Raw genomic sequence first — 49,581 nt, 5'->3', positions numbered from 1 at the left:
GATGGTGTCCGAGTTCGGCACCCAGTGCGCGCTCGATCAGTGCCTTCTTGAACGCGGCTGAAGCGGCGTGCACCGCCTCGGCCGTCATCGGCCCCTTCACGAACTGGTCAATCAATTCCTTCGGAATGGACGGCAACGCCGTCTGGGCCTCCGTGGCCGTCTTGGGTTTGCGTGGCATACATGCTCCTTAAGCTACATGTTATGCCTTCACACAAAATCTATGACAGGCCCTTGAATTCAAGGAAAGGCCAACAACCCAACACAACAACAACCCACCCACAAACGCCAAGCAGACAAACCCCCATCACTTGCTCAACTTGGAATGCCTCCGCGAATACCCAAAATAAATAACCATCCCAACGAGCAACCAAACCACAAACGCCACCCACGTAACAGCCTGAAGATTAATCATCAGGAAAAGGCAAGAACCGACCGCCAACACCGGCACAACCGGCACTCCAGGACACCGAAACGCCCGCGGCAACTCGGGATGCGTCTTCCGCAAAACGAGAACCGCAATCGACACCATCGAAAACGCGGCCAACGTGCCGATATTGATCAGCTCAGCCAACACATTCAACGGCACCAGCGCCCCGATCAACCCAAAGAAAATCCCCACGAGCCACGTAGTAAAAAACGGCGTAGCAAACCGCGGATGCACCCGCGAAAGCCGCGCCGGCAACAACCCATCGCGCGACATGGCGAAAATCACCCGAGTCTGGCCATAAGCCATCACCAGAATCACTGTCAACATACCCAGCACGGCGCCGAGGTCGATAAAACCCGCAACCCACTTTTGACCCGCAACCTGCAACGCATACGACACCGGGTGCGAAATATTCGCAAACTGCGCCGACGGCACGATGCCGGTGACGACGGCGGCCACCGCCACGTACAACACCGCGCAAACGCCCAGCGACGCAATGATCCCGATCGGCAGATCGCGCTTCGGATCCTTCACCTCTTCCGCTGCGGACGACACGGAGTCGAAACCGATGAACGCGAAGAACATCACCGCCGCCGCGCCGAACACGCCGTTCCAGCCGTTCGGCATGAACGGATGCCAGTTGGCCGGCGTCACGTGAAAGACGCCCACGCCGATGACCAGCAACACCACGACCACCTTGATCGCGACCATGATGTTGTTGATCCGCGCCGACTCGCGCACGCCGAACGACAACAGCGCGGTGATCGCCATCATCACGAGGAACGCGGGCAGGTTGAAGAGCGTGTCGTGGCCAGGCAACGCGCCCGGCGCCGCCGTCAACGCAACCGGCAAGGACACGCCGAAGCCCGATAGCAACGATTGCAGATAGCCCGACCAGCCCACCGAGACAGCGGAGGTAGCGAGTCCGTATTCGAGCATCAAGTCCCAGCCGATAATCCAGGCGGCGAGTTCGCCGAGCGTCGCATACGAATACGTGTAGATCGATCCCGCCACCGGAATCGTCGAGGCAAATTCTGCGTAGGCGAGCGCGGCGAAGCCGCAGGCGATCGCCGCGATCAGGAACGAGATCATCAGCGCCGGCCCGGCCTGCACGGCGCCCGTGCCGGTCAGCACGAAAATGCCGGTGCCGATAATGGCGCCGACCCCGAGGAAGGTCAGATCGAGCGCGCCGAGCGCCTTCTTCAAACCGGCGTTCTGAGCACTTGCGGCGATCATGTGCTCGACGCTCTTCTTGCGAAACAGGGACATTGGCGGGGGTCTCCAGTAGTGCACGCGTGTTGCGCGCCGAATGTCGGGGAAACCCACGATTTTAGCGGATCGGTACTCTGCACCGTTCTGGAGCGTGCTTTTTACGGCATAGGCGCGGGGCTGAAAATCCCGGCGGATGAGATTCGGAGGGGAGGTTCGTCCGCTGCGCGGCCAATCGCAGCAAGGGTTTCGCGCGACGCGCAGGCGCTCGGGAGGGAATCGATCTCTTGCAAGCTGGCTATGCCGGATGCGAGTTTTTCAGCACACACAGAGCAGCGCCAGCGGTGAGAGCGGTCAGCCCGCCATCGCGGGATTCAGATCGACGAGCCGATTGCTCATCACGTAGAACGTCAGTTCGGCGTTGTTGCGCAGCTTCATCTTCTCGAGCAGACGGGTGCGGTACACGCTGACCGTTTTCACCGACAGTGAGAGCGCTACGGCGATATCCGTCAGCCGCTTGCCCGACGCGAGCATGCACAGCGTCTGATATTCGCGGTCGGAGAGCTTTTCGTGCGGCATCTGCTCGCCGTCGAAGGATACGTAGTCCGCGAGCGCCTCGGCCATCGCCGGGCTCACGTATTTGCGGCCTGCCGCGACCTGCTGGATCGCGCCGATCATCTGCGCGGTGTCGACGGTTTTCGACAGATAGCCGGCGGCGCCCGCTTTCAGCGCGCGCACGGCGTACTGGTCCTCGCGGTACATCGAAAACATCAGCACGGCTACGCGCGGCGCCTTGCGCTTCAGACGCTTGAGAACTTCGACACCGTTCATGTCGGGCAGCGAAATGTCCAGCAGCACCACGTCATAGCTGAACCGGGCGACGGCGTCGAGCGCTTCGGCGCCGCTTTGCGCTTCGGTCACTTCGCGCGCCACGCCGCGGTCGAGCAGCAACTGACGGACGCCCTGGCGAACCACCGCGTGATCGTCGACGAGCAGAATGCGCAGGCTCATGAAGTCGTGCTCACGATTGCAGGGCGTGCCGGCGGGCGCGCGGCGCGTGCGCCAGCATGGCGTCCCACGCAAAGCGCGCCCGGACGATAGTTCCACGCGACTGCGTGCCGCTGCCGCCGCGCTCCGCATCGGCGCGGCGGGCGCTGACGCGCAGCGTGCCGTCGAAGGCCGCGCAGCGCGCCTGCATGCCGCTCAGGCCGAAATGGCCGCGTCGGCTGCCGGTGTCGCGCGTCACGCCGATGCCGTCGTCGGTCACGATCAGTGTGAGGTGACGGCGGCTGGTTTCGATGCGCACGTCGGCGGATTCGGCGCGCGCGTGTTTGGCAATATTGTTCAGCGCTTCCTGCGCGACGCGGAATACGGCCAGCGCGGCGTCGGCGGGCAGGCGCGTGAGGCGCACGTCGGCGGCGCAGACGAAACTCGTGCGCAATTGCGTGCGCGCGGCGAAGTCGCCGGTCCAGTGGGCCAATGCGCCGACAATGCCTGCATCGAGCGACGGCGCATGCAGTTCCGCGACAGCCTGGCGGCTGGCTTCGCACACGGCATCGAGCGAGCGGTTCGCCACGGCGAGCGCGGCGGCGCACTGCGGCGGGGCATCGGCGGGCAGCCAGGTTTCGACGCCGGCAAGCGCGAAGCGGGTGGCGGTCAGCTCGGCGCCTACGCCGTCGTGCAACTCGCGCGCCACATGGCGGCAAGCGGCTTCCTGCGCCTGGACGAGTTCGGCCGAGAGTTCGCGCACCCGGGCGCGCAACCGTTCGATTTCCTGTTGGGGCGACGAAGACGGCGCAGCGGACGCGTCGGATCCTTCACGTGCCGATGACGTGGGAAGATGGGCGGCGAACGGGACGACAGTCGACGTATCCATGACCTTCCTTCTCAGAATGCAATGCGGACGGCGAAGCGGGTACGCCCTGGCGGCGTGAAGACGAAAGAACGCATACAGGTCTCAGGCCTCCAGGTGCAAGCCGTTGCGCTTAGGGCGCAACCGGTGAATCGCTACAGTATGGCGTAACGAAATTTACATTCAGTAACATGGCGGGCGGGCCATGGCAGGCGTGTCAATTTGACTGACGATGCGCCGCGATGATATCTCATAAATAGAAAAAATGCAGTCGCACCAAGGGTTAGCGCCTTGATTTCACGCAATCCATGATGATTTGTCATGCGATTCCTGTAGGAAGAATGCTGACGCCGAATGTCGTGCTGGAGACGCTGATTTGTAACCGGCAACAAAAAAGGAGCCCGAAGGCTCCTTTCGCTGATTCCGCGGCCAGAGCCGCAAAAATCCAACCGTGGCTTCAGCCAACGAAGGCTTTTTCGACCACGTAGTGACCCGGCGCGTTGTTGCTGCCTTCCTGAAAGCCCAGGTCGTCGAGCAGCTTGCGCGTGTCGCGCAGCATATGCGGGCTGCCGCACAGCATGACGCGATCGTTTTCGAGCGAGAAGCCCGGCACGCCGAGGTCGGCGAACAGCTTTTCGGTTTCGATCAGCTCGGTGATGCGGCCGCGGTTCTGGAACGCTTCGCGCGTGACGGTGGGGTAGTACAGCAGTTTTTCCTGCACCAGCTCGCCCAGATGCTCGTGCGCCGGCAGATGATCCGTGATGTATTCCTTGTACGCCAGCTCGTCGACAAAACGGCAGGTGTGCGTGAGCACGACGCGCTCGTAACGGTCGTAAATGTCCGGATCCTTGATGATCGACATGAACGGCGCGAGGCCGGTGCCGGTGGACAGCAGCCACAGCGTCTTGCCCGGCAGCAGGTTGTCGGCCATCAGCGTGCCGACCGGCTTCTTGCCGATCAGGACTTCGTCGCCGATCTTCAGATGCTGCAAACGCGACGTGAGCGGCCCGTCCTGCACCTTGATGCTCAGGAATTCGAGGTGTTCTTCGTAGTTCGCACTCGCGAGGCTGTATGCGCGGATCAGCGGCTTGCCGTCGACTTCAAGGCCCACCATCGTGAACTGGCCGTTTTCGAAACGGAACGACGGATCGCGCGTGCAGGTGAAGCTGAAAAGCGTATCGGTCCAGTGATGGACGCTCAGGACGGTTTGTGAATTCAGGTTGCTCATGGCTTCTTGGATAGTGCGAAAACAAAGGCGGCCAGTCGTCTTGAGCCGGCCGGCACGGCAAGGGCGATGCTGCGTTAACCCATATGGGAATCAAGCGCAATCCGCTATTTTACCGCGCCTGCTGCCTGTAGCGCCGGCGCGACGGTTGAGCGTGGTCAAGCGGGTGACCGGACCCGGAAGCGTCGGCGCCGGCAGTCGGTAAAACCGGGCGCCGCGAAGTACGTTGGCATGGATGCGGCCGCGCTTCGGAAGGTACGGCGATGAGCGAAAGCCGCGCAGGGCGGCCGCCATCGGCTGTCCGGCATGCGCCGGATAGGCGCGCCGCGCGGGCAGCATTTTCAGGATGATACCGAAACCCGCCATGCGCTGCAGCATTGACCCTGCTGATAAAACTGGCAAGAGTCGCACGAACGGTGAGGAAATGGACGGTGGCGGGATGCCTGGCGTACGCGTGACGGTGTTTTCATCCGGCCCGCGCGGGTGTCGCGGGGTTGGTACACAAAGGTGGGTCAATCGTCGTTAGGCACGCCTGAGTTCCAATTGAAATAAGGCTTTCTGCAATTATCGTTTCGATTACTCCGAAGCGTGCAAGTCGGTGCCAGCGGCGATGAACCTGAACCGCCGCGCCGCCGTGCCGCACAGATCGACAAGGCCGCGTGAATGCGCCGCTCACGCCGGAGCCGCTACCCGCTTTTTCCCGCGCTGTTTCAGCACCCGGGCCTGCAACACGATCACGAGCAGCAGGAACACGCCGCGAATCACCGATTGCCAATACGCCGACAAGCTGATAAATCCCAGCCCGTTTTCGAAGTTCAACAGGTTGAACACTAGCCCCAGCAGCAATACGCCGGCAATCGTCATCCCGATCGAGCCTTCCCCGCCCGTGAGCAACGTGCCGCCGAGCACGACCGCCGAGATGGCGAACAGCTCCCAGCCGACGCCTTCGTTGGGTTGTCCCGCGCCGAACTGCGCGGCGAGGATCACGCCCGCCATGCCGGCGAGCAGGCCGCTCACCGCATAGGCCATCACGAGAGTGCGGTCGACGTTCAGGCCCATCAGCCGCGCGGCTTCCTCGCTGCCGCCGATCGCCAGCGAATGCCGCCCGAAGCGCGTACTGCGCAGCGCGAGCCAGCCGGCCAAGGCCGCCAACACTGCAACGATGCCGGGAATCGGCAGCCCGAACAGATCGCCCTGACCGAAGTTGCCGAAGTTCGATTCGGCGGAAATCGACACCGCATCGTTCTTGCCGAGCAGCAGCGCGACGCCGTGCGCGCCGAGGCTTGTCGCGAGCGTGACGATAAACGGCAGGATCTTCAGACGCGTGATAATCAGTCCGTTCAGCACGCCGACCGCGAGTCCCGCAGCGCATCCTGCCAGCACGGCGACCCAGCCGCCGTACACGCTGGTCAGCGCGGCGACGACGCTCGCCAGCGCGGCCACCGTGCCCACCGACAGATCGATGCCGCCCGTGATGATGACAAACGCCATGCCCACCGAGATGAGCGCGAACATCGAGTTGTAACGCCAGAACGACGTAATGTTGTACGCCGAGCCGAAATGCTCGTAGCGCACGAGGCCGAACACGACGAGGGCGGCCAGCGCGAGCAGGATAGGAAGATTCTTTTTCATCGCATCGAGTCCGGGAATGTCCTTGCCGCGTCAGCGCGAGCGCCGCTGCACATAAACGGCGGCGACGATAATGCCGGCCTTCACCACCAGCGCCGCCGCGTCGGGAATGCCGTGCGCAAGCAGCGTGTAGCGCAGCAACTGGATGATCAGCGCGCCGATCAGCGTGCCGCCGATATACGCTTTGCCGCCGGTGAGCGCCGTACCGCCGACGGCGACCGCCGCGATTGCATCGAGTTCGACGCCGAGCCCGACCACGTTCGCATCCGAGGACGAATTCACCGAGATCGAGATCAGTCCCGCCAGTCCCGCGAGCGCAGCGCACAGCGTGTAGGCGATCAGCTTCACGGTGGCCGTCGGCACGCCGCACAGATAGGCGGCCTTTTCGTTGCCGCCGGTGATCAGCAGATATTGACCGAACAGCGTCTTGCGCACGACCCACACGAACACGGCGACGAGCGCGAGCATCAGCAGCACCTGGAACGGCACGCCCGCGACCTTGCCGAGCGCGATCCACTGGAAGGCGGGCGTGTTGAACGCCTGCAGGCTGCCGTCGGTGACGACCTGCGCGATGCCGCGGCCGGCGATGAACAGCACCAGCGTCGCGACAATCGGCTGCACGGATAACTTCGTCACCAGCAAGCCGTTGAAGACGCCGCACAACGCGGCGGCCAGTACCGGCAACACGAACGCGAGCGTAATGCCGGCGGGACCGGCAATGTTCAGGAACAGCATCGGCGCGAGCGCACCGGAGATCGCCATCGACGCGCCCACCGACAGATCGATGCCGCCCGTCGCCACCACCAGCGTCATGCCGATGCCGACGATCACGATCGTCACCACCTGCGTCATGTTGACGTTGAAGGTTTGCAGCGACCAGAAGTGCGGCGTGAAGAACAGATTGAAGAGCACCATCGCGAGCAGGACGATCACTTCGCGCTGCATGGCGAGATGGCGCCATTTGCGCACGGTCGTTGCCGGTGCGGCGCGCGGCGCGGCCGTCATCTGCTGGGCGGTCTCGCCGAGCCGTGGCTCGGTATGCAACGTTTCGGTGGGCAACTTAAGCGCCATGACGGTCGCCCTCCAGCGCGTCTGCGATGTGTGCGGCGTTTGCCGTTTGCGCGGCATCGGCCAGTTGCGAATGGCCGTCGCCGCCGTAGGCAATGGCATCCATGATCGCGGTCTCGCTCATGTCGACGCCGTTCAGTTCGGCGACCGTGCGGCCGTCGCGGATCACCACGGCGCGATCGGCCACCGCCGTCAACTCTTCCAGCTCGGAGGCGGACAGCAGCACGGCGAGGCCCGCGTCGCGCAGTTCACGCACGATCTTCGCCACGTCCGCTTTGGCGCCGACATCGATGCCGCGCGTCGGTTCGTCGAGCAGCAACAGCGATGGCTCGGCCGCCAGCCAGCGCGCCAGCAGAACCTTCTGCTGATTGCCGCCGGACAGTTCGCGGATAGGCTGATCCGGCGAGCGCAGCTTGATGCCGAGCGACGCAATGAAGCGATCGACAATCGCCTGCTGCTTCTTCACGTCGACCACGCCGTTCTTCGCCAGCGTGCGCAGACAGACGAGCGTGAGGTTGTCGCGCACCGAAAGTTCGGGGACGATGCCTTCGGCCTTGCGGTCTTCGGTGAGATAGGCGAGGCCACGCGCGATCGCGTCTTGCGGCGACTTCAGCGCGACGGTTTCACCGCCGATCGTGAGCGAGCCTCGCTCCAGCGGATCGGCGCCGAACATCAGCCGCATGGTTTCCGTGCGACCCGAGCCGAGCAGGCCGGCGAGACCCACGGCTTCGCCGGCATGTACTTCGAGCGAGACGTCGCTCACTTTCGGATGCGCGCTCAGATGTGTTGTCGCGATCATCTGCTTGCCGCGCCGCGCGAGGTTCGTTTCGCGGGCCGCGGTGTCGTCCTGGACGACGGCGGCGAGCGTGCGGCCGAGCATCGTCGTGACGAGCTGCAGTTTGTCCATCTCCGCCATCGTGCTTTGCGCGACCGTCTGGCCGTCGCGCATCACCGTCACGCGGTCGCACAACGCGTACAGTTCGTCGAGCCGGTGCGACACGAAGATCACCGCGCGGCCGTCGTCGCGCAGCTTGCGCACCACCGTGAAAAGCAGTTCCACTTCGCGTTCGTCGAGCGACGAGGTGGACTCGTCCATGATGACCATCTTCGCGTCGGACGACACCGCGCGCGCGAGCGCCACCATCTGCTGGATCGCGGTCGAATAGCGGCCGACCGGTTTCTTCACATCGATCTGCAAGCCGAACGATTCGAGCAGCGCGGCGGCGCGTTGCTGCACCGCGCGCCAATCGATCAGCCCGAAGCGGCGCGGCTCGCGGCCGAGGAAAATGTTCTCCGCCACCGAGCGGAACGGCACCAGATTGATCTCCTGATAGATCGTGCTGATGCCGGCTTCGCGCGCCTGCTTGGGCGTGCGGAAATCGACCTCGCGGCCTTCGAAGCGCACGCTGCCCGAGCCGCGCCGATAGGCGCCGGTCAGGATCTTGATCAGGGTCGATTTGCCCGCGCCGTTCTGGCCGATCAGCGCATGCACTTCGCCGGCGGCGACGCTCAGATTGGCGCCGCGCAGCGCGGGCACGCCGCCGAAGCTGATGCCGATGTCCTGCATGTCGAGCAGCGGCGAACGGGTAAGGGGAGAGTGTGGCGTCTCTTTGCCGGATTCCGTCACGGGTGTCCTCCTGATGCATGTGCTGCTTTATTTGCCGCGTGCGCGCCAGCTATGCATTGCGCGTGCGAGCCGGTGCGGCCCTTCGTTCGGGGCTCTTATGCGGGCGATGTCGCTCAATCATGGTACGCCGCATAAAAGCGAAGCGACGGTTCGTGCTGCCACGAACGCGTCGCTCCGAACCCTTCCCGTCGCCCGCCCCCCGAGGAGACCGATTCGAGGCGGGGACGTCCTGCGAGGCAGTCCCCGATCCCTATGCCTCAAACAGCGCGTGCTTCAGGGCGGGAGACTTCCTTCGGGCGCCGCCGGAGCACGCGGACGCTCCGCTACAGCATGGCGCTCAAACTTCAAGACTGCGCAGACAGCGGCGCCTCGCGATCAATAGCCGTACTGCATGTTCTGCTGCACGTTGCTCTTGTCGTAGAACTTGTCGGACACTTTGACCCACGTCGGGATTTTTTCGCCCTTCGCGTAACGCTGTGCGACGTCGCAGGCGAGCGGGCCGAAGAACGGGCTCGACTGCACGCTCGCGCCTAGTTCGCCCGCCGCGATCGCGTCCATGCCGCCCTTGGTGCCGTCGATCGTGACGATCTGGATGTCCTTGCCCGGCTGCTTGCCGGCGGCCTTGATCGCGGCAATCGCGCCGAGCGCCATTTCGTCGTTATGCGCGTAGACAGCGGTGACGTCCGGATGCGCCTGCAACAGCGTTTCCATGACCTGGCGGCCCTTGTCGCGCGCGAAGTCGCCGCTTTGCGACGCGATGATCGTCATGCCCGGATTCTTCGCGATGACTTCGTCGAAACCCTTCTTGCGATCGTTCGCGGCGGACGCGCCGGTGGTGCCTTCGAGTTCGATGATTTTCGCCTTGCCGCCCGTCGCCTTGACGAGCCAGTCAGCTGCGCGATGGCCCTGATCGATGAAGTCCGAGCCGATGAACGTGATGTAGTCGCGGCCCGCCTTGGCGACCGATTGATCGACGTCGCGGTCGACGAGAATCACCGGAATGCCGGCCTTTTTAGCTTGCAGCACGATCGGTGCAAGCGGCTTTTCTTCGCGTGGCGGGAACACCAGCAGATCGACGTGCTGCGCGATCATGTTCTGGATGTCCGACACCTGCTTGGAGTTCGAACTGTTGGCGTCGGTCATGACCAACTGCCAGCCGCATTTCGCGGCGACGTCCTTGAAGCTCTTGGTTTCCGCGAGACGCCACGGGTTGTTGCTTTCGGTCTGCGCGAAGCCGACCTTCAGCGGAGTCTTGGTGGGCAGCTTCGGCAATGCGTCGTCGGCGTGCGCGGTGGCGACGCCGAAACCGATTGCCAGAGCCAGCAGCGAACCCGCCAGCGGACGAATCTGCTGCTTGCGCGCGTGACTGCGCGACTGCGTGTTGAGCGACGCCATGTCTTCCTCCAGTACCTGGTGAGGTAGGTGTATTTGCTTTTAGTGTTGCTCCTGCCGGCCGGCGGTGTTTGCCTGACCCGACGTGCCGATTATTTCACCTGGAATTATTATCAGTCAATCACTAATAATATTAGTTATTGGCTTTTTTGCCTCGGTAATTACCCTGACCGAAGCACGTTCGACGAGCGGACCGTCGAGCTTGACCATGCGATGCCGGACCGGCGCACCGGCTGCCCGATTGTGTTCTTCCTGTAGCAGGGTTTCGACGGCCCAGCGCCCCAGTTCGTAGTTCGGCAGCACGACGGTCGAGAGCGGCGGATGCGTATGGCGGGCGATTTCCTGGTCGTCGTAGCCCAGCACCGAGACGTCTTCGGGCACGCGCAGGCCGAGTTGTTTCAGGGCTTCGATGGCGCCGATGGCGGTCAGGTCGTTGGCGCAGAAAATCGCGGTCGGCGGATTGGGCTCGCGCATCAGCGAGAGCGTCAGTTCAAAGCCGAGACCCGAACTCCAGTCGCCGTCGCGCACCATTTCCGGCGCGAAAGGCAGGTCGGCGGTGGCAAGCGCGGTGCGGTAGCCTTTCAGACGGTCTTTCGATGCATCCTGCCAGGGCTCGCCGTTGATATAGCCGATCCGCCGGTGTCCGGCCTGCAGCAGATAGTCGGTTGCCAGATGGCCGCCGGCCACTTCCGCGGGCACCACCGACGAAAACCCGCCTTCGCCCGTATAGCAATTCAGCAGCACGGTCGGCACCTGCGAGAGCGCCGCCGGCGGCGTCACCTTGCGCGTATAGACGGTCGCGTAAATCACGCCGAACACATGCGGATTCGACAGCGTGGCGTCGAGCACCTGCTTTTCGATGTCGGCGTTGCCGTGCGTCGAATAGACCGCCAGCATCTTGCCGCTCGCATAGGCCGCATCGCGCGCGCCGTCGACGTTGACGACCGGATGCGGACTGGTGGAAATCTCGTCGGCGAGGTAGACGATCAGATTGCGCTCGTCGCTCGAAGCCGATACCGGCTCTCGCAGCGACAGCCGGTAGCCGAGGTCGTGCGCGGCTTTCAGCACCTTGTTGCGGGTGGCCTCGGAGAACTTCGCGCCAGTCGCGTTGTTCAGCACGAGCGAGACTGTCGATTGCGACACGCCGGTGAGCTTGGCGATGTCGGTCATGGTCGGACGGCGTTGGGTCGATTTTTTCATTGTGCGGGCCGCGCTGCAGCGGCGCTGGAACTGGGGCATGCCGTGGGCATCGTGGTGCTGACGGTACCACTAATAATATGCGCGCGGCAACGCGCGCTAACCCGCCATTTGGGAGGTGTCTATCGACCTTCGTGCAGGGTCGGTTCGACAAATTTATTACTAATAATATTGACGGGTGCGCTTTGGCGTGCGATTCTCGGTCGCGCGGACCCAGACAGTCCGCCGGTCGTGCGCTGTGCGCGGCACGCAACAGGAGACACCGATCGATGGAGACACCGCGACGCGTTCATGCCGCCATCCGCCCGAGCTCCCGTCTTTTCTGACCATGCGCGACGTTTCCTTGAATTCGATCCGGCCGCCCGCGACCGGACTCATGTGGCTCGACGATCCCGCGATCGTCGCCACGGTCGTCACGCTTTCGGCTGGCGCGCTGCGTGTCGTGATCGCGCCCGAAGTGGGCGGCGCGCTGGCAGCTTTCTACGAAACGACGCCCGACGGTCCCTTGCACTGGCTGCGACCGGCGGCGCCGGCCGCTTTCGCCGAACGCGACCCGCTGCGCATGGCGAGTTTTCCGCTCCTTCCGTACTGCAACCGGATTCGCGACGCGCGTTTCGAATTCGACGGCGGCACCATCGACCTTGCCGGCAACGACGCGCGTTTCGCCCACGCGCTGCACGGCAATGCGTGGCGGCATCCGTGGCAAGTGGGAGCGCGCACGGAAAGCTCGGTGGAACTGCACTTCGAACACGAACCGGATTCGCGCTTGCGCGGCGACTGGCCGTTCCGTTATCGCGCTCAGCAGAGAATCGAGTTGAGCGGCGGCGCGCTCCACATCACGCTGTCCGCGCAAAACCTCGCCGCGCAGCCGATGCCGTTCGGTATGGGCCATCACCCGTACTATCCGCGCACCGCGCAAACCCGCGTGTACGCCGAAGTGGGAGCCATGTGGCATGCCGACGCCGACGTGCTGCCCACGCATCTCGGCCCGCATCCGGCGGTGGATGCGTTGCGCGAAGGCATGTCCGCCGACGCCTTCGATCTCGACAACAACTTTGCGAACTGGTCGCGCGAGGCGACCATTGCGTGGCCCGACGAACACCGTCGCCTGACGATGACCGCCGACGCGCCATTCGATCACATGGTGGTGTTCGCGCCGGCCAACGATGCGCAACTGTGCGTGGAACCGGTGACGAACACCACCGATTGCTTCAACGCGGTCGGCATGCGTGAGCATGTAGGCGGCTGCGTGTTGCAGCCGGGCGAGAAGATTGCCGCGACGGTGAAATGGACGCCGCACAAAAACTAGCGTGCAGCGCCTGTGCTTGCGTTTGCCTGCCTTTGCCTATTCGAGCCGCAAGCGGGCCATATACGGCAAGTGATCCGAGAGCCACGCGGTTTCCTGCGTCGGCTGGATCCATTCGACCGGCTGCATGCCGCGCACGAACATCTTGTCGAGCGCAAGTGCCGGTGAGAAAGCCGGAAAGGTGCGGCCCGATTCGCCAAGCAGCGTGGCCACTTCCTGCAGACCATGCTCACGGAAGAGCGGCACTGAATCGTTGCGCCAGTCGTTGAAGTCGCCGGCCAGCACGAGTGGACCTTGCGGTGCTTCCTTCGCGATCCAGTGCGCGATCCAGTTCATCTGACGCAAGCGTGCCGAGCGGGTGAGCGCAAGATGCGCGCACAGCAGCGTGACCGAGTGACCGCCAAAGGTGGCGCGCGCCACCAGTAACCCACGCTTTTCGAAGCGATGCGCGGAGATGTCCCAGCGCCCGCCGAGATCGAGCGGATGCGGCGACAGGATCGCATTGCCATGCCGCCACGACGGTTTGAAAACGTTCGGTCCGAGCGCGATTTCGAGCTCCAGCGCACGTGCGATTTCAGTGGCCTGGCAATGCCAGACATCGTTCAACGGATCGGCTAGCGGCGCGCCGAAACTGCTCGCCAGCACCGGCGCCGGCATGCGCCGCGCCATCGCTTCCTGTAAGAAATAGGCGTCCGCGTGGGTGGATTGCACCCACTGCTGCATGGCCTGCCAGGCCTGAAAGCCGAGCGGCGTGCGGCCCTTATGCAGGTTCCAGCTCACCGCAATGAAATCCTTGGGCGCTACGCTCTCGCGGATCAGTTCTTCGGGGTTTCGCATGCCGCGTTGTCCACGTGTTCTGTTTGGGGGCGTCGGTTAGTCGCGCGCTGTTGGTGTGTTCTCGTGCGTGTTCTTTGCATCGGTTCGATCAGTTTGCCGTGTTTGCACTGTCCGCGAGATTTGCGCGCACGCGGTATACCAGGTTCGGGTCTTTATCGACGATGGTCCAACTGGCCCATTGCCCCGGCGCCACCTTCAGGCCGGGATGGCTCGCGCTCACCTGGCGCGGTTGCGGCGGCAGCTTGCAGCCGGTGCCGGTTTGCCGGGCCGCGTCTTCCTCGAACGTTTCCTGTGCTTCGATCGACAACGTGACTCCGCTCGCGTCCGCCTGCAGTGGCGAGACGGTCAGCGTGCGCGCCAGATCGATGCTGCCGCCGGGCTGATCCTTGCAGCCGACGTTATGCTGCACGACCTTGTGATGCGTGTCCGTGCGCGCCTGACCAACCGTGGTGGTGCCGTCGAACGCGTCGATCTGCTGGCCGTCGCGCATGACCTGCAACTGCCATTGCACGACCTGCTGTGCCGGCCGTGGCGGTGTATTTTGTTGTGTGCCTTGTGCGCTTTGTTGTGCATTCGCAAGCAACGAAGTGCCGAGCAGCACGGCCAAGATACTGGTTTTCCACATAGAAGAAAGTCTCCGGTCACCGGATCCGGCGCCATAGTCAGAGGGCCATCTTACGCCTGATGCGCGCAACGCCTTTCTGACACTTCAAACGGGGCCGGGTTCAGCAACAATCCATTTCAGATAAGGCCCGCAATCCGCAAAAACAACCCGCTGTTAGCAGCAGAGCAGCACGACTGCTGGCTTGCACGCGAATATGTCCTCGCTACACTGGACCTGAAACGGCGCCCATCAGGTGCCTCAGCAGCAGGACTAGCCAGACGGGGTGAGCGATGACAACAGCAATGGTCAAACAGGAAATCGCCGTGGCATCTTTCAGTCGGGTGTACGACCTCGATCAGGTCGAGACCGCGCTGAACGATCTCGGTGAAGGTGCGAACGAGGCACTGCGCGCGACATACGAAAAGATGCTGAAAACCGGCAATCTGCGCTTTTGCGTGAAGCCGAACCGCATGCCGTCGATCGACGATCTGATCGACGCGCTGCCCAACTTTTCAGCGCCGCTCGACGACATCCGCAAACAGGTCGCCTTGTGTCTCGAAACAGAAGACCGCCTGGAACTGATGCCGATTCTGCTGCTCGGCGATCCCGGCATCGGCAAGACTCACTTCGCCAAGCAGTTGGCGCGCCTGCTCGGCACCGCGTATCAATATGTGGCGATGAGTTCGCTGACGGCGGGGTGGATTCTGTCGGGCGCTTCGTCGCAATGGAAAAATGCGAAGCCAGGCAAGGTGTTCGATGCGCTGGTGAACGGCAGCTATGCGAATCCGGTGATTGCCGTCGACGAAATCGACAAGGCGACGGGCGATTCGCAATACGATCCGCTCGGCGCGTTGTATGCGCTGCTCGAGCACGACACGGCGCAGACGTTCATCGACGAATTCGCCGAGATTCCGATCAATGCCGGGCACGTGATCTGGATTGCGACGGCGAACGACGAGCGCTCGATTCCCGAGCCGATCCTGAACCGGATGAACGTGTACGAGATCCCTGCGCCGGACCGCGAGGGCGCACGCCGGATCGCCCAGGCGATCTACGACGAGATCCGCTCGGCGCATAACTGGGGGCTGCGCTTTCCCGAGGTGCTCGGCGACGCCGCGCTCGATGCGTTGATGCGGGCATCTCCGCGTGAAATGCGGCGGGCGATTCTCAATGGCTTCGGCGCGGCGCGCATCGACGGGCGTGACCGGATCGAGGCCGGCGACATTCGCCTCGATTACGGAAATCGGCGAAAACCCATCGGTTTTTGAGTATTTTTGCCACTTTTTCGTAAAAAGCCGCCTCCAGGCGGTATTTCGCGAGCCAAATCGGGAATCCGTGCCGGGAACGGAGTGAATGCTACGGCAATTATTGCTGCGATTGAGTTGCCAGGAACCAAGCACTGTCACCTTCGACGGCGTACACTGATTCGGTCCGGCCGATACGTTTGAGACCTGCACAAGACCGAGTGCCCGCAGTGGTTGCCGACTGCGGGCATTTCTGTCTGTACGGCGTCATACAATTTTGCGTAGCGGTTGCGAATGGACGGGAGCGTTGGACAGCGAGCGGTGTACGGCACGCGTCAGCCGCATCCTGTCTTCATCTTGATCGGGCGAACGAGGCAGCGCGCGGCGAAGTTGGCCGCGTCAAGGGACATGGACCAAATCGAATGTGTAGTGATCGGCGCTGGCGTGGTCGGTCTCGCGGTGGCGCGCGCACTGGCGGCGCGCGGGCGCGAAGTGATCGTGCTGGAAGCGGCGGAGGCGATCGGCGTGGGCACCAGCTCGCGCAACAGCGAGGTGATTCACGCGGGCATCTACTATCCGCGCGGCTCGCTCAAAGCGGCGCTTTGCGTGCGCGGCCGCGAGATGCTCTACGAGTACTGCGTCGAGCATAAGGTGCCGCATTCGCGGTGCGGCAAACTACTGGTCGCCACCTCGCGCAACCAGATTCCTCAGCTTGAAAACATCATGGCAAAAGGCCGTGACAACGGGGTGCTCGACCTGATGCGAATCACCGGCGACCAGGCGCAAGCCCTCGAACCCGCGCTCGAGTGTGTCGAAGCGGTGTTCTCGCCGCAGACGGGCATTGTCGATAGTCATCAGTTCATGCTGGCGCTGCAGGGTGACGCCGAACGCGACGGCGCGGTGTGCGCGTTTCATGCGCCGGTGCAGGGGATCGAAGCGAGCAATGGCCGCTTCAACATCAAGGTGGGCGGTGACGCGCCGACCACGATCAGCGCCGCCTGCGTGATCAACAGCGCCGGCTTGCAGGCGAATGCACTGGCCCGCAAGATCCGCGGACTCGACGCGCGGCATGTGCCGCCGCTCTATCTCGCGCGCGGCAATTACTTCGGCATCTCCGGGCGCGCGCCATTCAGCCGCCTGATTTACCCGATGCCGAACGAAGCCGGTCTCGGCGTGCATCTGACCATCGATCTGGGCGGGCAGGCGCGTTTCGGTCCCGATGTCGAATGGGTCGATGCGATCAATTACGATGTCGATCCGCGTCGCGCGGAATCGTTTTACGCGGCGATTCGCGCCTATTGGCCCGCGCTGCCGGACAACGCATTGCAGCCCGCTTACGCGGGGATTCGTCCGAAGCTTTCCGGTCCCGGCGAACCTGCCGCCGACTTCGTGATTCAAGGTCCGGCCGCGCACGGCGTACGTGGGCTGGTGAATCTGTTCGGTATCGAGTCGCCGGGATTGACGGCGTCGCTCGCCATCGCGCAGCGCGTGTGCGAGCTGAGCGGCCGCGCGTAGTTCGCACGCGTTCACGCAGTTCCGGTAGCACTGCGAGGTCACCGCAAGTGCTCGGCTCGCGCGTAATCGATTCGCATTGCGCGCGACCTTCAGACGCGGCGCAGTACTAATTCGCTTATCTCTATCATTTGAGGCGGCACGCGCGACGGCTTCATTGATATCCTTGGGGACCGCTGTCATCAGAACGGCGATCAGTTCAATAAAACGGAGTGAGTCCCCATGAAATCATCACGTCGTACGTTTTTGATCACCAGCATTGGTGTGGCTTCCACCTTTGCTCTGTCGCGCCAGGCATTTGCCGATGCGCCGAAAGTCTCCGAATCCGATCCGACCGCGCAAGCACTCGGCTACAAGGAGGACGCGAGCAAAGTCGACAAAGCGAAATTCGCCAAGTACGCGGCAGGCCAGGACTGCGGCAACTGCAGCTTCTTCCAGGGCAAGCCGACCGACGCCTACGCTCCTTGCCCGATGTTCGCCGGCAAGCAGGTCGCGGCGAAGGGTTGGTGCAGCGCATATAACAAGAAGGCCTGATTACCCGCCAGCCGCGCGCGCAAACGGTGTTGCGCGAAACGCGCCGCAACATGGCGGTGTGCAGTCGAGAGCCCATCATGCAGGCGTCTGCCGCCCCGCGCGGCAGACGCCTTTTTGCTGCTTGAAAACCGCTTGTGCGCTCTTTACACTCCAATGCGACCTTAGCTGCCGGCGTTCTTTTTCTCACTCGCGCCGATGCGCCATTGCACCGAAACGACGCACCACAGGATACTTTTCGCAGGCTGGAGATTCGAATGACACCAGCGTCAAGGAGCCTTCATACGCGGGCGGTCGTCGCGGCTGTGATCGGCAATGCGCTCGAGTGGTACGACTTCACCGTGTTCGGCTTTCTGACGGTGGTGATCGCGCAATTGTTCTTCCCGGCCGGCAACGACTATGCGTCGCTGCTCCTCACCACCGCAACGTTCGGCGTCGCTTTCGTCATGCGGCCGATCGGCGGCATCGTATTCGGACTCTACGCGGATCGCGCGGGACGCAAAGCGGCGTTGTCGCTCGTCCTCGCGCTGATGACGCTCGGCATTCTCATGCTCGCGATCGCCCCGCCGTATTCGGCGATCGGCATCGGCGCGCCGTTGATGATCGTAGTCGGACGCCTGCTGCAGGGTTTTTCCGCCGGCGGTGAATTCGGCAGTTCGACGGCGTTGCTGATCGAAGCGGCGCCGTTCTCGAAGCGCGGCTTTTACGGCAGTTGGCAGATGGCGAGCCAGGCGGCGGCGCTGCTGCTCGGCGCGCTGGTGGGCGCATTGATTACGCGCGGCCTGTCGCCCGAAGCGCTGAAATCCTGGGGCTGGCGCGTGCCCTTCATCCTGGGTTTGATCATTGGACCGATCGGCTTTTATATCCGCCGGAATCTCGCCGACTCGGAAGCATTCCTGCTCGCGCAAAAAACCGCGCGGCGGGCGACGCTCGGCGAAGTTTTCAGAAGCCACAGTCGCGACGTGCTCTGCGGACTCGGTTCGGTGGTCGCACTCACGGTGACGATCTACGTGCTGATCAGCTATCTGCCGACTTTCGCGGTCCATCAACTGAAACTGCCTTACGCACAATCCTTTTACGCGGTGGTCGTCGGCAATCTGCTGTTGACGGTGCTTTCGCCGTTGACCGGCGCATGGTCGGACCGGATCGGGCGCAAGTGGCTGTCGCTGTGGTCGCTGGTGATCACGCTCGTGATTATCTATCCGCTGTTCATGTGGCTCGCGGCGGAGCCGAGCGTGTCGAAACTGATTCTCGTGCAGGCGCTGCTGTCGATCACGCTGTCCGGCTATTACGGCCCGTTCGGCGCGCTGATCGCGGAGCTGTTTCCGGCGAATGTGCGCTCGATTGGTTTATCGCTCGCGTACAACATCGCGGTGATGGTGTTCGGCGGTTTTGGGCCATTCATCGTGACGTGGCTCATCGACACTACCGGTTCGACGCTTGCGCCGATTTACTACGTGATGGGTGGACTGGCGCTGTCGATCCTCGCGGTGGCCTGCATTCCGGGCAAGCGCCACGCGGATCTCGACGCGCAGCGCAAACCGGCTTGAATGACGGCCGGATTGAGTTGCGCGTTGATGTTTGCCGCAGAACTTCGCCGCCGCTTCGCATCGCCGCCTTCATCGCCTTCGCCGTATTTGCTGCCTTCTGCGCCACGCGCAGCGTCTTCGTTCAGTTGCGTGCCTGCATCAACGGCGGCCGCTTGTCGAACCACGGCCGAGCCGTTTCGAGTTGCGCGGCCAGACGCAGAAGCGTGGCCTCGCCGCCCTCGCGCGCGGCAAACTGCACGCCGACCGGCAGCCCGCGCGCAGTCCAGTAAAGCGGTACCGACATCGCCGGCTGACCGCTCAGATTGAACAGTTCTGTGCAACCGGCCCACGTGAATGCCTTGTTCGACGCTTCCGCCAGTACCTTCTTCATCAGCGCTTCGAGCGGCATGGCGGTGACGGCGCGCATCTGCATGCGTTCCGCGGAGGTGGGCTGCATCTCGCCGATCTTGATTGGCGGCGCGGCCAGCGTGGCGCACAGAATCACGTCGTAGCGATTCAGCAGGTCGGTGAGTCGTGCGGTGATGCGGCGCTGTTCTTCGAGCGCGGCGGGCAGGCCACGCTCGCCGAGTTTGCGGCCCACGTGCGCCATCGCCCACGTCGAAATCTCGAATTCGGCGCGCAGCGGTTTGCGGCCGCTGATGCGTTCGGCGTTGAGCACGAGATCTTCCGCTGTCACCGACCAGAGTGTGAGAAACGCATGCCGAACCGCCGCGTAGTCGATGCCTAGCGACACCGGCTCGATGTTATGGCCGAGCGAATTGGCGAGTTGCGCGGCATCTTCGAGCGCGGCGCGCGAGTCGGCGGAAAGCGACGGCGCCAGCATCGGCTCGGTGACGTAGGCGATGTTCAGCGGCTTGCACGGCTCGCGGCTCGCGCTCAGAAACGTGCCCGGCGCGCCGAGCGGTCTGTCCGCATTGCCCGCAAGCAGATCGAGCAGCAACGCACTGTCGCGCACGCTGCGCGACACCGCGTGATCGACGCCGAGTTCACCGGCAGCCGCCGCCGCTGTCGCGCGCGGCACACGTCCGCGTGAAGGTTTGAGGCCGAAGAGTCCGCAGCATGAGGCCGGAATGCGGATCGAGCCGCCGCCGTCCGACGCATGAGCGAGCGGCACGATGCCCGCGGCCACCGCCGCCGCCGCGCCACCGCTCGAACCGCCTGGCGTATGGTCGAGATTCCACGGGTTGCGGCACGCACCGAACAGTTCGGGCTCCGTATAAGGCATCTGGCCGAGCTCGGACGTGCTGGTCTTCGCGAAGATGTTGAGGCCCGCCGCTTTCGCAAGCGTGACCACGGGCGCGTCCTGAGCAGGAATGAAATGGCGGTAGTGGCGGCTACCCATTGCCATGCGCAGGCCGGCGACCGGCGCGCCGAGATCCTTGATCAGATAGGGCACGCCCGCCAGCGCGGTTTGCGCGCTTTCGCCATTCGCATTGTTTGCGCCGTTCGCCGCGCGGTTTGCGTCGTCGCGCGAAGCGCGCTGACGGGCTGCATCGTAGTCCTTCAGGACAATCGCATTGATCGCGGGATTGACGGCTTCGGTGCGTGAGATCGCGATGTCGAGCAACTCGCGCGCGCTCGCCTCGCGCTTGCGTATCAGGTCGGCGAGGCCGGTGGCGTCATGGGCGAGATAGTCTGAATGCACGACGGATGGGCCCTCGCTATCGAATGTTGGATCGGCTGATTGTCCATGCGCGCGATGAACCGTTCTGCCGGACGTCACGTCGCCCGGGCTGATCGCCACACAGGGAAGAAGACGGCGTGCCGCTGACACGCCGTCTTTGAGAGAGTAACTGAGTTATGCGCGCGAGTTACTGACGCAAGTAAAGAGCGCCGATAAAAATGCGCAATCGACGCGCGCGATCGGGCGGCGCGAATGGCCGCACAAACAGCGCGCCAATCAGAGGCGCGCGTTACAGACGCTCGCCGAGGAAGGTCAACGTGCGGCCATGCGCCAGCGCGGCGGCGCGCTGGTTATACGACGCGCGGTCCGAGCAGTTGAAGCCGTGATCGGCGTTCGGATAGATGTTGAACTCGGCGTCGGTGCGGCCGGCGAAGCGCTCCTGAATCTGTCCGACAGCCGACACCGGAATATGCGCGTCGAGTTCGCCGTAGTGGAATTGCATCGGCACCTTGATTTTCGCGGCTTCGTCGAGCTGGTTCTGGATGCCGCCGCCGTAGTAGGCCACCGCTGCGTCGAGCGTGCCTTGCGCCGCGGCCAGATAGGCGAGCCGGCCGCCGAAGCAGTAGCCGATCGCCGCGACCTTGCCGGTCACTTCCGGCATGGCACGCAACGCGGCGGCGGCTGCGCCGATGTCGGCCACGGCTTGATCGACGTTGGTCTTCTGCATCAACTCGATGCCCTTCTCGCGATCCGCGCCTTCATACGTCAATTCCACGCGCGGTTGCACACGCCAGAACACGTCCGGTGCGAGCGCGATGTAGCCGTCCTGGGCGTACTGATCCGCGACCGAGCGGATATGGCTGTTCACGCCGAAGATTTCCTGAATGATGATGACGGCCGGTCCCTTGCCGCCTTTGGGCAGCGCAAGGTAGCCGCCGAAACTGTCTTTACCGGCGGGAATGTCGATCCAGCGGGAAGTGGTGCTCATGTTGCTCTCCATTGACTCGCGCGCGGCTGCGCGAGGTCGGTCTGAATGAATGCCCGAGGCCTGAATACCTGAAGCGGGGCGGTCAGTTTGCCATCAAAAGAAACGCCTTGCAGAGCGGTCCCAAACGGGGGAAATCTCGTAAGACGATTGAAACATTCTCGATAATTCATTTCTCTGGCGCTGACTGCCTCGGTACAGTCTTGGGTATCGGCTCGTCCGTGCGACGAGCGCCTTGGCGGAAAAGGAATCCATCATGAGTGAAGTCAATTTTGTGACGCCGTTTGCCGAACGTTTCGCGCTGCGCGTGCCGGTCGTGCAGGCGCCGATGGCGGGCGGCGCGACAACGCCGGCTATGGTCGCCGCGGTATCGAACGCCGGCGGCCTCGGTTTTCTGGCGGGCGCGGCGCTCTCACCCGAGAAGATCGCGAGTGAAGTCGCGGCGATCCGCATGCTGACGGATCGTCCGTTCGGCGTGAATCTGTTCGTGCTCGAACCGGCCGCGCCGGACGATGCCACCGTGCGTACCGCGCTCGAAGCCATCGACCCGCTGCGCCGCGATCTCGGTTTGCCGCCGGGTGGGCCGCTCGCGCGCTACGCGCCGGATTTCCGCGCGCAACTGGACATGCTGATCGAACTGCGCGTACCGCTGGCCAGCTTCACGTTCGGACTGCTCCCGGCCGACGATGTCGCCCGGCTGCATGCCAACGGTCTATATGTAATAGGCACCGCCACGCACGTTGCCGAAGCTGTAGCCTGGCGCGACGTGGGCGCCGATGCGATAGCGGCGCAGGGCGCGGAGGCGGGAGCGCATCGCGGCACGTTTATCGGCGCATTCGAAGAGGCGCTGGTCGGTACGATCGCGCTCGTGCCGCAAGTCGTCGACGCGACCGGGCTGCCGGTGCTCGCCGCCGGCGGCATCATGGATGGACGCGGCATCGTCGCGGCTCTCGCGCTCGGTGCGCAAGCCGCGGTGATGGGCACCGCGTTTCTCACCTGCCAGGAGAGCGCGATACCGCAGGCATGGAAAACCCGCGTACGGTCCATGTCCGACACCTCGACCTCGGTCACGCGCGCGATCACCGGCCGCCATGCGCGCGGCATACGCAATCCGTTGATGCAGCGTTTAAGCGAGGCGCCACAGAAGATCGCGCCGTATCCCGTGCAAAATGCGTTGACGCAGGAGTTGCGGCAAACCGCGAGCCGCGCGGAAAACGGCGACTATCTTTCGCTGTGGTCAGGCCAGGGCGCGCCATTGGGCCGTGCGCGCCGCGAAGGTCTCGGTGCCGCCGAACTGATGGGCCAACTCGAACGTGAATGGCGCGAGGCAACGGCGCGCATCGCTGCGCGCGAACGCTGAGTCAGCAAGGTCCGGACGTCATCCGGACATGGTCCGGGCGCGTCTCGCGGCACCTTCGGCGCGCTTCCTTTTCAGGCACAAAGCCTATTCGGATGATTAACGGTTTAAGGCGCTAAAACCTTTAGGCCGTGCTGTTAGACGCAGGCTTCACATAGCGGAAACCCGCATGGGCTGGTGCTTTCGGGGCAATCTGTCCAGCCGCGATCGGCTCCTGTTGGATAAACGCTATTAGTGTTGATCCCACTTCCTCAAAAAAGTCCCACAAATTAATTTGATGGCCTACACTTGCGCGCAAGTACGGTTTGCCGCCTGCCACAAACAGTCCGGCGAGCGTGCTGGCCAAGTGCATGAACGATGCAACCGGCGTGGTCGTCCACGGGACTGAGCGACACGTGTTGGGGAAGCGGGGGCACAGGGCGATTACGTTGTTTTTGGGACCGAAACTGGAGACTTACATGAACATCAAGATTCAAAAGCTGTTGCCGATCAGCGCTGCGGCGATGCTGTTCGCGACGTTGGCAACAACGGCCGCAGCCGACACGGTCGTCAAGATCGGTCACGTTGCGCCGCTGACTGGCGGTATCGCTCACCTGGGTAAAGACAACGAAAACGGCGCGCGCCTGGCAGTTGAAGAAATCAACGCCAAGGGCCTGACGATCGGTGGCCAGAAGGTCACACTGCAACTGGACGCACAAGACGACGCGGCCGACCCGCGCACCGCAACGCAAGTCGCGCAGAAGCTGGTCGACGACAAGGTCGTCGCCGTGGTCGGCCACTTGAACTCGGGTACGTCGATCCCGGCTTCGAAGATCTATAGCGATGCCGGCATCGTGCAGATCTCGCCGTCGGCAACGAACCCGGCCTATACGCAGCAAGGTTTCAAGACGACGTACCGCGTCGTCGCGACCGACGCTCAACAAGGTCCGGCACTGGCTAACTACGCAGCGAAGGGTCTGAAAGTGAAGAGCGTCGCAATCGTCGACGACTCGACCGCTTACGGTCAGGGTCTGGCAAACGAATTCGAAAAGACGGCGAAATCGCTGGGCCTGAACGTGATGTCGCATGACGCGACGAACGACAAGGCTGTCGACTTCCGCGCGATTCTGACGAAGATCAAGGGCGAAAACCCGGACGCGATCATGTACGGCGGCATGGACGCCACCGGCGGCCCGTTCGCCAAGCAAGCCAAGCAGCTCGGCCTGCGCGCGAAGGTGCTGGCAGGCGACGGCGTATGTACCGACAAGCTGTCGGACCTGGCCGGCGACGCAACCGACAACATCGTCTGCTCGGAAGCCGGTATGGCGCTCGAAAAGATGGCTGGCGGCCCGGCGTTCCTCGCCAAGTATCAGAAGCGTTTCGGTCAGCCGATCCAGATCTACGCTCCGTTCACGTATGACGCTGTGTACATCATCGTCGACGCTATGAAGCGTGCTAACTCGACCGATCCGGCCAAGATCCTGGCAGCAATGCCGAGCACCGACTACAAGGGTGTGATCGGTGAAACCACGTTCGACTCGAAGGGCGACCTTCAGCACGGCGTGATCTCGCTGTACAACTACAAGGCAGGCAAGAAGACGCTGCTCGACGTAGTGAAGATGTAAAAATCGCGTGACCTGGGGCAGCGTTGGTCTGTCTTCGGTCGCATGGTTAAGAAGGCACGCGCGCCGCGAGGTTCGCGTGCCTTTTCTTTTGCCGATCTTTTTGCCGATCCGTATGTTCGGAGAGAATGCCGTGACCACTGTGACCCGTTCGTTCGACGACGCGTGGCGCCGCTGGATTGCCGAGAATCTGCTGCTCGACGCACCGCCATCCGCACTGCATCGCGCGCTGGTGGGCCACGGTTTCGATGCGGCCGATGTCAAACGGGAAATCGAAGCGGTGCTCGCGAGTCCTTATTTTCACGGTGCAGCGCGCTTGCGCAATCGTTTGCGTAAGCGCGAGTGGATTTTGTCGGTGTATGGCGAACTGAATCGCATGCGCGCGGCGAGCGGTGTGATCGAACGGCGCGAACGTTTATCGCGCGACGTGTTCTTTGAGCAGTACTACTTTCAGAACCGGCCGGTCATTATCACCGGCGCATTCGACTTCTGGCCTGCGCGTTCGCGATGGAATTGGGACTATCTTCGTGAACAATGCGGCGATTGCGAAGTGGAAGTACAGTTCGGACGCGAGTCGGATGCGAATTACGAAATCAATCAGCCCAAGCTCCGGCGCATGATGCGCTTTGCCGATTATGTCGATCTCGTCGAGCAGCGCGGCCCGACAAACGATTTTTATATGACCGCCAATAACACCTCGCGCAATCGCGCGGCGCTCGCGGCGTTATGGTCCGATGTGCCGCCAATCGACGAATATCTGGATGCCGTATCGCCCGACACTGGTTTCTTCTGGATGGGACCGGCTGGAACAAAGACGCCGTTTCATCATGACCTGACTAACAATTTCATGGCACAGGTGATCGGCCGCAAACAGATCAAGCTTGTGCCGCTGTGCGACACGCCGCATATGGCGAACCATCTGCATTGCTATTCGCGAGTGGATGGCGGTGCGATCGACTACGACAGTTTCCCGTCGATGCGGCAAGCGCAATTGATCGAATGCACGCTCGCGCCAGGCGAATTGCTGTTTCTGCCGATCGGCTGGTGGCATTACGTGGAAGGGCTCGACGCATCGGTGACGATGACGTTTACCAATTTTCTCCGCAGTAACGATTTCTCGTGTCGCTACGATACGTATCACGGACTGTGACGCGCGGGTGAATGGAGCGCTGTTTTGAAGCGTCGCGGTCGGATGCGATGCTGGTGTGAGAAGCGTCGCGAATCGGCCAGAATCGGCGCAAAGCGGAGAAAAGCGGAGAAAAGCGCGGAGAGAAACGAAAGAAACGCGGAGAAAAGCGCGGATAAAAAATCAACGAGCCGGTTGTCCGGCTCGCCGCCCCCTTCGACGCTTGTTTGTTCGCGCCGTTATTTGCTGTCGTTGTCTTTGTTCGTCACTTCTTTGTTGCCAGAGCACCGAGACCGCCGAGCAGGCCGCCGCCGGTCGTGCCGCCTGTTGAAGTCGCCGCACCGCTCAAGGCGCCGGTGACAGTGGTCAGCAGACCGGTGATCGGCGCAAGCGGATTGCTGCTGCCGCTACCCGATCCTGTGGCCGAGCCCAGCGCGCCCGTCAGCGACGACACGGCCGAGGTCACGGGCGCAAGCGGATTGCCGCTGCTGTTCGTCGCGCCGCTCAAGGCACCAGTGACCGAACTCACGACGCCGCTAAGCGGAGCAAGCGGACTACCCGAGCCCGTGCCCCCAAGGCCGCCGAGGCCGCCGGTCAAGCTGCTGACGACATTGGTCAACGGTGCGAGCGGGCCGCCGGCACCGCTTCCGCCCGCCAGGCCACCGCTCAAGGTACCGGGCAGCGCGGTGAGGATGCTGGTCAACGGTGCAAGCGGTGAGCCCGTGCCTGCACCGCTGCCCGGATTCAGAATGCCTGTGATGCCGCCGAGCGGATTGCCGCTGCTCGTGGCGCCCGCCGTCAACAGACCGCCTGCGGACGTAACCGTGTCGCCGAGCTTGGTGACGACGTTGCCGAGGTTCTGGCCGATCGGATTACCGGTCGCGCCGCTGAGCTTGCCGCCGGCGCTGTCGAGACCGTGACCAATCGTCGAAAGCAGACCGTTCAGCGGTGCGCCGAGACCCGTCGTGTCGCCGACGGTTTGGGTCGTCTGCGCGAGCGTGCTCGTGATCGGCGTGATCGCGGTGGCGACCGTCTGCGTGACTTGCTGGATCGGGCCGTTCGTCAACTGCGAACCGAGTTGGGTGCCCAGGCCGCTGACCGCGTTGCCGACCGTCGAGACCGTGCTGCCGAGCGGCGTGGTCAATGGGCTCAGCGGTGCGGTGGGCCCGCTGCCGAGGCTCGTCACCAGTTGACCGGCGCTGTTGACGGCCTGGCCCGCGTCGTAGACCAGGTTGCCACTGCTGCCGAGCGTCGTGCCGAGTGGATCGGTGGAATTGCCAAGCTGGCCGAGCCCGTTCGCCACGCCTGTGCCGACGGCGGTCACGCCGTTGCCGAGATTCGACACCACGTTGCCGAGCGCCGTGGTGGTCGCGGGATTCGCGCCCGGAATCGGCGTGAGTCCGATCTGGCTGCCGACGGCGGACACGGTTTGGCCGGTGGCGGTGACCACGTTGCCAGTGTTTTGCACGACGACGCCGATGGGGTTGGCGCTGGTGGGTGTCGGCGTCGGAGTGGGTGTTGGCGTCGGAGTGGGCGTCGGAGTGGGCGTCGGCGTCGGTGTTGGAGTGGGCGTCGGTGTTGGAGTGGGCGTCGGCGTGCCGCCGCCCGAACCGCCTCCGGAACCTGCACCCGCACCGCTTCCCGTGCCCGGCCTGGTCAGCGTGCTCCCGCAGCCTGTCAGGATGATCATCGACGTGACGCACATGGCGATCGCCGTCAGCTTGAATTTGCGATTCATGGTCCGCTCCCCCGTAGTTTTGGAAATCACTTGCTTGGGGAGCTAACTGCAAGGCCTATGCCATTTTTATCCGTACGCCGGTTGCATGGAATAAGCGTATATAAATCATAGTGTTGTCAACGCGAGCGCGAAAGCTGGCGAAACTCGTTTGAACCGACGTGTCGCGGAACACAACAGTGCGCGGCCCGCACGTAACGTAACGTCAGGCGCGGACGCTTCGCACGGACCTCGCGTGCTTCGACGCAGCAGCGGCGCGCTTGCGCGTCAGATCTTCAAACGCCGCAGCACCTTCGGGCCCGCGAGCGCGATCAACGCGGAACAGATGGCGACCACTGACAACCCGATCGGCAAACTGCTCACCTGCGCCACCGCGCCAATGATCACCGGCCCGAGCAGCAGCCCGAAGTACGCCAGGCCGGCAACGTGCGCCAGTCCTTCCGCCGCGTGAATCCCTTTGACGCTCGCCGCCGCCGCGAACAGCACCGGCATCATGTTCGCCAGACCGAGGCCCATCATCGTGAAACCGATCAGCGCCGCGACCGGATTCGGCAGCAACAGCGCGCCGACCATCCCGACGCAGGCGAGCGTGGCGCTTGCCATCACCAGTTGCGGAGCGCCGAAGCGGGCGCGCACCGCGTCGCCGGCGAAGCGCGCGGCCGCCATGCCGCCCGAGAACGCCGCGTAGGCGGCGCTCGCCAGCGCGGGCGAGGCCAGCACGACGTCACGCATATAGACAGTGGCCCAGTCGTACATCGCGCCTTCCGCGATCAGCGCGACCAGCGCCATCGCACCGAGCGCCCACAACGCCGGCGAGCGCCAGCGGTTGGCGCGCGGCGTGGCGGAGTCGGGATGATCGGCGTGCGGCACGTGCGGCAGCACGGAAGGACAGGCGGCCAGCAGAACGAGCGCGCTGACCGCTGCGGCCAGCGCGAGGTGGACCGCCGGTGCCATGCCGCGCGACAGCAGCGCGCCGCCAACCGCCGCGCCCGCCATCCCGCCGACGCTGAACATGCCGTGCAACGACGACATGATCGGCTTGCCGAGCGCTTTTTCGACGGCGCTGGCCTCGGCGTTCATCGCGACATCCAGCGTGGCCATGCCCGCGCCGAAGGTGGCCAGCACGACCAGCAGCAGCCAGTACGTCGGCACGACCAGGATCAGCGCCGCGCATACCGCCATCACGAGGCCGCCGGTCAGGCAGGCGCGGCGCGTGCCGACCCGCGCGATCCATGAAGCATTGGCCGCCATCGCGCCGATCGAGCCACCGGCTACGGCCAGCAGCGCAAAGGAGAGCATCGCCGCGTTCAGGTGGAAACGGTCGCGCACCGTCGGCACATGCACCCCCCACGACGCGTACATCATGCCGGCGATGAAGAACACCGCCATCGTGGCGATACGGGCGCGCTGCCGCGCAGTGTCGGACAGGTCGCGGTGAGCGGCGGGGAGGGCGGCGTATTCGGAAGAGCGGTCTGACACGGAGATCTCGGAGGGGACGCGGGAGAAAGCGCGTTGAAAGCGAAATTCCGATTCTAACGAAGCATGCTGTTTTATGCTGGAAGGCGGAATTCGCATATTTGCGGTTGTTCGGCTCAGCTCAGCTTGACCGGTCCGGACTCGGGCGCATCTGCCTCGGGCAGTGCGCTTGCCGCTTTTCTGTGATTCGCCGCTGATCTGTCAAGGAACACACACTTGAACATTCCCGCTCACGCCCCGCTGCATCTGTTGCACACCGCCGCCGTCGGCACGCTCGCCACTCACGCGCGGCAGCCGGAAGGCTTTCCTTATCCGTCCGTGCTGCCGTTCGCACCGGATCCGCAACATCGTCCGACGATCCTGGTGAGCCGACTGGCCGAGCATACCCATAACCTGCACGCCGACCCGCGCGCCGGTTTTCTGGCAGTCGACGCCCCCGACGGCGACGTGCTGAGCGGCCAGCGCGTCACGCTGCTCGGCACCTTCGAACCGGTCGACTCGACGCCCGAGGTCGTGCAACGCTATCTGCGCTACCACCCGGACGCGGAGCGCTATCTGGTACTCGGCGACTTCACGTTCTGGGCAATGCGGCTCGAACGGCTGCGCTATATCGGCGGTTTCGGAGCAATGGGATGGCTGGGTGGCGCAGAACTCGATCCATTGCCGCCACTCGATTTCGATGAAGAGAACGCGCTAATCGCCCAATTCACCGGCCATGCCGAAGGAATTCAGCTACTCGGAGTCGACCGATATGGCGCGGATCTGAAAGTGAACGGAATGCGAAGGCGTTTTGTCTTCGACGACGCGAAACTCAATACCGGGAACCTGCGCGCGGCGCTCGAAGATTGCATGCAGCGCTACGCTAATTAGCGCTTTTAGCGCTGTTTTGGGGAAAACACTCATGCGTAATTACGCGACAAACGGCCGTAGCGATATGTTATGGCCGTTCGTGTACAAGCTTTCATGGCATGAGATGTTGACGGCAAATGGCACCTTCAATTTTCATATTTTGAGAGATAATCTCGTAATTATTGATGCCGACTGTGTTTTTCAGCAAAATCTGAAATCAGCTATTTGAAAGGGAGCCGCGCGATACGGAGGCGGCCGGAAATTTTTTGAAACGAATTCAGATTAATTTAACATCTGCGCTTTTGTAGTTTTTCTATTTTGTGTTAATCTCGCTATCAAATTCCGAGGCATGATCACCTTCAAAGGGCAAGCTGGCTTCAGACTGGCAGTCATTTATCCAAACCACAAGGGAACCTATGTCTTCCTACAAGGAACTACTCGCACAGCGCGAGAAGCTCGAAAAGCAGATCGAAGAAGCAAAGTCGCGCGAATACGCGGAAGTGTTGAATGAGATCAAGCAGAAAATGGCCGACTACGGCATTTCACTGACCGAACTCGGCGGCGGCCGTGCCGCCAAGGGCGCTAAAGCCGCTCGTCCGCGCGCAGGTGTCGCACCGAAGTACCGCGACCCGGATAGCGGCAGCACATGGTCTGGCCGCGGTAAGCCGCCGCGCTGGATCGCAGGTCTGGATCGCGAGAAGTTTCTGATCCAGAAGTAAATGCGTTGAGCAGAGGGTAATGCTTCTGCCCATCAGTTAATACGAATAGCTTCAATCAGATGCACTTTTCTTATCGCGTCTGTCATTGCAACAGAGAACCGCGTACCGTTGAGGGCGCGGTTTTTTATTGCCGCGGCAAAACGCCACGATTTTGTCGCGCATACTCCACGAAAGTGGAACGCGAATGCTTTTCGTTTAGATAAGCAGCTGATTTAAAAAGGAATTTTTGATGTGCCCCGGGCGCGTGCCGGGATGCGCCGGGTAGAATGCACGCATTGAACTTTTCAGTCCGCTTCTAACATGCCTGCCGCCGCTGCCCAGTCCGCCGAAAAACATCGCATTGCGCGTAAAACGACTTTTGTCAGTATCGCGCTCAATGCCGTGTTGATGACGCTGCAAATCGTTATCGGCGTGTTTGCCCACTCCCAGGCATTGGTCGCCGACGGCGTCCATTCCCTCGCTGATCTCATTTCCGATTTTGTCGTGCTGATCGCCAATCGACACAGCGGGGCGAAGCCCGACGCGGATCACAATTACGGGCATAGTCGCTATGAAACCGTGGCGTCGTTATTTCTGGGTGCGCTTCTGATCTCGGTGGGCGTCGGTATGTTGTGGCGGGCCGGAACGCGCCTCGCCGATCTGCAAAACATTCCGGCCGTGCATATGAGTGCGCTCGCGGTTGCGGTGCTGGTTCTGATTTCCAAAGAGAGTCTGTTCCGCTACATGCTGCGCGAAGCGCAACGTGCGCGTTCGGCCATGTTAATCGCCAATGCCTGGCATGCGCGCTCGGACGCGGCGTCGTCGCTGGTGGTCGCAATCGGTATTGTCGGCAGCCTCGCCGGCGTGCGCCTGCTCGATCCGATTGCCGCGGCCATCGTCGGCTTCATGGTGGCGCGCATGGGATGGATGTTTGGTTGGGACGCGCTGCAAGACCTTTCCGACCGCGCGCTCGACGACGCCACCACCGCGAATATGCGCGCGTTGCTGCTCTCCACGCCCGGCGTGCGCGACGTGCATGAAGTGCGTACACGCAAGATGGGCGATTTCGCGCTCCTCGACGCGCACATTCTGGTCGATCCGCTGATTTCCGTATCGGAGGGACACTACATCGCCGAGTCTGCGCGTCTGCGCGTGCTGACGGATAGCCGCGTGCTCGATGCGTTGATTCATGTCGATCCCGAGAACGACGCGGTTGCGCACCCGCCCGTCGATTTGCCGACTCGCGAGCGAGTGACCGCGGAGGTGAACGCCGCATTGGCGCCTCACGGCATGAAGTTGGCGGCGGTCAACATCCACTACCTGAGCACGGGGTTGGATGTCGAGGTGGTGCTGCCGGATATGTCGTCGCGGGTATCGGAAAGGGACGTGCAACGGCTTGGGCGAATTGACCTGGCCGCGCTCAGGGCGCGTCTGAGGGCTCGCAGACTGGACGTGTTGCAGGAATTGGGCACGTCGTCAGCCGAAACCGCTTCGGCAATCGAGCCAAAGACCAGCATGGCTGTTGACTACACGAAGGCTACGGAACCTCACAGCGCCACCTGACGGCAGCGTCGCGCGCGCATGCTGCTGCACGGCGCGCGACAAACGACAAACGTCAGCGATCAGCGCGTCACAACGGCAACTGCGTATCGAATTTGATTTCGCGCAGCACGACGCTAGTACGAACCTGCGCGACGGCAGGAATCTTGAAGATGCGTTCGTGCAGGAAGGTGTCGTAGGCCTTGATGTCCGGCGCGACGATCTTCAGGATGTAGTCGGACTCCCCGGTCGTGCTGTAGCACTCGGTGACTTCCGGGCAGGTGGCGATTTCCCGCTCGAACTGTTCCACGCCGCCTTCGGTGTGTCGCGTCAGGTGAATATGCGCGAGGGCGCATACGTGCAGCCCGAGCTTTTCCCGATCCAGCAGCGCCGTATAGCGCTGGATCACCCCCGATTGCTCCATGTCCTTGATGCGCCGCCAGCATGGGGTACTCGACAGGCCGACCTGGTCGGAAATCTCTTGCACCGAGCGGCGTGCGTCGAGCTGCAGCAGGCGCAGGATTTTTTGAGAGAACGTATCGAGTGTCAACTGCGCCTCCGTTTGCGTCGCCGTATCAACGCATGGTAGAGGGGGCGAAAACGAAACGCAATGTAAAACGGCCTCGACGAGGGAGATTACCTAATTTGCCGGTTCCTCAGCGGGGTTTTGTCCTGTGCCGTCCCCATCTTTACCGGCCGCGAGTGTGATCGCCTGACTGGCGCGTAGATCCTTCAACATATTGCAGAAAAGCGCGCCCTGTTCGATCGCGTCATCCAGCGCGACATGCGTATGCGGATGCTCGTCGAACCAGTGTTTCGGAAAGCGCGGCTTGATGTTCTTGCGGTACGGCAGCCCGGTCATGGCGAAGGCCAGCGTCTTGATGTCGAGCGCCGACCACGAAAACGGACAGCGGCCGACAAACCGCATCATGTACCAGAACATGTATGTGAAGTCGAAGCCCGCCGGCATCGCCACGAACACCGGCTTGCCCGGCAACGCTTCGACCCAGTCGACGTACGCCGTCAACGCGGTCACGGGCGTCTGCAAATCCTTGCGGCAGGCTTCCCATGCTTCGGGCTGGGTCTTCCACCACGCTTCCTGCACGGGATGCGGCCTCGCTCCCTCGAGCAGTTCGAGATTCGCCGAGAAGGTTGCGATCAACCGCTTGTCTTCGGTGTAGGCCGCGGAGGCGAAACTGAGCATGGAATGCGGACCGGGAATCGGGCCGTCCGCTTCGACATCGGTGCTCACGTAGATTTCGCTGCTCATGCCTCGACTCCATCGGCGACATACGGATTGGTGCGGCGTTCGGCGCCGAACGTGGAAGTTGGGCCGTGCCCCGGGACGAAAGTGACGTCGTCGCCGAGCGGCCAAAGTTTTTCGCGGATCGAGCGCACCAGATCCGCATGATTGCCGCGCGGAAAATCCGTGCGCCCAATCGAGCCGGCGAACAGCACGTCGCCCACCAGCGCTAGCCGATGCGCGCGGCTGAAGAACACCACATGGCCCGGCGTGTGGCCCGGACAGTGATAGACCTCGAGGATTTCGTCGCCGAAGTGCACGGCTTCGCCGTTCTGCAACCAACGGTCCGGTTCGAACGCTTCGGCAGCGGGAAAGCCGAAGCGCGTGCTTTGATCGGGCAGCTTGTCGAGCCAGAAGCGTTCGTCGGGATGCGGACCTTCGATCGGCACGCCATAGTGCGAGGCCAGCGTCTTCGCGCCGGCGCAGTGGTCGATGTGCCCGTGCGTCAGGAAAACTTTTTCGACGCTCACGTTCTGCCTCGAGATTTCGCCCTGGATGATGTCGAGATCGCCGCCCGGGTCGACGACGGCCGCGCGCCCGGTTGCCTCGCAAACGAGCAGCGAGCTGTTCTGCTGGAACGGCGTGACGGGGATCAAGGTGACTTTCATGGATGAGCGCGCCGCTGGAAAAACGTTGATTGTACCGGCCTCTCGTCCATCCCCGCCGAGCTGCTGAAGCCCCGTCGCAGCGGGCTTTCCTCTGCCCATTTTTGCAGCAGGAGTGAAAATTCATCAAGGTTTTCAGTCGGTTGTCATCCCGAAATTCTGTTTTAGGTATAATGCTCTCCATGCACAGGGAACTGTGCTGCCACAAGGCGATGCGTCCCCATCAAAAATGGGCACGCGGATCGCCACTCAAGTATGGGCTGTCGCACTTATGGACAGCCATCAGGTATCGATGCATTCGATGCACACGTCTTGCCCAGCCAGGCGCCACGCGCCTGCTACGGATTAAATGCCGTGACGCTGGGTGGGGCCTACGCCGCCGTTCCTGCACGCTGAGTTTCGCGCGCAAGAACGTGTTTGCCACGTTCGATGGCGGCATGTGGGGTCTGGTCAGGCTGCCGGGGACAGGTTGCGCCAGACGTGAAAATTAACCGTGCGGTAGCGGCTAAGTGAGCCGCATCCGGGCTTTGACGTACTGCGCTCATCTGCGTGGCGCGTTGTCGTCCATTGCCGCCGGAGTCGCAGGCAACACGCTCAACTTTCGCGTGATGCGGCTCGACAATGTGATTGCACGTCTTATGAAAACTCGGTTATCCCGTGGTCTGGGGACTCTTTTTGCCTTTTTTGTGCTGGCGGGTTGCGCAACGCCTCCGGGCGCCGGCAACACGTCGGACAGCGGCGTGCCGCAGAGCACAAAAAATACGCAGGCGGGCTCCTTCGGACCGCAAGCTTTCGGTAGCGCGCCGGCCTCCGACGTGACCACCCAAGGCTCTGCGTTGGCCGATGCAAAGCCTCTCACGGATGAGGGTTCCGGCGTTTCGGACTTTCATCAGACGGGGCGCGCTTCGTGGTACGGCCGCGGCTTTCATGGCCGCCGTACCGCCAACGGCGAACGCTACGACATGCACGCGCTGACTGCGGCACATCGTACGTTGCCGCTCGGCTCCTATGTGCGCGTGACGAATCCGGCCACGTCGCGCTCGGTAGTCGTGCGCATCAACGACCGCGGCCCGTATGCGCGCGGCCGGGTGATCGATCTGTCGATGGCCGCCGCCGCCGTGCTCGACATGCGTCACGCCGGTACGGCGCGGGTCCAGATCGAAGGTCTGACGCAGCAGGAAGCACGTGCTGCTCGTGACGAAATGCTGGCATCGAACTCGGATTCGAGCGCCGAGAAGTGATGTAGCGGCGGCGGGCGCGCTTCACGTGTGCGCTTCGCGGTGCCGTGGAGGATGGTGGGCGCTCGCATCGTGTCCGCAGAAAACGCAGGGCCGCATCGCGCGGCCCTTGTTGTTTGCCTGTCAGCTTTATTCTTCGTCTTTCTTCAGCGCCAGCGCGCGTGCGTACAGCGCGTTGCGCGACGCTCCGGTGATAGCCGCCGCTACTTTGGCCGCGCTGCTCACCGTCAACTCTTCCAGCAGAATCCCCAGTAGCGCGTCGTGATCGTGTTCGCCGGCGGTTTCCGGTTGCGCGCCTTCCACTACCAGCACGAATTCGCCGCGCTGCCGGTTCGGATCGGCAGCGAGCCATGCTGGCCCTTCGGCCAGGGTGCCGCGATGCAGCGCTTCGTGTAACTTCGTCAATTCCCGTGCGACGAGCAGCTTGCGCTCGCCGCCGAATGCGTCCGCCAGCGCCTGCACCGTTTCGACGATCCGGTGCGGCGCTTCGTAGAACACCATTGCGTGAGGGTGGTTCGCGAGCGACTGCAGCGTCGCGGCGCGCGCCTTTGCTCTCGGCGGCAGGAAGCCGAGGAACGAGAACGTCGCGACCCAGTCGCCGGCCGCACTCAACGCGGTCGCGAGGGCGCTTGCGCCGGGCAACGGAATGACGGGAAAGCCGGCTTCACGGACCGCGTCGACGAGCTTCGCGCCGGGGTCCGAGATGCCGGGTGTGCCCGCATCGGAGACGTAGGCCACACGCTCGCCCGCTTGCAGATGCTCGATCAGGCGTAGCGCCGCAGCCCGCTCGTTGTGCTGATGCACCGCGACGAGCGGCTTCGAGATGCCGTAGCGCGCGAGCAGTTGGCCCGTGTTGCGGGTGTCTTCAGCTGCGATGCGGTCCACCAGTCCGAGCACATGCAGCGCGCGCAGCGTGACGTCGGCAATGTTGCCGATCGGCGTGGCCACCACATATAGCGCGGCGGTCGGATATTGCTGCCCTTGCGCGAGTTCGGAGAGAGGTGTCATGAGGCAGAAGACGCAAACAGACGGAACGAGGCCGCCATTGTGCCACGCGGTGCCGGGCGACCCAGGCGACCTTGGCGACCGGCAGACGGTGCGCGCGGTAGCGTCGATCGGCGCATTCGGCACGCCGCACAACTTTTCGGCGCCCGTTGGGTCCAAACTCGTCGGCGCGGCCTTCGAGGCGCGCGCGCAGGAATTTTTGCAGCGGCAGCGTTTGCGGTTCGTCGCGCGCAATGTGGCGTGCCGCGGCGGCGAGATCGATCTCGTGATGCGCGAGCGTGACGGCGCGCTGGTGTTCGTCGAAGTGCGGGCGCGCGCGCAGCGCCGGTACGGCGGCGCGGCGGCGAGTATCGGTTGGCGGAAGAAACAGCGCATCGTGCGTGCCGCGCAGCATTATCTGGCGACCCGTAGCTCGCAGTCGCGCGATCAGCCCGCTTGCCGGTTCGACGTGATCGCGTTCGAAGCCGGGCGGCTCGTGTGGTTGCGCGATGCGTTTCGTGCCGACGAAGTCTGACGCCATGCGCGGAGAACGCGCGTGAGTGCGATAAACTTGCGCTCGCGTGCAGGCCACGGGATAACGTCGACAACGCAGGAAGCGGCGCAATTCGTGATGGTTTTGCGCACATGCACTGCGTTGCCGGTCAGCTTCAACGGAGCGGCACGAGTTCGCAATACGACTTCACAACACGGCCGCGCATTGCGGTCCACTCGCGGTAGAAGATAGAGACTCGATGTCAGTCGAACGCATTCAACAACACTTCCGCGACAGCGCGGCAGTCAAACTCGAAGCACTCGAAACCCTGTCGATGCCGATCGCCGCTGCGATCGACACGATGTTCGCCGCGCTGGCCAACGGCAATCGCATTCTTGCGTGCGGCAACGGCGGATCGGCGGCCGACGCGCAACACTTCGCGGCCGAACTGATCGGCCGCTTCGAGCGCGAGCGGCCGGGCTTGCCGGCGATTGCGCTGAGCACCGACACGTCGGTATTGACCGCCATCGCCAACGACTATTCGTTCGAACAGATTTTTTCGAAGCAGGTCTGGGCACTCGGCCAGCCGGGTGACGTGCTGCTGGCGATCACCACGTCCGGCAATTCCGCCAACGTGCTCGCCGCGATCGAGGCCGCGCACGAGCGCGAAATGATCGCGGTCGCGCTGACCGGCAAGGGCGGCGGACGCATGCAGGACGTATTGAGCGATACCGATATTCACGTGTGCGTGCCGTCGGATCGCACCGCGCGTATCCAGGAAGTGCATTTGCTGACTATCCATTGTCTGTGCGACGGCATCGATGCCATGTTGCTGGGCGAAGACTGAGACCGATTCCGAAGGAGAGCTAGTTGATGAGCGTATTCCGCGTCAAGAAGACACTGGTGAGAACCGTGCTGGTGGTTGGGTTCGCGGCGGGGCTGTCCGCAACATTGCAGGGCTGCTTTCTCGCCGTTGCCGGCGCGGCGGGCGGCGGCGCGCTGGTGGCGACCGACCGGCGCACGCTCGGCGCGCAGACCGAAGATCGTGAGTTGCAGGTGAAGGCGCTTTCGCAGATCAGCCAGAACCTGCCCGACAACGCGCACGTGAACGTGACGGTGTTCAATCGCCGCGTACTGCTGACGGGCGAAGTAGCGGGGGATGTGTCGAAGCAGCGCGCGGAGACCATCGTGCGTGGTTTGAACAACGTCAGCACGATCGTCAACGAACTGGCGATCATGCCGGCGAGCTCGTTTTCGTCGCGCACGAATGACACTTACCTCGAGACGCGTGTGAAGACCGCATTGATCGCCGAGAAGAACATTTCGGCGAACAACTTCAAGGTCGTGGCCGAGCGGGGCTCGGTGTATCTGATGGGCCTCGTAACGATGGACGAAGGCAATCGCGGCGCGGATGTCGCGAGCCGCGTGCCGGGCGTGGTGCAGGTGGTGAAGGTGTTCCAGTACATCCAGCCGCAGGAAGCCGTGGCAGCCGCCGCTGCGGCGGGGACGGCGCCCATAGCGGCATCGCAACCGGACGCGAGCGCGGCGACTGTCGGCGCTATTCCTGATTCGTCGGTGAGTTCGCGGCCGCTGGAGCAGCAGGCGCCGGCGCCGGTCAGCAATTCGAATTCGGTACATCCGGGTAATCCGAAGGCGACGACGCCATGATGCGCGAAGTTGCTGTTGCGGTGAGCGTGCTGATGGGTGGTGTGCTGACGGGTTTGGGCGTATCGGCTGCGCGAGCTGCGGATACGCCGCGCGGGCAACTGGTCGCCAACGCGAACGCGTGCATGGGATGTCATGCGGTGGACCGCAAGCTGGTCGGTCCGTCGTTCCAGCAGATCGCCGCGAAGTACAAGGGTGACGCGCAAGCGCAGGCGAAGTTGGCGCGCAAGGTGAAAGAGGGCGGCTCCGGCGTGTGGGGCATGATTCCAATGCCGGCGCATCAGACGATGAGCGATGCGGATATCCGCACGGTGGTGGATTGGGTGCTTGCGGGTGGGGCGTCGAGGTGAGGTTTGGTGCCGCTTTTTGCTGCCTTTTGGGGCTTGGCAAAATGGAAAATGCCTGTGCTAGAATTGCTTGGATGTTGGGGGGGTAGCTCAGCTGGGAGAGCGTCGCGTTCGCAATGCGAAGGTCGGGAGTTCGATCCTCCTCCTCTCCACCACGATCACATCCGAAGTCGTCCGAGATTGTCCGAAAATCCCGCAGCCGAAAGGCTCGCGGGGTTTTTTACGTCCGGCGAAGTCTGGCTACATTCATTGACGTCTCGGGGCATGAGGGGGCACATTCGGGGGCACGTTAGATGCCCCATAGGCTGATGCCCCCACGAAGTTTTGAATGCCCCTCACTGATGTCGAGGTTCGCAGCGAGCGCCCGCGCGAAAAGGCCTACCGTCTTACTGACGGCTCGGGCATGTACTTGGAGTCTCTCCGGCAGGCGGAAAGTACTGGCGGTTCTAATACCGATTTGCAGGCAAGGAAAAGCGGCTGGCGCTGGGCGTCTATCCAGATGTGAACATGAAAGAAGCGCGTGCATGTCGCGATGAGGCTCGTAGGCTGTTGGCCAATGGCGTCGATCCGGGCATTGAGCGCAAGGTGCAGAAAGCAGCAACGGTGGAGCGCGCCGCAAACAGCTTCGAAGCCGTTGCCCGTGAGTGGTTTGCGAGGCATGCGCCGGGATGGGCAAAGACCCGCGCCGACAAGATCATTGCCCGCCTCAGAAGGACGTGTTCCCTTGGCTGGGTGGCCGGGCAATCGCGGAGATTAAAGCCCCTGAAGTATTGGCGGTACTGCACCGGGTCGAAACTCGGCGCGCGCTCGATACCGCCCATCGAGTCCACCAAAACTGCGGTCAGGTCTTTCGCTATTCCGTGGTTGCCGCGATGCGTCGGGACTACTTATCTGTTGTCTCGATATTTTTGCAAAGCACGCACTGTCGAGCGATCGGCGATTGCTTCGCCATGTCGGCTCGCCGCTCATAGAGGTGGGTGTGGCTGGTCGGATCGGAACTCGTACAGGCAGAGCCTGTGACCAGATCCTCTACCAGGGCGACCGCCTGTCACTCCTTCCAAAATGAACCATGCGCGCCCGAGCGTCGTTGACTGTGTGCACCGGGGCGGATATGCACGCTGCATGATTCTCAATGCGGGGATTGGCGCGAGCGGCAGGCATCATTGGATCGCTATATCCCGATGCTGTTTAACAAATGTGTGGTTTGGTACGCGTCAAGACGCGCTATCGCCAATGCACCTGATCGGCCAGCCTGGACATGCGAGTTGCACCTCCTGCCTGTATGCTGAAAAGCCGTGGCCAGATAAGAACGGCGCACACTTCCACCCATGCGGCAATCCGCAACGACGGAGCACACATGACTCACTCTTCACGCCCGAGCATCACTCGCCTGCGCAAGACGCCGAGCCAGGCGCGCGCCGAGGAAACAGTGGAATCGATCATCGAGGCGGCTGCTCAGGTTCTGGAAGCCGAGGGGCTCGAAGGGTTCAATACGAACGCGATAGCCCGGCGCGCGGGCGTCAGCATCGGCTCGCTATACCAATACTTTCCTGGCAAGGATGCGCTGACGGTCGCGCTTATCCAGCGAGAAACCAGGCGGTTCTACGACGATGCAGCAGCCGCGCTGACTCAACGGAGCGGTAAAGCCGCGCTCGAGTATCTGATTGGCGCATCGGTGCGCCAGCAGCTACAACGACCTATGCTGGCGAAGCTACTCGACGTGCAGGAGAGCAGCCCTGCATTGCGTGGCGAGGTCGAGAAAGTGGAGTTCGACGCGTTGGTCGTGGCGATCGTCAGGCGTGTGGCACCGCGATTCGAGCATCCTGAAGTGGCCGCAGCCGATCTGCTCGCGATCGTCCAGGGCCTGACGGACGCAGCAGGCGAGCGCGGGGAGCGCGACCTTGAAAGCCTGGAACATCGCGTGCGCGCGGCCGCTTTCGGCTATCTGTCGAGGGTCGCGAGGCGCGGCAAGCATTCGGCGCGAGCGGGCGGAATGTGAGCAATCGGCGCGGCACGATCGTGCCTCCCGGCCCGTCTCGCACACCACACGGGGAACTCGCGGCGCACGATCAGGCGATCGCAATGCGAGTTGTTGAATGCGAGCTTTTACTTATATTCTGACGTCGTCGGGCAGAGGTGCCCACAGTTATTTGAAGAGAGACCGACGATGAATGATCTGATCAGCAACATGAAGCTCAACCACCTGAGCTTTCCCTCGGCAGACACGGCTGCTACCGCGCAGTTCTTTGAACAATACCTCGGCTTCACCGTGTCGGGCGTCTGGGAGAAGTCCTACATACTTAAGCGCCCCGGTTTCGACGTGGTGATCGACCATGCCAGTAACGATGTTCCGGCTTGGCCCCGGGCGTTCCATGCTGGGTTCGAACTCCCGAGCCTGAAAGCCGTGCGGGAATTATATGAACGCTTCAAGGCGGATGGCGTAGAAATGGAGACGGAAGTTTTCAACAATGGCCGCGGTTCACGCTTTTTCTGTCGGGCACCGGGTGGTGTGATGTTCGAACTGAACACGCGTGCAGACGCCGCGCCCGAGTATCGCGATTCTTTCCAGAACGGCTGACAGGGTTGCAGAACTGACTAACGCTACCGTGAATAACGCTAGCTCAACTGTCAACGCCAACACATGCTGTAGCTAACGATGTGTTGGCGTTACCTATTCGCCGAAGAGCAACTTCACCATCAATTCCGCAATGGCGTCCATATCTCTCAGGTCACCAATCCGATGGTTGATAACAAAGCCGTCGAACGCCATCCAGACAACGTGGGCGAGGAGATCGTCACGCACGATAGTTTGCCTTTCCTCCGGCAACGTCTCACGGATCAATGCAGAAATGACTGCTTCCACCCGGGCAAGAAGTGAATTCGGTTTCCCCATTTTCTCGGGCGCGCTCGCGAGCGCTTCGATCAGCGAGTTTGCGAACGAATGGTCCGCGGCCGGGATGTCATTCCAGATTCCAGTGAAGATTCGGCGCAACTTCGTGCGTGGGGTTCGCGCCATCTTCACCGCGTGTTTGAGCTTTTCGAGTTCGCGCATGAGCCAGGGCTCGTAGATCTCGTAAAGGATCAGCAGCTTTGAATCGAAATAGACGTAGAGATTAGCGACCGTCGTTCCAGAAGAACGGGCAATCTCGGTCATGGTCGTCGTCGTGTAGCCCTTGCGGCAGAACAGATCGAACGCGCCGGCTACGATCGCGTTGCGCATCTCGGGTTTTTTGACTTGAGGCACGGTGTTTTAGCTAACGGTATTTGCTATTGAAAGGTACGTCATCATACCGTGGCGCGACCGTCCCGCCAACGACAACGCCAGACAGAGCGGATTTGAACCTTCCGCGGCGCGCCGTGGCGCACGTTTCCGCGTAATTTCCCAACATTCTCGTCATCTTTGGCTGAAACGCCCGCCGTACCTAAGGCAGGGGCCATTCCGTTTTCATCGGCAATCAAAATCTGTTGACACAGCTATTTTTTTAAAAAAGAATGACATTCAGTATTTAAACGATGAGCGCGGATGCTGCGCGTCGCTGAACGAGGCCTGCATCAGGCCCCGCAACGGAGAGAATGAAGATGGAAGGCATGAACCCCGGCGAGGGCCTGACCGCCCGCTATCCCGAGATGGGCACCGGTCCGATTCCAGTCGAGCCCTACGTATCCCCTGAATATTTCGCACGCGAAAAAGAGGCGATCTTCAAGAAAACGTGGATCCACGTGGGGCGTGTTGAGGAAATTCCGAAACCGGGCGATTACTTCGTGAAGGAACTCGCCGCCTGCGATACCTCGATAATCGTCGTGCGTAACAGGCAAGGCGAGATCCGAGCGATGCACAACGTGTGCTCGCATCGATTGAACGAGATCGCGTATGAAAGCTGTGGCAGCGCGCGCAAGTTTTTCTGCAAGTTTCACGGCTGGGCCTACGATCTCGACGGCAATCTCACAGGGGTGCCCGAGGAGCAGTGCTTCTTCGATCTCGACAAGTCGCAGCACGGTCTCACCCGCGTGGCTTGCGACGTCTGGCAAGGCTTCATCTTCGTCAATATGGACCCCAACCCGGCGCTGTCGCTGGCTGGTTTCATGAAGCCGATGTTCGGCAGTATCGAAGGCTATCCATTCGACAAACTGACAGTCGGCTTCGAATGGAGCACGGTCGTCAACTGCAACTGGAAGCTCGCGCTCGATGCGTTCCAGGAGGCGTATCACGTGGCGTACGTGCATGGCCATTCGATTGCTGACGCGATCGACAAGAGCGACGGCGGCAGCATGCCGCCGCTCGACGCGCTGTGCGGCGAGTTTCATCGGCGTCTGTCGCTCGCGGGAAACCAGAAGTCGGTGTATGGCAATCCGAAGGCGCTGACTTCGGGCGGCGACGCGGCGAAAGCCGCGTTGACCGCGACCACGCGGCCCATTGCGGCCGCGGCGCTGCGCAACGGCATGGGCAACACGAAGCACGCGTTTCCCCTCGACGCCTTGCCGGCAGGCGTCAACTGGACCGGAAGCCCGAACTGGCTGTTCGACATCAACGTAGTTTTTCCGGACTTCTATTTATCGTTGCGGCCGAACTATTGCCAGGCCTACAACTTTCGCCCGATCTCGCATAACAGGACGTTTTTCGAGGCGCGAGTCTATTACCCGGAAATGAATGGCGCGGGCGGCCGCTTCTTCCTCGAATACATGAAGGTCGCGCTGCGCGACGTGCTGCTCGAAGACCTGAGTACGCTCGAGCGCACGCAGCGCGCCGCCGAGACCGGCGCCAAATCGCACATGGTGCTGCAGGACAACGAACTGCTGGTGCGCCACAACTATCACGTCGTCGAGCGGATCGTCGCCGCGGCCAACTGATTTCATCCAGGAAGCGAATCATGCAGACCCAGGTCATCGCCATGCCCATTTCGCGCAGCTCGCGCGCCGACGCGGCGCCGACGAGCTTGCCCACGCTGCCGGACGTATTCGCCGATCTCGCGCCGTTCGCGCCGGTGTGGGCGCTCGACACGGAGACGAAGCGCAACATGCAGCGCCATGCTGCGTCGATGGACGAGATCAAGGCGTTCGGCGACGCGATCCTGCCGCGCGTCGACGACATCGTTGCATATCTGAACGGTTTCGCGCTCGACGCGCTTCCGCCCGACTGCGCAGTGCTGATGCAGATGCTGCTGTCGCTTGCCGAAATCGCGCCGGCGCTCGAATTCTATGGGCAACAGGCGGTGATCGACGGATACGATCCACGCCGCTTCGTCGCGAGCGAAACCTTCGTGATGCGCCCGCCGCTGTGATGACAAGGAGAACGACGATGCCCCGATGCCAGGTTTTCACCATCGACGACGCGCTCACCGAAGTCGTGCAAGACGGCCTCTATATGAAGTCGCTGGCAGGCGAGTCGATGAGTGTCGCAGTCGTCAAATTCGTCGAGAAGGCGGGCAGCGAATTGCCGGCCAAGGCGCATAGCCACGGCGAGGAGGCCTCGCTGCAACTGCTCGGCAGCTGCACGATCTACACCGACGATCCGGCGCAGCCGGGCGCCGACGTGCGCATGGACGCGGGTGATGCGGTCGTGATTCCGGCCGGCTTGAGCCACTACGGCAGGAACCGTTTCGGCAGCGAAGGCGTCAGCATGCGGTTGAACGTCGTGAGTCCGCCGCGCCGGGAATACGGCAAGTCAGGCACCCAGGCGTATTACCCGCTCGCCGGTCGCGACGGCGATGGAGCGAAGTCGTGAGCGCCGGGTTCCAGCGTCTGCCCGCGGCCGAACGTCTGAATGGGATGACGGGGCGCACGCTCGACGTGAGCGTGCACGAACTGCGCGACGCAGCGGCACTCGCGTTTGAAGCACCCGGTCCCGGCGAGGAGATCGGCGCGGTGCTGGCAGGCCGGCTCGACGTCGAAGCCGACGACGAACGCTACACGCTCGAAGCGGGTCAGGTGATCGTGATACCGGCCGGCATGGCGCGCCGCTATGTCGCCCGCACGCCGCGCGCGACGCTGTATCGCGTGGTCGTCGCGAAAGTGCGGGAGGACGCGCAATGAGCGACGCCTCACTCGGCGCGCCGCGCGACGCGCGCATTGCGATCGTGGGTGCGGGACATGCGGGCGGGCGCGTCGCACAGCATCTGCGTGCGCTCGGCCATCGCGGCGAGATTGCGTTGATCGGCGACGAAGCGCATGCGCCGTACGAACGGCCCGCGCTGTCGAAAGAATTGCTGCTCGGCGAAAAGACGCCCGCTGATCTGACGCTCGCGCCCGCCGGGTTCTGGGAGGACAACACGCAAACGTCGGCGTGCGCGACGCCGACGCGCCGTTATCGTGCCCGTGCGCGCCGGGTATTCGCCGATCCGCTCGGTGAGCATCGTGCCATCGAACTCGACGACGCCAATTCGACGCGTGTGGACTTTGACACACTGGTGGTGGCGACGGGCGGTAAAGCGCGCATGCCGCGCATCGACGGTATCGATCAGCCGGGCGTGCACAGTCTGCGCACAATTGATGATTGCCTCGCGCTGCGCGAGGCGCTCGCCGGGGCGCGCGACATCGTGATCATCGGCGCCGGCGTGATCGGCATGGAGGTGGCAGCGGCCGCCGCGAAACTCGGCAAGCACGCGACGGTGCTCGAAACGGCCGCGCGGCCGATGGCGCGCATCCTGCCGCCGCCCGTGAGCGACTGGCTCGCCGGCGTGCATCGCGCGCACGGTGTGACGATCGAAACGGGGGTCGCCGTAACGCACATCGAGCGCACCGCCGCGCGCCGTTTTGCCGTGCACGTAGATGGCGTGAGCGGCGCGCATACCTGCGATCTCGTGCTGGTTGCGGCGGGCATCGAGTGTTCGGTGGATTTTCTCGAAGGCACGTCGATCGCGAGTGTCGACGGCATCGTGGTCGATGCGTGCTGCCGCAGTCCGGTCGCGCCGTGGTGCTATGCGGCCGGCGACATCGCGGTTGCATACAATGGCCGTTTCGGACGGATGCTGCGTCAGGAGACGTGGCGCAATGCCGAAAACCAGGCGCGCGCGGTCGCCGGATTCATCTGCGGCCGTGTCGAGCCGTTCAACGAAACGCCGTGGATGTGGACCGATCAGTTCGGTTTCAACATTCAGGTGATCGGCCGTCCCGAAGCGAACCACAGATTCGTTACGCGCGGCGATATCGGCGCGGGACCGGCGACGCTCGTCGCGCTCGACGGCGATTACGTGAGCGGCGCGGTGCTGATCGATTGCGGCCGCAACCGGCGCGCGCTCGAAGCGCTGATCGAAGCGAAAACGCCGGTCGATCGCGCGCGTCTCGCCGATGCCGCCGTCCCGCTCAAGGAGGTGGCGCGATGAACGCGTTGCTGGAACAACGCGTCGCGCGGCTCGAAGCGATCGACGCGATCCGCCGGCTGAAAGCACAGTATGCCGCGCTGGCCGACCAGAAATACACGCGCTGCTATGCGCTCCAGCCCGACCCGGTGATGCATGACGTTGCGCGGCAACAGGCCGAATGCTTCACCGAGGACGCCGTGTGGCAAGGCGGCGACGGTTTCGGTTCGGACCTGGTCGGCCGCGCGGCGATCGAGCAGTGGTTCCGCCGCTCGCCGTGGCGGTTTGCCTTGCATTACTACACGGGCGAGCGAATCGACGTGATCGATGCGGATCGCGCCGAAGCGACATGGCGCCTGTGGCAGATCGCGCTGCGCGACGACAGCGGCCGTGGCGTGCTGCTCGCGGCGATCACCGCCGAACAGTACGCGCGCGGTAGTGACGGCGCGTGGCGCATCAGTCATATGTGCTTCGAACAGTTGCACATGGTCGAGACGGGCGTGCAGCCGCTGCCGTTCGCCGCCGACTTCGCTGGCCTCGATGCGATTCGTGGCCGCACTCATCTCCTGGAGTCCGAATGAAAGAAGTCGAATCGTCGCTCGCGTTGAGCGATCCTGCGCAATGCCGCGATGACGAGGCCGGCTGCTTGCCCGCATGCGCAGCGGAGCGTGAGCTCGCGTTTCCAGTCGCGCAGAATGCGTGCCGCGTAGTCAGCAATCGCTGGGTGAACGCCGAGTACCGGCATCTGATCGTCGAGGCATCGCCCACCGCGCTCGCTGCGCGGCCGGGGCAGTTTTTTCATCTGCATTGTCCGGCCGCGCATGGCGCGATGCCATTCCTGCGGCGTCCGATGAGTGTGTACCGTGTCGATCGCGACCACGCATGTGTGGAGTTTCTATACAAGGTGCAGGGCGCGGGCACGCGCGGACTCGCGATGCTCGAACCCGGCGATACGCTCGACGCGGTGGGCCCGGTCGGCCGCGGCTTCGATGTGCCGGACGGCGCACGCCACGTGCTCCTGCTCGCGCGCGGCGTTGGACTTGCGACGCTCGCGCCGCTCGCGCGCTTCGCGGTTACGCGCGGCGCAAAAGTGACGGCGGTGCTGAGCGCGCGCGATCCGTCGCTGGTGATGTCGGCGGATTATCTGCGCGACGCGGGCGCGGACGTGATCGCCGTGACAGACGCGGAGAACACCAGCAATGTGACTCACGTCGACATGCTGCTCGAACGCATCCATGCGGAGACGCCGTTCGATTTCGTTACGACCTGCGGCTCGAACCGGTTGCTGATGCTGCTGCAGCGTTTCGCCAACACGCACGGCATAGCCGGCCAGATCGCGCTCGAACAGCACATGGGTTGCGCGCTCGGCGCGTGCTATGCGTGCGTGCGACCGTTCCGTAAAACCGACACGTCGGACGAACTGACCTATCGCCGCGTCTGTTGGGATGGACCCGTGTTTGGATTGAAGGAGACCGTGTCATGGTAGATCTCAGCGTGACGATTGGCAGCGTGACGCTCGCCAATCCCGTGATGCCGGGTTCGGGTACTTTCGCCGACGGCTTTGCGCGCGTGTTCGACCTGAATCGCCTCGGCGCGATCGTCACCAAGACGATCACGGACGACGTGCGAGAAGGCAATCCGCCGCCGCGCGTCGCCGAGTTTCGCGACGCAACGCTTTTTTCGATCGGCATTCCGAGCCGGGGCAGCGACTACTATTTGCGGGAAACCGTGCCGTTTTACAGCCGGTATCTGCCGCCGCTCATCGCCAGCATTTCTGCCGATAGCGTCGACGACTTCGGCGCGCTCGCAGCAAAACTCGCCGTGCCGGAAATCGCGGCAATCGAAGCGAACGTGTCGTGCCCGAATCTGAAGGCCGACGGCAAGGCGTTCGGCATGGACGCGCAGGCGACGCACGATGTGGTGCGCGCGATGCGCGAGCGCAGCGGGCTACCGGTATGGGCAAAGATGACGCCGAATGCGGGCAATGTCGTCGAGGTCGCAAAGGCGGCCGAAGAGGCAGGCGCCGAAGCCATCGTCATGGGTAATGCGATGCTGGCAATGGCGATCGACACGGAAACGTTCCGCCCGAAAGTCGCGAATCTGATGGGTGGTATCACCGGGCGCGCGACGAAGCCTGTGCTTTTGCGCATGGCTTACCAGTGCGCACAGGCCGTGAAGATTCCAGTGATCGGCTGCGGCGGGATCGCCAGCGCGTCGGATGCCATCGAATATCTGCTGGCCGGCTGTACCGCGGTCCAGGTCGGCACGGAGAATTTCGTGAATCCCGGCGTGATGCCCGCGATCATCGACGAGTTGAACGGCTTCTGCGTGCGGCGTGGCATCACGCGCGTTCAGGATCTGACCGGCGCGATGCAGGCGCACGAGCCGATGTCGATGGTATGGAGGGCGTCGCTATGAGCGCGGTGATGCAGGCGGCGGACGACATGCCCCCGTGGCATGAAGTCGGTGCGCTCGAGGCGCTGTTCGCCGAACGCGCGTGTCATGGCGTGACGATAGACGGACGGCGGATCGGCCTTTTTCTCGTGGATGGCGCGGTGCATGCGATCGACGATATGTGCACGCACGGCAACGCGCTGCTGTCCGACGGCGAACTCGAAGGACACGAGATCGAATGTCCGCTGCACGCGGGGCTCTTTGACGTGCGCAACGGACGCGCGATGTGCGCGCCGCTCACGCGCGACGCAGCGGCGCACGACGTGCGCGTCGAGACGGGCAAGGTGTTCGTGCGTGTCGGGAGCGGCGCATGAGCGGCCCGGCGGATTGCGCGCGCCCGAAAATCGCGGTGATCGGCACGGGCGGTACGTTTGCGATGCACGCGCGTGGACCGTTCGACTGGATCGAGTATTCGGAAAGCGGCATCGTGCTGCCGGTCGAGGATCTGCTCGCCAGAATGGGCGATTTAGCGCCGCATCTCGCGTGTGAAGCGGCGAGTTTCCGCCGTCTTGGCAGCACGTCGATCGGACCGCGCGACTGGGTCGAACTCGCGCGGCTGATCGAAACCACGCTTGCCGGCGATCCGCAGATTCGCGGCGTGGTCGTGACTCACGGCACGGCGACGCTGGAAGAGACGGCCTGGTTTCTCGACCTGACGCTCGCCACCGATGTGCCGGTCGTTATTACGGGCGCACAGCGGCCTTTCAACACCACCGGCAGCGACGCGGCGGCGAATCTGCGGGCGGCGCTCGCGGTGGCGTCGTCGGAAGGCGCACGCGGGCTCGGCGCGCTGGTTGCGATGGACGGTCTGGTGTTCGCGGCGCGCGACGCGACCAAGGTCGCGAGTTTCGAACTCGCCGCTTTCGAAGCACCGGGCTTCGGTCCGCTCGCACGCGTCGAAGCGGACGCAAGCGTGAGCTGGCGGCGCAAACCCGTGCTGCGCAACGGCCGGCTCGGTAGGGTGCTTGCCTATGCCGAGCAGCACGGCTGGATGCTG

The 49,581-nt window shown here is 63.0% G+C and carries 49 protein-coding genes, 1 tRNA gene and 2 pseudogenes (1 of these 52 cut by a window edge); 30 read left to right on the top strand and 22 right to left on the bottom strand.

The features are described from left to right. The 11 genes and pseudogenes from NE850_RS31050 to NE850_RS31000 all read right to left on the bottom strand — a co-directional run. Window positions 1-178, bottom strand: a pseudogene (locus NE850_RS31050) (IS256 family transposase); the annotation flags it as partial. Between the two features lie 126 nt (window positions 179-304). Beyond that, window positions 305-1,696: an amino acid permease gene (locus tag NE850_RS31045; RefSeq protein WP_165184274.1), complete on the bottom strand. Its 1,392-nt coding sequence runs from the start codon at window positions 1,694-1,696 to the stop codon at window positions 305-307. 294 nt (window positions 1,697-1,990) lie between these two features. Then, complete coding sequence (rqpR, locus tag NE850_RS31040) at window positions 1,991-2,647, bottom strand: response regulator transcription factor RqpR (RefSeq protein WP_007179651.1); 657 nt, start codon at window positions 2,645-2,647, stop codon at window positions 1,991-1,993. Between the two features lie 10 nt (window positions 2,648-2,657). Beyond that, entirely contained in the window at window positions 2,658-3,512 is an 855-nt protein-coding gene (locus NE850_RS31035; RefSeq protein WP_310699817.1) for an ATP-binding protein, read from the bottom strand. Between the two features lie 433 nt (window positions 3,513-3,945). Continuing rightward, complete coding sequence (locus NE850_RS31030; RefSeq protein ID WP_310699816.1) at window positions 3,946-4,716, bottom strand: ferredoxin--NADP reductase; 771 nt, start codon at window positions 4,714-4,716, stop codon at window positions 3,946-3,948. A gap of 90 nt (window positions 4,717-4,806) precedes the next feature. Next, on the bottom strand, window positions 4,807-5,091 hold the full coding sequence (locus NE850_RS31025) for a hypothetical protein (protein WP_007179648.1): 285 nt from the start codon (window positions 5,089-5,091) through the stop codon (window positions 4,807-4,809). A gap of 294 nt (window positions 5,092-5,385) precedes the next feature. Next, window positions 5,386-6,345 carry an ABC transporter permease gene (locus NE850_RS31020; RefSeq protein ID WP_007179647.1) on the bottom strand — a complete coding sequence of 320 codons (960 nt, stop codon included), beginning with the start codon at window positions 6,343-6,345 and terminating at the stop codon, window positions 5,386-5,388. A 30-nt stretch (window positions 6,346-6,375) separates the two neighbouring features. Beyond that, window positions 6,376-7,347 carry an ABC transporter permease gene (locus NE850_RS31015; RefSeq protein WP_035518439.1) on the bottom strand — a complete coding sequence of 324 codons (972 nt, stop codon included), beginning with the start codon at window positions 7,345-7,347 and terminating at the stop codon, window positions 6,376-6,378. A gap of 55 nt (window positions 7,348-7,402) precedes the next feature. After that, window positions 7,403-8,977, bottom strand: coding sequence for a sugar ABC transporter ATP-binding protein (locus tag NE850_RS31010; RefSeq protein WP_232064236.1), 1,575 nt, complete (start codon window positions 8,975-8,977; stop codon window positions 7,403-7,405). Window positions 8,978-9,412: 435 nt separating this feature from the next. Continuing rightward, complete coding sequence (locus NE850_RS31005; protein ID WP_007179644.1) at window positions 9,413-10,432, bottom strand: ABC transporter substrate-binding protein; 1,020 nt, start codon at window positions 10,430-10,432, stop codon at window positions 9,413-9,415. Between the two features lie 114 nt (window positions 10,433-10,546). Beyond that, window positions 10,547-11,599: a LacI family DNA-binding transcriptional regulator gene (locus tag NE850_RS31000; RefSeq protein ID WP_007179643.1), complete on the bottom strand. Its 1,053-nt coding sequence runs from the start codon at window positions 11,597-11,599 to the stop codon at window positions 10,547-10,549. Window positions 11,600-12,002: 403 nt separating this feature from the next. On the opposite strand from NE850_RS31000, the gene NE850_RS30995 reads away from it, so the two are divergent. Further along, window positions 12,003-12,935, top strand: coding sequence for an aldose 1-epimerase (locus NE850_RS30995; protein WP_310699818.1), 933 nt, complete (start codon window positions 12,003-12,005; stop codon window positions 12,933-12,935). Between the two features lie 36 nt (window positions 12,936-12,971). Here the strand turns inward: NE850_RS30995 and NE850_RS30990 are convergent, their stop codons facing one another. Continuing rightward, the gene (locus NE850_RS30990; RefSeq protein WP_007179641.1) at window positions 12,972-13,769 is read right to left on the bottom strand and encodes an endonuclease/exonuclease/phosphatase family protein; all 798 of its coding nucleotides are present in this window, start codon (window positions 13,767-13,769) and stop codon (window positions 12,972-12,974) included. Window positions 13,770-13,857: 88 nt separating this feature from the next. Beyond that, complete coding sequence (locus NE850_RS30985) at window positions 13,858-14,394, bottom strand: hypothetical protein (protein WP_007179640.1); 537 nt, start codon at window positions 14,392-14,394, stop codon at window positions 13,858-13,860. Between the two features lie 269 nt (window positions 14,395-14,663). Here NE850_RS30985 and NE850_RS30980 point away from each other — a divergent pair, with 269 nt between their 5' ends. The 4 genes from NE850_RS30980 (at window position 14,664) to NE850_RS30965 (ending at window position 19,210) form a co-directional block, all read left to right on the top strand. Beyond that, window positions 14,664-15,641: an AAA family ATPase gene (locus NE850_RS30980; RefSeq protein ID WP_035517750.1), complete on the top strand. Its 978-nt coding sequence runs from the start codon at window positions 14,664-14,666 to the stop codon at window positions 15,639-15,641. A 384-nt stretch (window positions 15,642-16,025) separates the two neighbouring features. Continuing rightward, entirely contained in the window at window positions 16,026-17,132 is a 1,107-nt protein-coding gene (locus NE850_RS30975) for an NAD(P)/FAD-dependent oxidoreductase (RefSeq protein ID WP_035518437.1), read from the top strand. Window positions 17,133-17,351: 219 nt separating this feature from the next. After that, window positions 17,352-17,663 (top strand): high-potential iron-sulfur protein, encoded by a 312-nt coding sequence (locus tag NE850_RS30970; RefSeq protein ID WP_007179637.1) that lies wholly within the window; start codon window positions 17,352-17,354, stop codon window positions 17,661-17,663. A gap of 254 nt (window positions 17,664-17,917) precedes the next feature. Next, window positions 17,918-19,210, top strand: coding sequence for an MFS transporter (locus NE850_RS30965; protein WP_007179636.1), 1,293 nt, complete (start codon window positions 17,918-17,920; stop codon window positions 19,208-19,210). Between the two features lie 121 nt (window positions 19,211-19,331). On the opposite strand, the gene NE850_RS30960 is transcribed toward NE850_RS30965, so the two are convergent. Together NE850_RS30960 and NE850_RS30955 are read right to left on the bottom strand one after the other, a co-directional pair. After that, complete coding sequence (locus tag NE850_RS30960; RefSeq protein WP_007179635.1) at window positions 19,332-20,855, bottom strand: amidase; 1,524 nt, start codon at window positions 20,853-20,855, stop codon at window positions 19,332-19,334. A 268-nt stretch (window positions 20,856-21,123) separates the two neighbouring features. Continuing rightward, window positions 21,124-21,822 (bottom strand): dienelactone hydrolase family protein, encoded by a 699-nt coding sequence (locus tag NE850_RS30955; RefSeq protein WP_165184276.1) that lies wholly within the window; start codon window positions 21,820-21,822, stop codon window positions 21,124-21,126. 253 nt (window positions 21,823-22,075) lie between these two features. Here NE850_RS30955 and NE850_RS30950 point away from each other — a divergent pair, with 253 nt between their 5' ends. From NE850_RS30950 to NE850_RS30940, 3 genes are all read left to right on the top strand, one after another. Further along, a complete protein-coding gene (locus tag NE850_RS30950; RefSeq protein ID WP_007179633.1) occupies window positions 22,076-23,179 on the top strand; it encodes a nitronate monooxygenase family protein in 1,104 nt (367 codons plus the stop codon). Between the two features lie 455 nt (window positions 23,180-23,634). Continuing rightward, window positions 23,635-24,780, top strand: a complete 1,146-nt coding sequence (locus tag NE850_RS30945; protein WP_165184279.1) for a branched-chain amino acid ABC transporter substrate-binding protein — start codon at window positions 23,635-23,637, stop codon at window positions 24,778-24,780. A gap of 112 nt (window positions 24,781-24,892) precedes the next feature. Next, a complete protein-coding gene (locus NE850_RS30940) occupies window positions 24,893-25,927 on the top strand; it encodes a cupin-like domain-containing protein (RefSeq protein ID WP_165187305.1) in 1,035 nt (344 codons plus the stop codon). 241 nt (window positions 25,928-26,168) lie between these two features. On the opposite strand, the gene NE850_RS30935 is transcribed toward NE850_RS30940, so the two are convergent. Both NE850_RS30935 and NE850_RS30930 read right to left on the bottom strand, forming a co-directional pair. Then, the gene (locus NE850_RS30935; RefSeq protein WP_310699815.1) at window positions 26,169-27,641 is read right to left on the bottom strand and encodes a collagen-like triple helix repeat-containing protein; all 1,473 of its coding nucleotides are present in this window, start codon (window positions 27,639-27,641) and stop codon (window positions 26,169-26,171) included. 264 nt (window positions 27,642-27,905) lie between these two features. Further along, window positions 27,906-29,117 carry an MFS transporter gene (locus NE850_RS30930; protein WP_310699814.1) on the bottom strand — a complete coding sequence of 404 codons (1,212 nt, stop codon included), beginning with the start codon at window positions 29,115-29,117 and terminating at the stop codon, window positions 27,906-27,908. A gap of 213 nt (window positions 29,118-29,330) precedes the next feature. Between NE850_RS30930 and NE850_RS30925 the strand changes: the two genes are divergently transcribed. From NE850_RS30925 to NE850_RS30915, 3 genes are all read left to right on the top strand, one after another. Further along, window positions 29,331-29,984 (top strand): HugZ family protein, encoded by a 654-nt coding sequence (locus NE850_RS30925; RefSeq protein WP_007179628.1) that lies wholly within the window; start codon window positions 29,331-29,333, stop codon window positions 29,982-29,984. Between the two features lie 395 nt (window positions 29,985-30,379). Further along, on the top strand, window positions 30,380-30,682 hold the full coding sequence (locus tag NE850_RS30920; RefSeq protein WP_007179626.1) for an H-NS family nucleoid-associated regulatory protein: 303 nt from the start codon (window positions 30,380-30,382) through the stop codon (window positions 30,680-30,682). A gap of 300 nt (window positions 30,683-30,982) precedes the next feature. Beyond that, window positions 30,983-32,224: a cation diffusion facilitator family transporter gene (locus tag NE850_RS30915; protein ID WP_007179625.1), complete on the top strand. Its 1,242-nt coding sequence runs from the start codon at window positions 30,983-30,985 to the stop codon at window positions 32,222-32,224. 67 nt (window positions 32,225-32,291) lie between these two features. Here NE850_RS30915 and NE850_RS30910 read toward each other — a convergent pair whose 3' ends face one another. The 3 genes from NE850_RS30910 to NE850_RS30900 all read right to left on the bottom strand — a co-directional run bounded on the left by NE850_RS30910 (window position 32,292) and on the right by NE850_RS30900 (window position 34,111). After that, complete coding sequence (locus tag NE850_RS30910; RefSeq protein ID WP_006050474.1) at window positions 32,292-32,750, bottom strand: Lrp/AsnC family transcriptional regulator; 459 nt, start codon at window positions 32,748-32,750, stop codon at window positions 32,292-32,294. Between the two features lie 90 nt (window positions 32,751-32,840). Further along, the gene (locus NE850_RS30905; protein WP_310699813.1) at window positions 32,841-33,470 is read right to left on the bottom strand and encodes an exonuclease; all 630 of its coding nucleotides are present in this window, start codon (window positions 33,468-33,470) and stop codon (window positions 32,841-32,843) included. After that, window positions 33,467-34,111: an MBL fold metallo-hydrolase gene (locus NE850_RS30900; RefSeq protein ID WP_165184286.1), complete on the bottom strand. Its 645-nt coding sequence runs from the start codon at window positions 34,109-34,111 to the stop codon at window positions 33,467-33,469. The genes NE850_RS30905 and NE850_RS30900 overlap by 4 nt, the downstream gene beginning before the upstream one ends. Window positions 34,112-34,746: 635 nt before the next feature. Between NE850_RS30900 and NE850_RS30895 the strand changes: the two genes are divergently transcribed. Then, window positions 34,747-35,349, top strand: a complete 603-nt coding sequence (locus NE850_RS30895; protein WP_405044908.1) for a septal ring lytic transglycosylase RlpA family protein — start codon at window positions 34,747-34,749, stop codon at window positions 35,347-35,349. A gap of 126 nt (window positions 35,350-35,475) precedes the next feature. Here the strand turns inward: NE850_RS30895 and rsmI are convergent, their stop codons facing one another. Beyond that, entirely contained in the window at window positions 35,476-36,354 is an 879-nt protein-coding gene (gene rsmI / locus NE850_RS30890) for a 16S rRNA (cytidine(1402)-2'-O)-methyltransferase (RefSeq protein ID WP_007179621.1), read from the bottom strand. On the opposite strand from rsmI, the gene NE850_RS30885 reads away from it, so the two are divergent. From NE850_RS30885 to NE850_RS30850, 8 genes and pseudogenes are all read left to right on the top strand, one after another. After that, window positions 36,353-36,865, top strand: coding sequence for a YraN family protein (locus NE850_RS30885; protein WP_232064085.1), 513 nt, complete (start codon window positions 36,353-36,355; stop codon window positions 36,863-36,865). The two genes, rsmI and NE850_RS30885, sit on opposite strands and share 2 nt — an antisense overlap. 217 nt (window positions 36,866-37,082) lie before the next feature. Further along, entirely contained in the window at window positions 37,083-37,670 is a 588-nt protein-coding gene (locus NE850_RS30880) for a phosphoheptose isomerase (RefSeq protein WP_007179619.1), read from the top strand. 26 nt (window positions 37,671-37,696) lie between these two features. After that, a complete protein-coding gene (locus NE850_RS30875; protein ID WP_007179618.1) occupies window positions 37,697-38,491 on the top strand; it encodes a BON domain-containing protein in 795 nt (264 codons plus the stop codon). Continuing rightward, on the top strand, window positions 38,491-38,838 hold the full coding sequence (locus NE850_RS30870; protein WP_035518433.1) for a c-type cytochrome: 348 nt from the start codon (window positions 38,491-38,493) through the stop codon (window positions 38,836-38,838). The genes NE850_RS30875 and NE850_RS30870 overlap by 1 nt, the downstream gene beginning before the upstream one ends. A gap of 76 nt (window positions 38,839-38,914) precedes the next feature. After that, window positions 38,915-38,990: transfer RNA gene (locus NE850_RS30865), tRNA-Ala, on the top strand. Window positions 38,991-39,163: 173 nt separating this feature from the next. Further along, a pseudogene (locus tag NE850_RS30860) lies at window positions 39,164-39,698 on the top strand (tyrosine-type recombinase/integrase); the annotation flags it as partial. 494 nt (window positions 39,699-40,192) lie between these two features. After that, complete coding sequence (locus NE850_RS30855; RefSeq protein WP_165187308.1) at window positions 40,193-40,834, top strand: TetR/AcrR family transcriptional regulator; 642 nt, start codon at window positions 40,193-40,195, stop codon at window positions 40,832-40,834. Between the two features lie 168 nt (window positions 40,835-41,002). Continuing rightward, the gene (locus tag NE850_RS30850; protein ID WP_007179615.1) at window positions 41,003-41,413 is read left to right on the top strand and encodes a VOC family protein; all 411 of its coding nucleotides are present in this window, start codon (window positions 41,003-41,005) and stop codon (window positions 41,411-41,413) included. 93 nt (window positions 41,414-41,506) lie between these two features. Here NE850_RS30850 and NE850_RS30845 read toward each other — a convergent pair whose 3' ends face one another. Further along, entirely contained in the window at window positions 41,507-42,079 is a 573-nt protein-coding gene (locus NE850_RS30845) for a TetR/AcrR family transcriptional regulator (RefSeq protein WP_007179614.1), read from the bottom strand. A 335-nt stretch (window positions 42,080-42,414) separates the two neighbouring features. On the opposite strand from NE850_RS30845, the gene NE850_RS30840 reads away from it, so the two are divergent. The 10 genes in view from NE850_RS30840 to NE850_RS30795 are tightly spaced (at most 20 nt apart) and all read left to right on the top strand, a layout consistent with a single transcriptional unit that may run on beyond the window. After that, window positions 42,415-43,683, top strand: coding sequence for an aromatic ring-hydroxylating dioxygenase subunit alpha (locus NE850_RS30840; RefSeq protein WP_007179613.1), 1,269 nt, complete (start codon window positions 42,415-42,417; stop codon window positions 43,681-43,683). A 20-nt stretch (window positions 43,684-43,703) separates the two neighbouring features. After that, window positions 43,704-44,114 carry a hypothetical protein gene (locus NE850_RS30835; RefSeq protein ID WP_007179612.1) on the top strand — a complete coding sequence of 137 codons (411 nt, stop codon included), beginning with the start codon at window positions 43,704-43,706 and terminating at the stop codon, window positions 44,112-44,114. A 17-nt stretch (window positions 44,115-44,131) separates the two neighbouring features. After that, a complete protein-coding gene (locus tag NE850_RS30830; protein WP_007179611.1) occupies window positions 44,132-44,557 on the top strand; it encodes a cupin domain-containing protein in 426 nt (141 codons plus the stop codon). Then, on the top strand, window positions 44,554-44,865 hold the full coding sequence (locus tag NE850_RS30825; protein WP_007179610.1) for a cupin domain-containing protein: 312 nt from the start codon (window positions 44,554-44,556) through the stop codon (window positions 44,863-44,865). The genes NE850_RS30830 and NE850_RS30825 overlap by 4 nt, the downstream gene beginning before the upstream one ends. Continuing rightward, the gene (locus NE850_RS30820) at window positions 44,862-46,154 is read left to right on the top strand and encodes an NAD(P)/FAD-dependent oxidoreductase (protein WP_007179609.1); all 1,293 of its coding nucleotides are present in this window, start codon (window positions 44,862-44,864) and stop codon (window positions 46,152-46,154) included. The genes NE850_RS30825 and NE850_RS30820 overlap by 4 nt, the downstream gene beginning before the upstream one ends. Continuing rightward, window positions 46,151-46,711, top strand: a complete 561-nt coding sequence (locus NE850_RS30815; protein ID WP_007179608.1) for a nuclear transport factor 2 family protein — start codon at window positions 46,151-46,153, stop codon at window positions 46,709-46,711. Before NE850_RS30820 ends, NE850_RS30815 begins: the two co-directional genes overlap by 4 nt. Beyond that, entirely contained in the window at window positions 46,708-47,616 is a 909-nt protein-coding gene (locus NE850_RS30810) for a dihydroorotate dehydrogenase electron transfer subunit (protein WP_007179607.1), read from the top strand. Before NE850_RS30815 ends, NE850_RS30810 begins: the two co-directional genes overlap by 4 nt. Next, complete coding sequence (locus NE850_RS30805; protein ID WP_007179606.1) at window positions 47,610-48,548, top strand: dihydroorotate dehydrogenase; 939 nt, start codon at window positions 47,610-47,612, stop codon at window positions 48,546-48,548. Before NE850_RS30810 ends, NE850_RS30805 begins: the two co-directional genes overlap by 7 nt. After that, window positions 48,545-48,898: a non-heme iron oxygenase ferredoxin subunit gene (locus NE850_RS30800; protein ID WP_007179605.1), complete on the top strand. Its 354-nt coding sequence runs from the start codon at window positions 48,545-48,547 to the stop codon at window positions 48,896-48,898. The genes NE850_RS30805 and NE850_RS30800 overlap by 4 nt, the downstream gene beginning before the upstream one ends. Further along, on the top strand, window positions 48,895-49,581 hold the 5' portion of the coding sequence (locus NE850_RS30795; RefSeq protein WP_007179604.1) for an asparaginase. It continues 342 nt past the right edge of the window; the window shows 687 of its 1,029 coding nt (coding positions 1-687); the start codon lies at window positions 48,895-48,897; its stop codon lies beyond the right edge, outside the window. The genes NE850_RS30800 and NE850_RS30795 overlap by 4 nt, the downstream gene beginning before the upstream one ends.

The sequence above is a fragment of the Paraburkholderia sp. USG1 genome, assembly GCF_031570135.1.
Taxonomy (GTDB): domain Bacteria; phylum Pseudomonadota; class Gammaproteobacteria; order Burkholderiales; family Burkholderiaceae; genus Paraburkholderia; species Paraburkholderia dioscoreae.
Note: the sequence above shows the minus strand (reverse complement) of the source record. Positions and strands in the feature narration are given on the sequence as shown.

Excerpts from the sequence above, each read along its gene's own strand:
- NE850_RS31045 (WP_165184274.1), bottom strand. The coding sequence starts at position 1,696 with ATGTCCCTGTTTCGCAAGAAGAGCGTCGAGCACATGATCGCCGCAAGT.
- rqpR (WP_007179651.1), bottom strand. The coding sequence starts at position 2,647 with ATGAGCCTGCGCATTCTGCTCGTCGACGATCACGCGGTGGTTCGCCAG.
- NE850_RS31035 (WP_310699817.1), bottom strand. The coding sequence starts at position 3,512 with ATGGATACGTCGACTGTCGTCCCGTTCGCCGCCCATCTTCCCACGTCA.
- NE850_RS31030 (WP_310699816.1), bottom strand. The coding sequence starts at position 4,716 with ATGAGCAACCTGAATTCACAAACCGTCCTGAGCGTCCATCACTGGACC.
- NE850_RS31025 (WP_007179648.1), bottom strand. The coding sequence starts at position 5,091 with ATGCTGCAGCGCATGGCGGGTTTCGGTATCATCCTGAAAATGCTGCCC.
- NE850_RS31020 (WP_007179647.1), bottom strand. The coding sequence starts at position 6,345 with ATGAAAAAGAATCTTCCTATCCTGCTCGCGCTGGCCGCCCTCGTCGTG.
- NE850_RS31015 (WP_035518439.1), bottom strand. The coding sequence starts at position 7,347 with ATGACGGCCGCGCCGCGCGCCGCACCGGCAACGACCGTGCGCAAATGG.
- NE850_RS31010 (WP_232064236.1), bottom strand. The coding sequence starts at position 8,977 with ATGCAGGACATCGGCATCAGCTTCGGCGGCGTGCCCGCGCTGCGCGGC.
- NE850_RS31005 (WP_007179644.1), bottom strand. The coding sequence starts at position 10,432 with ATGGCGTCGCTCAACACGCAGTCGCGCAGTCACGCGCGCAAGCAGCAG.
- NE850_RS31000 (WP_007179643.1), bottom strand. The coding sequence starts at position 11,599 with ATGACCGACATCGCCAAGCTCACCGGCGTGTCGCAATCGACAGTCTCG.
- NE850_RS30995 (WP_310699818.1), top strand. The coding sequence starts at position 12,003 with ATGTGGCTCGACGATCCCGCGATCGTCGCCACGGTCGTCACGCTTTCG.
- NE850_RS30990 (WP_007179641.1), bottom strand. The coding sequence starts at position 13,769 with ATGCGAAACCCCGAAGAACTGATCCGCGAGAGCGTAGCGCCCAAGGAT.
- NE850_RS30985 (WP_007179640.1), bottom strand. The coding sequence starts at position 14,394 with ATGTGGAAAACCAGTATCTTGGCCGTGCTGCTCGGCACTTCGTTGCTT.
- NE850_RS30980 (WP_035517750.1), top strand. The coding sequence starts at position 14,664 with ATGACAACAGCAATGGTCAAACAGGAAATCGCCGTGGCATCTTTCAGT.
- NE850_RS30975 (WP_035518437.1), top strand. The coding sequence starts at position 16,026 with ATGGACCAAATCGAATGTGTAGTGATCGGCGCTGGCGTGGTCGGTCTC.
- NE850_RS30970 (WP_007179637.1), top strand. The coding sequence starts at position 17,352 with ATGAAATCATCACGTCGTACGTTTTTGATCACCAGCATTGGTGTGGCT.
- NE850_RS30965 (WP_007179636.1), top strand. The coding sequence starts at position 17,918 with ATGACACCAGCGTCAAGGAGCCTTCATACGCGGGCGGTCGTCGCGGCT.
- NE850_RS30955 (WP_165184276.1), bottom strand. The coding sequence starts at position 21,822 with ATGAGCACCACTTCCCGCTGGATCGACATTCCCGCCGGTAAAGACAGT.
- NE850_RS30950 (WP_007179633.1), top strand. The coding sequence starts at position 22,076 with ATGAGTGAAGTCAATTTTGTGACGCCGTTTGCCGAACGTTTCGCGCTG.
- NE850_RS30945 (WP_165184279.1), top strand. The coding sequence starts at position 23,635 with ATGAACATCAAGATTCAAAAGCTGTTGCCGATCAGCGCTGCGGCGATG.
- NE850_RS30940 (WP_165187305.1), top strand. The coding sequence starts at position 24,893 with ATGTTCGGAGAGAATGCCGTGACCACTGTGACCCGTTCGTTCGACGAC.
- NE850_RS30935 (WP_310699815.1), bottom strand. The coding sequence starts at position 27,641 with ATGAATCGCAAATTCAAGCTGACGGCGATCGCCATGTGCGTCACGTCG.
- NE850_RS30920 (WP_007179626.1), top strand. The coding sequence starts at position 30,380 with ATGTCTTCCTACAAGGAACTACTCGCACAGCGCGAGAAGCTCGAAAAG.
- NE850_RS30915 (WP_007179625.1), top strand. The coding sequence starts at position 30,983 with ATGCCTGCCGCCGCTGCCCAGTCCGCCGAAAAACATCGCATTGCGCGT.
- NE850_RS30905 (WP_310699813.1), bottom strand. The coding sequence starts at position 33,470 with ATGAGCAGCGAAATCTACGTGAGCACCGATGTCGAAGCGGACGGCCCG.
- NE850_RS30900 (WP_165184286.1), bottom strand. The coding sequence starts at position 34,111 with ATGAAAGTCACCTTGATCCCCGTCACGCCGTTCCAGCAGAACAGCTCG.
- NE850_RS30895 (WP_405044908.1), top strand. The coding sequence starts at position 34,747 with ATGAAAACTCGGTTATCCCGTGGTCTGGGGACTCTTTTTGCCTTTTTT.
- NE850_RS30885 (WP_232064085.1), top strand. The coding sequence starts at position 36,353 with ATGAGGCAGAAGACGCAAACAGACGGAACGAGGCCGCCATTGTGCCAC.
- rsmI (WP_007179621.1), bottom strand. The coding sequence starts at position 36,354 with ATGACACCTCTCTCCGAACTCGCGCAAGGGCAGCAATATCCGACCGCC.
- NE850_RS30880 (WP_007179619.1), top strand. The coding sequence starts at position 37,083 with ATGTCAGTCGAACGCATTCAACAACACTTCCGCGACAGCGCGGCAGTC.
- NE850_RS30875 (WP_007179618.1), top strand. The coding sequence starts at position 37,697 with ATGAGCGTATTCCGCGTCAAGAAGACACTGGTGAGAACCGTGCTGGTG.
- NE850_RS30870 (WP_035518433.1), top strand. The coding sequence starts at position 38,491 with ATGCGCGAAGTTGCTGTTGCGGTGAGCGTGCTGATGGGTGGTGTGCTG.
- NE850_RS30855 (WP_165187308.1), top strand. The coding sequence starts at position 40,193 with ATGACTCACTCTTCACGCCCGAGCATCACTCGCCTGCGCAAGACGCCG.
- NE850_RS30850 (WP_007179615.1), top strand. The coding sequence starts at position 41,003 with ATGAATGATCTGATCAGCAACATGAAGCTCAACCACCTGAGCTTTCCC.
- NE850_RS30840 (WP_007179613.1), top strand. The coding sequence starts at position 42,415 with ATGGAAGGCATGAACCCCGGCGAGGGCCTGACCGCCCGCTATCCCGAG.
- NE850_RS30835 (WP_007179612.1), top strand. The coding sequence starts at position 43,704 with ATGCAGACCCAGGTCATCGCCATGCCCATTTCGCGCAGCTCGCGCGCC.
- NE850_RS30830 (WP_007179611.1), top strand. The coding sequence starts at position 44,132 with ATGCCCCGATGCCAGGTTTTCACCATCGACGACGCGCTCACCGAAGTC.
- NE850_RS30820 (WP_007179609.1), top strand. The coding sequence starts at position 44,862 with ATGAGCGACGCCTCACTCGGCGCGCCGCGCGACGCGCGCATTGCGATC.
- NE850_RS30815 (WP_007179608.1), top strand. The coding sequence starts at position 46,151 with ATGAACGCGTTGCTGGAACAACGCGTCGCGCGGCTCGAAGCGATCGAC.
- NE850_RS30810 (WP_007179607.1), top strand. The coding sequence starts at position 46,708 with ATGAAAGAAGTCGAATCGTCGCTCGCGTTGAGCGATCCTGCGCAATGC.
- NE850_RS30805 (WP_007179606.1), top strand. The coding sequence starts at position 47,610 with ATGGTAGATCTCAGCGTGACGATTGGCAGCGTGACGCTCGCCAATCCC.
- NE850_RS30800 (WP_007179605.1), top strand. The coding sequence starts at position 48,545 with ATGAGCGCGGTGATGCAGGCGGCGGACGACATGCCCCCGTGGCATGAA.